Annotated in this window: 53 protein-coding genes (2 of these 53 cut by a window edge); 31 read left to right on the forward strand and 22 right to left on the reverse strand. The window is 68.5% G+C overall.

The features are described 5' to 3' along the window. The 3 genes from mmsB to ACLQ2Q_RS05680 form a co-directional block, all read left to right on the forward strand. On the forward strand, positions 1-1010 hold the 3' portion of the coding sequence (mmsB, locus tag ACLQ2Q_RS05670) for a multiple monosaccharide ABC transporter permease (protein WP_425818862.1). Its footprint begins 373 nt before the window's first position; the window shows 1010 of its 1383 coding nt (coding positions 374-1383); its start codon lies beyond the left edge, outside the window; the stop codon is at positions 1008-1010. A 49-nt stretch (positions 1011-1059) separates the two neighbouring features. Beyond that, on the forward strand, positions 1060-2160 hold the full coding sequence (locus ACLQ2Q_RS05675) for a substrate-binding domain-containing protein (protein ID WP_425818864.1): 1101 nt from the start codon (positions 1060-1062) through the stop codon (positions 2158-2160). A gap of 102 nt (positions 2161-2262) precedes the next feature. Beyond that, positions 2263-2934, forward strand: a complete 672-nt coding sequence (locus ACLQ2Q_RS05680) for an HAD-IA family hydrolase (protein ID WP_425818866.1) — start codon at positions 2263-2265, stop codon at positions 2932-2934. 84 nt (positions 2935-3018) lie between these two features. Here the strand turns inward: ACLQ2Q_RS05680 and ACLQ2Q_RS05685 are convergent, their stop codons facing one another. Both ACLQ2Q_RS05685 and ACLQ2Q_RS05690 read right to left on the reverse strand, forming a co-directional pair. Then, positions 3019-4302, reverse strand: coding sequence for a Tm-1-like ATP-binding domain-containing protein (locus tag ACLQ2Q_RS05685; RefSeq protein WP_425818868.1), 1284 nt, complete (start codon positions 4300-4302; stop codon positions 3019-3021). 17 nt (positions 4303-4319) lie between these two features. Beyond that, positions 4320-5168, reverse strand: coding sequence for a phosphoenolpyruvate hydrolase family protein (locus ACLQ2Q_RS05690; RefSeq protein WP_425818870.1), 849 nt, complete (start codon positions 5166-5168; stop codon positions 4320-4322). Positions 5169-5314: 146 nt separating this feature from the next. Between ACLQ2Q_RS05690 and ACLQ2Q_RS05695 the strand changes: the two genes are divergently transcribed. The 6 genes from ACLQ2Q_RS05695 (at position 5315) to ACLQ2Q_RS05720 (ending at position 11653) form a co-directional block, all read left to right on the forward strand. Then, positions 5315-6829, forward strand: coding sequence for a PLP-dependent aminotransferase family protein (locus ACLQ2Q_RS05695; protein ID WP_425818872.1), 1515 nt, complete (start codon positions 5315-5317; stop codon positions 6827-6829). 107 nt (positions 6830-6936) lie between these two features. Next, positions 6937-7296 (forward strand): cupin domain-containing protein, encoded by a 360-nt coding sequence (locus ACLQ2Q_RS05700; protein ID WP_425818874.1) that lies wholly within the window; start codon positions 6937-6939, stop codon positions 7294-7296. Then, positions 7296-8483, forward strand: coding sequence for a Gfo/Idh/MocA family protein (locus ACLQ2Q_RS05705; protein ID WP_425818876.1), 1188 nt, complete (start codon positions 7296-7298; stop codon positions 8481-8483). Before ACLQ2Q_RS05700 ends, ACLQ2Q_RS05705 begins: the two co-directional genes overlap by 1 nt. A 68-nt stretch (positions 8484-8551) precedes the next feature. Then, positions 8552-9823: a sugar ABC transporter substrate-binding protein gene (locus ACLQ2Q_RS05710; protein ID WP_425818879.1), complete on the forward strand. Its 1272-nt coding sequence runs from the start codon at positions 8552-8554 to the stop codon at positions 9821-9823. A gap of 67 nt (positions 9824-9890) precedes the next feature. Next, positions 9891-10841 (forward strand): carbohydrate ABC transporter permease, encoded by a 951-nt coding sequence (locus ACLQ2Q_RS05715; RefSeq protein WP_425818881.1) that lies wholly within the window; start codon positions 9891-9893, stop codon positions 10839-10841. Further along, a complete protein-coding gene (locus tag ACLQ2Q_RS05720) occupies positions 10838-11653 on the forward strand; it encodes a carbohydrate ABC transporter permease (protein ID WP_425818883.1) in 816 nt (271 codons plus the stop codon). The genes ACLQ2Q_RS05715 and ACLQ2Q_RS05720 overlap by 4 nt, the downstream gene beginning before the upstream one ends. Positions 11654-11661: 8 nt before the next feature. Here the strand turns inward: ACLQ2Q_RS05720 and ACLQ2Q_RS05725 are convergent, their stop codons facing one another. Continuing rightward, positions 11662-13908, reverse strand: a complete 2247-nt coding sequence (locus ACLQ2Q_RS05725) for a glycosyl hydrolase family 8 (protein ID WP_425818885.1) — start codon at positions 13906-13908, stop codon at positions 11662-11664. Positions 13909-14149: 241 nt separating this feature from the next. Then, entirely contained in the window at positions 14150-15103 is a 954-nt protein-coding gene (locus ACLQ2Q_RS05730; protein ID WP_425818887.1) for an SDR family oxidoreductase, read from the reverse strand. A 207-nt stretch (positions 15104-15310) separates the two neighbouring features. On the opposite strand from ACLQ2Q_RS05730, the gene ACLQ2Q_RS05735 reads away from it, so the two are divergent. The 3 genes from ACLQ2Q_RS05735 to ACLQ2Q_RS05745 all read left to right on the forward strand — a co-directional run bounded on the left by ACLQ2Q_RS05735 (position 15311) and on the right by ACLQ2Q_RS05745 (position 18999). Further along, on the forward strand, positions 15311-16342 hold the full coding sequence (locus ACLQ2Q_RS05735; RefSeq protein ID WP_425818889.1) for a TerC family protein: 1032 nt from the start codon (positions 15311-15313) through the stop codon (positions 16340-16342). A gap of 124 nt (positions 16343-16466) precedes the next feature. Continuing rightward, entirely contained in the window at positions 16467-17723 is a 1257-nt protein-coding gene (locus ACLQ2Q_RS05740; RefSeq protein ID WP_425818891.1) for a cation:proton antiporter, read from the forward strand. A gap of 133 nt (positions 17724-17856) precedes the next feature. Continuing rightward, entirely contained in the window at positions 17857-18999 is a 1143-nt protein-coding gene (locus tag ACLQ2Q_RS05745) for a peptidoglycan-binding protein (RefSeq protein ID WP_425818893.1), read from the forward strand. Between the two features lie 5 nt (positions 19000-19004). Here ACLQ2Q_RS05745 and ACLQ2Q_RS05750 read toward each other — a convergent pair whose 3' ends face one another. The 3 genes from ACLQ2Q_RS05750 to ACLQ2Q_RS05760 form a co-directional block, all read right to left on the reverse strand. Further along, the gene (locus ACLQ2Q_RS05750) at positions 19005-19322 is read right to left on the reverse strand and encodes an ATP-dependent DNA ligase (RefSeq protein ID WP_425818895.1); all 318 of its coding nucleotides are present in this window, start codon (positions 19320-19322) and stop codon (positions 19005-19007) included. 14 nt (positions 19323-19336) lie between these two features. Then, on the reverse strand, positions 19337-19690 hold the full coding sequence (locus tag ACLQ2Q_RS05755; protein WP_425818897.1) for a hypothetical protein: 354 nt from the start codon (positions 19688-19690) through the stop codon (positions 19337-19339). A 142-nt stretch (positions 19691-19832) separates the two neighbouring features. After that, positions 19833-20849, reverse strand: coding sequence for a hypothetical protein (locus tag ACLQ2Q_RS05760; RefSeq protein WP_425818899.1), 1017 nt, complete (start codon positions 20847-20849; stop codon positions 19833-19835). Between the two features lie 146 nt (positions 20850-20995). On the opposite strand from ACLQ2Q_RS05760, the gene ACLQ2Q_RS05765 reads away from it, so the two are divergent. After that, a complete protein-coding gene (locus ACLQ2Q_RS05765) occupies positions 20996-21244 on the forward strand; it encodes a hypothetical protein (RefSeq protein ID WP_425818901.1) in 249 nt (82 codons plus the stop codon). Between the two features lie 57 nt (positions 21245-21301). Here the strand turns inward: ACLQ2Q_RS05765 and ACLQ2Q_RS05770 are convergent, their stop codons facing one another. From ACLQ2Q_RS05770 to ACLQ2Q_RS05800, 7 genes are all read right to left on the reverse strand, one after another. Continuing rightward, positions 21302-22075 (reverse strand): GNAT family N-acetyltransferase, encoded by a 774-nt coding sequence (locus ACLQ2Q_RS05770; RefSeq protein WP_425818903.1) that lies wholly within the window; start codon positions 22073-22075, stop codon positions 21302-21304. Positions 22076-22092: 17 nt separating this feature from the next. Then, positions 22093-22989 (reverse strand): universal stress protein, encoded by an 897-nt coding sequence (locus ACLQ2Q_RS05775; RefSeq protein WP_425818905.1) that lies wholly within the window; start codon positions 22987-22989, stop codon positions 22093-22095. Then, positions 22986-24461 carry an APC family permease gene (locus ACLQ2Q_RS05780; RefSeq protein WP_425818907.1) on the reverse strand — a complete coding sequence of 492 codons (1476 nt, stop codon included), beginning with the start codon at positions 24459-24461 and terminating at the stop codon, positions 22986-22988. The genes ACLQ2Q_RS05775 and ACLQ2Q_RS05780 overlap by 4 nt, the downstream gene beginning before the upstream one ends. 96 nt (positions 24462-24557) lie before the next feature. Then, entirely contained in the window at positions 24558-25505 is a 948-nt protein-coding gene (locus tag ACLQ2Q_RS05785) for a sucrase ferredoxin (RefSeq protein WP_425818909.1), read from the reverse strand. A gap of 10 nt (positions 25506-25515) precedes the next feature. After that, complete coding sequence (locus ACLQ2Q_RS05790; RefSeq protein ID WP_425818911.1) at positions 25516-26742, reverse strand: cupin domain-containing protein; 1227 nt, start codon at positions 26740-26742, stop codon at positions 25516-25518. Then, entirely contained in the window at positions 26739-26993 is a 255-nt protein-coding gene (locus ACLQ2Q_RS05795; protein ID WP_425818913.1) for a BatC protein, read from the reverse strand. The genes ACLQ2Q_RS05790 and ACLQ2Q_RS05795 overlap by 4 nt, the downstream gene beginning before the upstream one ends. A 137-nt stretch (positions 26994-27130) precedes the next feature. Further along, positions 27131-28594, reverse strand: a complete 1464-nt coding sequence (locus ACLQ2Q_RS05800) for a glutamate-cysteine ligase family protein (protein ID WP_425818915.1) — start codon at positions 28592-28594, stop codon at positions 27131-27133. Between the two features lie 298 nt (positions 28595-28892). Between ACLQ2Q_RS05800 and ACLQ2Q_RS05805 the strand changes: the two genes are divergently transcribed. From ACLQ2Q_RS05805 to ACLQ2Q_RS05830, 6 genes are all read left to right on the forward strand, one after another. Then, complete coding sequence (locus ACLQ2Q_RS05805) at positions 28893-29129, forward strand: DUF7455 domain-containing protein (protein WP_425818917.1); 237 nt, start codon at positions 28893-28895, stop codon at positions 29127-29129. 85 nt (positions 29130-29214) lie between these two features. Then, positions 29215-29787 (forward strand): YdeI/OmpD-associated family protein, encoded by a 573-nt coding sequence (locus ACLQ2Q_RS05810; protein WP_425818919.1) that lies wholly within the window; start codon positions 29215-29217, stop codon positions 29785-29787. A gap of 53 nt (positions 29788-29840) precedes the next feature. Beyond that, positions 29841-30269: a MarR family winged helix-turn-helix transcriptional regulator gene (locus tag ACLQ2Q_RS05815; protein ID WP_425818921.1), complete on the forward strand. Its 429-nt coding sequence runs from the start codon at positions 29841-29843 to the stop codon at positions 30267-30269. Further along, complete coding sequence (locus ACLQ2Q_RS05820; protein WP_425818923.1) at positions 30266-31246, forward strand: zinc-binding alcohol dehydrogenase family protein; 981 nt, start codon at positions 30266-30268, stop codon at positions 31244-31246. The genes ACLQ2Q_RS05815 and ACLQ2Q_RS05820 overlap by 4 nt, the downstream gene beginning before the upstream one ends. Further along, positions 31243-31440 carry a hypothetical protein gene (locus ACLQ2Q_RS05825; RefSeq protein WP_425818925.1) on the forward strand — a complete coding sequence of 66 codons (198 nt, stop codon included), beginning with the start codon at positions 31243-31245 and terminating at the stop codon, positions 31438-31440. The genes ACLQ2Q_RS05820 and ACLQ2Q_RS05825 overlap by 4 nt, the downstream gene beginning before the upstream one ends. Then, positions 31437-32288 carry an SDR family oxidoreductase gene (locus ACLQ2Q_RS05830; RefSeq protein ID WP_425818927.1) on the forward strand — a complete coding sequence of 284 codons (852 nt, stop codon included), beginning with the start codon at positions 31437-31439 and terminating at the stop codon, positions 32286-32288. The genes ACLQ2Q_RS05825 and ACLQ2Q_RS05830 overlap by 4 nt, the downstream gene beginning before the upstream one ends. 584 nt (positions 32289-32872) lie before the next feature. Here the strand turns inward: ACLQ2Q_RS05830 and ACLQ2Q_RS05835 are convergent. Together ACLQ2Q_RS05835 and ACLQ2Q_RS05840 are read right to left on the reverse strand one after the other, a co-directional pair. Then, positions 32873-33184, reverse strand: a complete 312-nt coding sequence (locus ACLQ2Q_RS05835; RefSeq protein ID WP_425819975.1) for a hypothetical protein — start codon at positions 33182-33184, stop codon at positions 32873-32875. Continuing rightward, entirely contained in the window at positions 33067-33546 is a 480-nt protein-coding gene (locus ACLQ2Q_RS05840) for an alpha/beta fold hydrolase (protein WP_425818929.1), read from the reverse strand. The genes ACLQ2Q_RS05835 and ACLQ2Q_RS05840 overlap by 118 nt, the downstream gene beginning before the upstream one ends. A 197-nt stretch (positions 33547-33743) precedes the next feature. On the opposite strand from ACLQ2Q_RS05840, the gene ACLQ2Q_RS05845 reads away from it, so the two are divergent. Further along, positions 33744-36800: an alpha-mannosidase gene (locus ACLQ2Q_RS05845; protein ID WP_425818931.1), complete on the forward strand. Its 3057-nt coding sequence runs from the start codon at positions 33744-33746 to the stop codon at positions 36798-36800. Positions 36801-36814: 14 nt separating this feature from the next. Here ACLQ2Q_RS05845 and ACLQ2Q_RS05850 read toward each other — a convergent pair whose 3' ends face one another. From ACLQ2Q_RS05850 to ACLQ2Q_RS05865, 4 genes are all read right to left on the reverse strand, one after another. After that, complete coding sequence (locus ACLQ2Q_RS05850) at positions 36815-37522, reverse strand: VOC family protein (protein WP_425818933.1); 708 nt, start codon at positions 37520-37522, stop codon at positions 36815-36817. A gap of 75 nt (positions 37523-37597) precedes the next feature. Next, positions 37598-39859 carry a RyR domain-containing protein gene (locus ACLQ2Q_RS05855; RefSeq protein WP_425818935.1) on the reverse strand — a complete coding sequence of 754 codons (2262 nt, stop codon included), beginning with the start codon at positions 39857-39859 and terminating at the stop codon, positions 37598-37600. A 46-nt stretch (positions 39860-39905) separates the two neighbouring features. Beyond that, positions 39906-42890, reverse strand: coding sequence for a hypothetical protein (locus ACLQ2Q_RS05860; RefSeq protein ID WP_425818937.1), 2985 nt, complete (start codon positions 42888-42890; stop codon positions 39906-39908). Between the two features lie 152 nt (positions 42891-43042). Next, entirely contained in the window at positions 43043-43789 is a 747-nt protein-coding gene (locus tag ACLQ2Q_RS05865; RefSeq protein WP_425818939.1) for a CDP-alcohol phosphatidyltransferase family protein, read from the reverse strand. Between the two features lie 86 nt (positions 43790-43875). Between ACLQ2Q_RS05865 and ACLQ2Q_RS05870 the strand changes: the two genes are divergently transcribed. Genes ACLQ2Q_RS05870 through ACLQ2Q_RS05900 form a run of 7 tightly spaced genes read left to right on the forward strand, consistent with a single transcriptional unit; the run spans position 43876 to position 50558 of the window. After that, the gene (locus tag ACLQ2Q_RS05870) at positions 43876-44853 is read left to right on the forward strand and encodes a zinc-dependent alcohol dehydrogenase (protein WP_425818942.1); all 978 of its coding nucleotides are present in this window, start codon (positions 43876-43878) and stop codon (positions 44851-44853) included. Beyond that, positions 44850-45245 carry a 6-pyruvoyl trahydropterin synthase family protein gene (locus tag ACLQ2Q_RS05875; RefSeq protein ID WP_425818944.1) on the forward strand — a complete coding sequence of 132 codons (396 nt, stop codon included), beginning with the start codon at positions 44850-44852 and terminating at the stop codon, positions 45243-45245. The genes ACLQ2Q_RS05870 and ACLQ2Q_RS05875 overlap by 4 nt, the downstream gene beginning before the upstream one ends. Then, positions 45242-46282: a glycosyltransferase family 4 protein gene (locus tag ACLQ2Q_RS05880; protein ID WP_425818946.1), complete on the forward strand. Its 1041-nt coding sequence runs from the start codon at positions 45242-45244 to the stop codon at positions 46280-46282. The genes ACLQ2Q_RS05875 and ACLQ2Q_RS05880 overlap by 4 nt, the downstream gene beginning before the upstream one ends. After that, on the forward strand, positions 46279-47091 hold the full coding sequence (locus ACLQ2Q_RS05885) for an SAM-dependent methyltransferase (protein ID WP_425818948.1): 813 nt from the start codon (positions 46279-46281) through the stop codon (positions 47089-47091). The genes ACLQ2Q_RS05880 and ACLQ2Q_RS05885 overlap by 4 nt, the downstream gene beginning before the upstream one ends. Continuing rightward, entirely contained in the window at positions 47088-48077 is a 990-nt protein-coding gene (locus ACLQ2Q_RS05890; protein ID WP_425819943.1) for a lysylphosphatidylglycerol synthase transmembrane domain-containing protein, read from the forward strand. The genes ACLQ2Q_RS05885 and ACLQ2Q_RS05890 overlap by 4 nt, the downstream gene beginning before the upstream one ends. Beyond that, positions 48074-48925 carry a RibD family protein gene (locus ACLQ2Q_RS05895; protein WP_425818950.1) on the forward strand — a complete coding sequence of 284 codons (852 nt, stop codon included), beginning with the start codon at positions 48074-48076 and terminating at the stop codon, positions 48923-48925. The genes ACLQ2Q_RS05890 and ACLQ2Q_RS05895 overlap by 4 nt, the downstream gene beginning before the upstream one ends. Continuing rightward, positions 48909-50558 (forward strand): CDP-alcohol phosphatidyltransferase, encoded by a 1650-nt coding sequence (locus ACLQ2Q_RS05900; protein ID WP_425818952.1) that lies wholly within the window; start codon positions 48909-48911, stop codon positions 50556-50558. The genes ACLQ2Q_RS05895 and ACLQ2Q_RS05900 overlap by 17 nt, the downstream gene beginning before the upstream one ends. Here ACLQ2Q_RS05900 and ACLQ2Q_RS05905 read toward each other — a convergent pair. Continuing rightward, positions 50548-50949, reverse strand: a complete 402-nt coding sequence (locus ACLQ2Q_RS05905) for a hypothetical protein (protein ID WP_425818954.1) — start codon at positions 50947-50949, stop codon at positions 50548-50550. The genes ACLQ2Q_RS05900 and ACLQ2Q_RS05905 overlap by 11 nt on opposite strands. A 44-nt stretch (positions 50950-50993) precedes the next feature. Between ACLQ2Q_RS05905 and ACLQ2Q_RS05910 the strand changes: the two genes are divergently transcribed. The 3 genes from ACLQ2Q_RS05910 to ACLQ2Q_RS05920 all read left to right on the forward strand — a co-directional run bounded on the left by ACLQ2Q_RS05910 (position 50994) and on the right by ACLQ2Q_RS05920 (position 53269). Continuing rightward, positions 50994-51338: a DUF2200 domain-containing protein gene (locus ACLQ2Q_RS05910; protein ID WP_425818956.1), complete on the forward strand. Its 345-nt coding sequence runs from the start codon at positions 50994-50996 to the stop codon at positions 51336-51338. Positions 51339-51341: 3 nt separating this feature from the next. Continuing rightward, positions 51342-52361, forward strand: coding sequence for a synaptic vesicle VAT-1 family membrane protein (locus ACLQ2Q_RS05915; RefSeq protein WP_425818958.1), 1020 nt, complete (start codon positions 51342-51344; stop codon positions 52359-52361). 176 nt (positions 52362-52537) lie between these two features. After that, complete coding sequence (locus ACLQ2Q_RS05920) at positions 52538-53269, forward strand: alpha/beta fold hydrolase (RefSeq protein ID WP_425818960.1); 732 nt, start codon at positions 52538-52540, stop codon at positions 53267-53269. Between the two features lie 34 nt (positions 53270-53303). Here ACLQ2Q_RS05920 and ACLQ2Q_RS05925 read toward each other — a convergent pair whose 3' ends face one another. Continuing rightward, positions 53304-54338: a DUF4037 domain-containing protein gene (locus tag ACLQ2Q_RS05925; protein WP_425818962.1), complete on the reverse strand. Its 1035-nt coding sequence runs from the start codon at positions 54336-54338 to the stop codon at positions 53304-53306. Between the two features lie 248 nt (positions 54339-54586). On the opposite strand from ACLQ2Q_RS05925, the gene ACLQ2Q_RS05930 reads away from it, so the two are divergent. Next, on the forward strand, positions 54587-55745 hold the 5' portion of the coding sequence (locus ACLQ2Q_RS05930) for an ABC transporter substrate-binding protein (protein WP_425818964.1). The gene runs 221 nt beyond the window's last position; 1159 of the gene's 1380 nt are visible here — the first part of the coding sequence; it begins with the start codon at positions 54587-54589; the stop codon falls past the right edge of the window.

The raw sequence follows: 55745 nt of genomic DNA on the forward strand, positions 1-55745 counted from the left end.
TCGGACTGATGATCGGCGGCGTCATCGGCGCCTGGCACGGATTCTGGGTCGCCTACGTCGGTGTGCCCGCGTTCATCGTGACCCTTGCCGGGATGCTGATCTTCCGCGGCGCCAACCAGTTCGTCGGCAACTCGACCACCGAGCCCATCCCCGACTCCTTCTTCCTCGCCCTCGGCGGCGGGTACCTCCCGGACCCCGACATGGGCATCCCCTACAACGTCCCCACGCTGATCCTCGGTCTCATCGGGATCATCGTCGTCGTCGTCAACGAGCTGTCGCTGCGGAAGCGCCAACGCGCCATGCGGGTGGAGATGGCGCCTCTCTGGGTCAGCATCGTGAAGGTGGTGGGGCTGGTGGCCATCATCACGGCGGCGTCGCTGCTGTTCGCCGGGGGCCGTCCGGGAACGAGCTTCCCCATCCCCGGCATCGTCGTCGTGGTGCTCGTCATCATCTACTCGTTCATCACCAACAGCACGATCATCGGTCGGCACGTCTACGCCGTCGGCGGCAACTGGCACGCAGCCGAGCTATCGGGCGTGAAGATCCGGCGCGTCAACTTCTTCGCGATGATGAACATGTCGATACTCGCCGCGCTCGCCGGGATGGTGTTCATCGCGCGCTCGAATGCATCGGGACCGGGTGACGGCACCGGGTGGGAGCTCGACGCCATCGCCGCCGTGTTCATCGGCGGGGCCGCCGTCTCGGGCGGGATCGGCACGGTCATCGGCTCCATCATCGGCGCTCTGGTCATCGCCGTCCTCAACAACGGCCTTCAGCTCATGGGTGTCCCCTCCGACCGCGTGCAGATGATCAAGGGCCTCGTCCTGCTCGTCGCCGTGGGCATCGACGTGTGGTCCAAGCGCAGCGGCGGTCGTTCGCTGATCTCCCGGTTCGCGCGCAAGGGCGGCGACCTGGCGCTCGCCTCTTCCGTCGACAGACCCGCGGTGGAACCGGGTGCCGGTTCCGCCGAAGACACGTCACGCCCGCGCGGCGCGACTCCCTACGCCTGACAACGCGAAGCACCCGCTTCGCCTCGACCAACGAAGAAAGAAGAAACAAATGCGCAAACTCGCATTGATGGCGACCGCGTCAGCGGCAGCCGCGCTGCTCGTCCTCAGTGGATGCTCCTCCCGCACCGAAGCGGGCGGGGGCTCCACCGAAGCGCCGGAAGGATTCGGTGAAGGCACAGTGATCGGGGTGGCGCTGCCGGCCAAGACCTCGGAGAACTGGGTCATCGCCGGGCAGCTGTTCGAGGACGGGCTGAAGGAGGCGGGCTTCGAGGGCGACGTCCAGTACGCCGGCGCTTCGAGCCCCGTCCAGGACCAGCAGACGCAGATCACGTCGATGATCACCAACGGGGCCGAGGTCATCGTCATCGGCGCCGCGGACGGCGGTCAGCTCGGTGCTCAGATCAAGCAGGCCAAGGAAGCCGGCATCACCACGATCGCCTACGACCGCCTGATCCTCAACACGCCGGACATCGACTACTACATCGGATTCGACGCCAACAAGGTCGGCAACCTGCAGGGCCAGGCACTGCTGGACGGTCTCGCTGCCGCCTATCCCGACAAGAGCACCTACAACGTCGAGCTGTTCTCGGGCTCGCCGGATGACGCGAACTCGGCAGTCTTCTTCGACGGCGCAATGGAGATCCTTCAGCCGAAGATCGATGACGGCACGCTCACAGTGGTCTCGGGTCAGACTGATCTGAAGCAGACGGCCACCCAGGGGTGGCTCGCGCAGAACGCGCAGACGCGCATGGACACCCTTCTGCAGGGCAACTACACGTCTACGGAGCTCGACGGCGTGCTGTCTCCCAACGACACCCTGGCGCGGGCGATCCTGACCTCCGTCACGGCCGCAGGCAAGCCGCTTCCCGTGGTGACAGGGCAGGACTCGGAGGCCGAGTCGGTGAAGCTGATCATGTCGGGCGAGCAGTACTCCACCATCTACAAGGACACCCGCAAGCTCGTCGCGCAGATCATCGCCGCCGTCGCGTCCCTCTCCGAAGGGGAAGCGCCGGAGATCAACGACGACTCGTCGTACGACAACGGTGCCAAAGTCATGGAGTCGTATCTCCTCGATCCGGTCATCGTCACCAAGGACAACGCGGCGGATGTCTACCAAGACGACCCGACGCTCGGCCCTCTCACCCAGTAGTGGTCGATCCGCTTGGCACGTATGCCCCGCGCCCCCCGGCGCGGGGCATCCGCGTGCACGACATTCCCCTCATGAAGCGCGCTCGAGAGGAGGGAGACCACGGTGAGAACTGAACGGGTCGGCGTCTTCGATGCGGTGCTCTTCGACATGGATGGCACCCTGATCGACTCCACAGCCGGAGCCGAGGCGGTGTGGGTCGACTGGGCGTCCGCCTGGCCGGTCACGGACCCCGATTTTCTGGCCCACATCCACGGCAAGCCGGCCCGCGACACTCTCCGCCGCATCCTTCCCCCGGCCCTTCTGGAGGATGCACTGCGAGACCTTCAGCGACGCGAGCGCGACGACGTGACAGGGATCACGCCACTTCGAGGGGCCATCGACCTTCTTCGGGCCGTTCCGGATGCGCGGCAGGCGATCGTCACCTCCGGCTTCCGCGATGTCGCACTGGCGAGGCTCGCTGCCGCCGGCATCACACCGCCTCGCACCATGGTGACCTGCGAGTCGATCACGCGTGGCAAACCGCATCCGGAGCCGTTCCTGCTCGGCGCCGACCTGCTCGGCGTGACCGCTGACCGCACCGTCGCCTTCGAAGACACCGTCGCAGGAGTCCACTCCGCGAAGGCGGCCGGCTGCGTCGTGGTCGCTGTGACGGGCACGGTTTCCCGGGAGGCACTGTGCGACGCCGACCACGTGGTGGAGGCGCTGACGGAAGTGCGCATCGCATCCGTCCTCAATGGCGTGGAGGTTCGAATCCTGACTGATCCTGACTGCTGACCCCTGACCCCTGACCTCTGACCGCTGACCCCTGACTCCTTCATCCTCGCGACGGCGACGGGGAGACCGATACAGGTGCAGGCGTCAGCGCTGTAGCTCTGCTGTCGCCGCTTGCCGGATCAGCGCGTGAAGCCGGTCCGCGAGCCAGACCGCGAGCTCGGGGTCGTTGATGTGTTCCGGGCGCTCGACGAGGTCCACGGCGGATCCCTCCAGCCCAGACCGGACCGCGTCGAACAGCGCGGCATCAGCGGCCGGATCGTAGAAGGGGCCACCCGGCCCGGCGAGTGCCGAGACGCCGCCGAGCGGCAGGACTACGACGGCCTCGGCGGTGGATGCAGCGACCTTGCCGGCGAGTTCCGCGCCGATGGCCGAGGACTCCTCCGGGGTCGTGCGCATGAGGGTGACGCTCGAGTTGTGCACGTACAGGTTGCGGTCGCGGAACTGCGCCGGGACGGTGTCTATCGCGCCCCAGTTGACCATGTCCAGTGCGCCCAGGCTGACGACCTGGGGGATCCCGCCCGCCGCGGCGGCGGTCAGCCGGTCGGCACCGGCCGAGAAGACGCCGCCGACGAGGTTGTCGCAGAGCTCCGTCGTGGTGACATCGAGCACGCCGTCGATGTACCCCTGACGGATCAGCGACTCCATCGCGCGCCCGCCCGAGCCGGTCATGTGGAACACGAGCACCTCGTAGCCGAGCTCTTCCAGTCGCTCGCGGGCTCGGGTGACGCAAGGGGTCGTGACGCCGAACATCGATGCCGCGACCAGCGGTCTCGACCCGCCATCCGGGACGGGAACGGCGTTCACCATGCCCGAGAGGGCCGCCGCGGCGTTGCCGAGGATCTTCGTCGAGATGCGATTGAGCCCCGCGATGTCGACGATGCTCGGCACGAGGATCAGGTCGGTCTCGCCGATGTACTGCGCGGTGTCGCCCGAAGCGGCGGTGGAGACGATGATGCGGGGGAAGCCGAGCGGCAGCTCCCTGAACGCCGCGGCGGCCAGCGAGGTGCCTCCCGTGCCGCCGAGGGCCAAGGCGCCCTGCACCCGACCCTCGGCAACGAGGCGCTTCACGACGGCGGCCGAACCCGCGGCCATGATGGCCATCGCCGCGCCGCGGTCGGCGTCGGCCCTCAGCTGTTCGAGGTCTCCACCGCCCGCCTCTGCCACCTCGCCGCTGCTGATATCGGCGGAGAGGAGCGGTGTGCCGAGCACGCCGAAATCGACGGTGATCGTCTCCACCCCCGCCGCGCGGAGGCGATCGCGGACGAATGAGTACTCGGCGCCCTTCGTGTCCATGGCGCCCAGCAGCACAACAGCAGGCAGGACAACAGCAGGCAGGACAACAGCAGGCAGCACGACAGCAGGAGGCATCGCCGGCTCCTCGAGGATCAGACCGAGACCGAGGTCCCGAGCGAGAGGTTCGCGAACGCCGCGACCTCTGACGCGATGGCCCGCTCGGTCGGCATCCGCTCCATCGACGATGCGCCGTAGAAGCCGTCGATCCCGGGCACGCGGTCGAGCACGTACTGAACGTCCCCCGGAGCGGAGACCGGACCCCCGTGCACGAGCACGAAGACGTCGTCGCGCACCGAGCGCGCCGCGGCCTGCCACGCGCGCACCGACTGGACGCAGTCGTCGAGGGAGAGGGCCGTCGCGGCACCGATCGCCCCGCCGGTGGTGAGTCCGAGGTGGCACACGATGATGTCGGCGCCGGCCTCCGTCATGGCGACGGCGTCCTCTTCGCCGAACACGTACGGCGTCGTGAGCAGGTCGAGCGCATGCGCCCGGCGCACGAGCTCCACCTCGAGATCGAAGCCCATGCCGGTCTCCTCGAGGTTCGCACGGAACACCCCGTCGATGAGGCCGACGGTCGGGAAGTTCTGGATGCCGGAGAAGCCCATCCGCTGCAGATCCGAGAGGAACCGGTCGACGTCGAGGAACGGGTCCGTGCCGTTCACGCCGGCGAGCACGGGGACGTCCTTCACCACGGGCAGGATCTCGCGGCCCATCTCGACCACGGTGTCGTTCGCGTTGCCGTAGGCGAGCAGCCCGGCGAGCGACCCACGGCCGGCCATCCTGAACCGGCCGGAATTGTAGATCACGATCAGGTCGACACCGCCCGCTTCTTCGCTCTTCGCCGAGAGGCCGGTGCCGGCACCGGCGCCGATGATCAGCCGGCGGTCCGCGCGCTTGCCTCGGAAGCGCTGAAGAAGGTCTTCTCGGGAGATGCCGGTCATGAGGTTCCTTTCGAGGATGAGCGTCACGCGGGGCGAGCAGTCTTCGTGCCCGCCGTGCCCAGGCAGCCGGGAGGCACGCCCCCGCGGCGGAGGCGTGCTCGCGGCCGCCGTTGCGGGCTCGATGCGAGTGTGTCCATACTGGCCGCATGCAACGGACCAGCGGCAGGGCCAATCGAACGCAATTGGCCGCCAGCGTCGGCCCCCACCACCTGGTGCGGCTGCTGGGCGACTGGTCGGGCACCAACGGCGTGCTCCACGCCGACCTCGCAGAGGCGGTGCGCCGCCTCGTTCAGGCCGGTCGCCTGCCCTCTGGGGTGCGGATGCCGTCGGAACGCTCTCTCAGTGCGGCTCTGAACGTCAGCCGCAACACGATCGGCGCCGCGTTCGACTCCCTCCGTGGCCAGGGGATCCTCACGAGTCGCCAGGGTGACGGCACGTACGTGTCCACCGGCTGGACCTCGGCCAACCCGCGGGGAGATGACCGCCTGCAGTCCTTCGTGGGAGGGCAGGATGCCGCGGACGCCTCGGAGGTCACCCGCGTGGATCTCCGCAGCGCGGCCCTACCGGGCCTGCCGATCGTCGCGGACGAGGTCGACCGGCTCACCGGCAAGAACATGATGCACCTGATCGACTCGCACGGGTACGCGCCGGCCGGCCTGCCGGTGCTCCGCGAGGAGATCGCCGCCTACTATTCCGATCTCGGCCTGCCCACCCGGCCGGCCCAGGTGCTCGTGACCTCCGGAGCGCAGCAGGCTCTCCGCCTGGCGGCGTCTTCGCTGCTGGCGCGCGGGGCGACGGTCCTCATCGAGGAGCCGTCGTTCCGTGGCGCGATCGAGTCGCTGCGGGCGCTGGGGGCGCGGCTCGTGCCGCTTCCCCGAACCGGCCGGGGTGCCTGGGTGCGAGAGACGGAGGCGCTGATCGAACGGACGCGTGCCAGCCTGATCGTCGTTCAGTCGACGGTACACAATCCGACCGGCCTCATCATGGAGCCGTGGCAGCGCAAGGCACTCGCGGAGATGTCGTCCGGCTTGGGTGTGCCGGTGATCGATGACGCCACGCTGTCGGACACGACCATCGGCGAAGCGCCTCCCATCCCTCTCCCGGCGTTCGGCGGCTATGTCATCGCGGTCGGCTCTTTCAGCAAGTCGTTCTGGGGCGGCTTGCGGGTCGGGTGGCTGCGCGCCGACGTCGCGACCGTCGAGAGGCTCGCGTCGATCAAGACGGGTGAGGACCTCGGCACGTCGCTGCTGGCGCAGGCGGTCGCAGCGGCGCTCCTTCCGCAGATCGTCAGCTCCCGTCACCTGCGCAGCGAGTCCCTGTACGAGGCACGGCAGGCCGCGATGGCGGCGGTCGCCGAATACCTCCCGGAGTGGCGGCCGATCACGCCGTCCGGCGGCGCCTCGCTGTGGATCGAGCTTCCGGACGCATGTGCGACGTCCTTCGCGACGGTGGCGGGCCGGGACGGCATCCGTCTCCTTCCGGGCCCCACCTTCAGCTGCGTGAACGAGCTCGACAACTTCATCCGCATCTCCTACGCCGGGCCCATCGCCGGCACCACCGAAGCCATCCGTTCACTCGGACAGAGCTGGGAGCGTTTCCGCCGGAGTCCGGCACACCATGCGGGTGGGTCCACCATCGCGGAATTGGACCTTACCCGCTGATTCGCTTCTCGGTCGAATAGGTACAGGCACTGCGCCCTCCTTCGGGAGGCCAGACGCCGTCGCAGGAGTGAACTGACGTTCCCTGCATTCGACGAACGGGAGCATCCATGTCACGTGGCGGAGTAGTACATCGCAGCGACGTCCTCACCGAGCCGCAGGAGTGGGGCCGCCTGGAATGGATGGTCGCCGGCCGCCTGGGCAACTCCGACACCCTGACGGTCGGCCGCTGCTACATCCGTCCGGGGCAGCAGAACCCTCCGCACTTCCACCCGAACTGCGACGAGGTGCTGCACGTGCTGCAGGGGACCATTCGTCATCGCGTCGACGAGACCTACGTCGAGATGGGCCCGGGCGACACGATCTCCATCCCGTCCGGCAGTGTGCACAACGCGACGAACCTCGGAGAGGATGAGGCGATCTTCGTCATCACCTTCTCCTCCGCCGAGCGGGAAACGGTGGGCGAGTGATGGCCGGGCGAACCATCGACGTCGTCGTCGTCGGTCTCGGGTTCGGCCTCGACTTCGTCCCGGTCTACGCGAGCCACCCCTCCGTGGGGCGGGTCGCGCTGTGCGACCCCGATGAGGCGAAACTCCGATCCATCGCAGACCGCTACGGAATCAGCGACACGTTCACCTCGCTGGAGGACGTCCTGGAATCCGGCGAGTTCGATGCGGTTCACCTGGTGACTCCCGTGACGCTGCACGCGAAGCAAGCGGTTTCCGTTCTGAACAGCGGTCGCCATGTGGCATCTGCCGTGCCGATGGGGATGACGCTCGACGAGATCGAGGCTGTCATCGACGCCACCGAGGCGAGCGGTCGCAACTTCATGATGATGGAGACCGCTGTCTACCAGCGCGAGTTCCTGTACATCGAAGAGCTGTACCGCTCCGGCCGCCTCGGCGACATCACCTTCCTGCGGGGCGCGCACATCCGCGATCGCAGCGAGATGCCCGGCTACTGGCGCGCGTTCCCGCCTCTGAAGTACGCCACGCACGTCGTGAGTCCGCTTCTGGCCCTGCTCGGCACGCGTGCGGAGTCGGTGCGCGGGTTCGGCTCCGGCGTTCTGCGTCCGGATCAGGCGGGGGACTACGGCAACCCGTTCCCCATCGAGTCGGCGCTGCTCACGCTCGAGGGCGCCGACGTGAAGGCAGAGGTCACCCAGGGCTGCTTCAACGTGGCGCGGACGGCCATCGAGGGCTTCAGCGTCTACGGCGACCGGATGAGCGTCGAATGGCCCTCACTCGACGAAGACGACGGGCTCACGGTCTTCACCATGCACTCCGAGCCCGAGGCCGACCGTGAACGCTTCCGGCGGGTGGATGTCGAGATCGTCCACCCCGACGACCACCGGGACTCGCTCCCCGACGAGCTCAGGCGCTTCACGCAGCCGGTCGCGTGGGTGCCCGCCCCTGGTCTGGCCGCCATCTCGGTTCCCTCTCACCACGGCGGCTCTCATCCGCACCTCGTTCACGAGTTCGTCACCAGCATCCTCGAGGATCGCCCGCCGCGGATCGATCACTACACGGCCGCCGACTGGTGCGCCCCCGGCATCGTCGCCCACGAATCGGCCCTGACCGGCGGGGAGCTGGTCCCCGTGCCGAACTTCCGCGAACCGGCCGCCCCAGGGCGGCAGCCGGTCGGCTCAGCTCTTTGACCGCGGGCGATCCGCTCGCCCGACGCCCGACATCCACCCCCACCCGAAATCACCTCAAGGAAGAGATCATGTACACACGCGCGCGCCACGAATCAGTCTTCACTCCCCGCCGCATGGCGGTCGTCGGAGTCGCCTCCCTCGCCATGACGGGCATGCTCGCCGCCTGTTCCCCGGCGGCGACTCCCGAAGATGCGGATGCCGGGGGCGAATCCATCGAGCTCAGCGTGCTCGACTATTTCGTCGCCGAGCCCGGCCACACCGTCTACAACGATCTGCTGACTCGCTGCGGCGATGAGGTCGGCGTCACCATCGACCACGAGAGCGTCCCCGGCGACCAGCTCGTTCCCAAGGCGCTCCAGCTGGCATCGTCGCGCACGATGCCCGATCTGCTGATGCTGAACAATCCCGACGTGCAGCAGATCGCGGCGACGGGTGCGCTGTCGCCCCTCAGCGACTACGACATCGACACGAGCGGCTTCATCGACACGATCATGAGCGCCGGCACCTACAAGGACGAGGTGTACGGGCTCGCGCCCACCGTGAACGCCGTCGCCCTCTTCTACAACGTCGACCTGTTCGAGGCCGCGGGCGTCGAGCCGCCCAAGACGTGGGATGAGCTCGAGGAGATCTCACCGAAGCTGAAGTCCGGAGACGTCTACCCGATCGCGTTCGCCGCCGAGAATTCCGGCCTGGCGGCGTCGCAGTTCCTGCAGGCCTTCTGGTCGAACGGCGGCGACCTCAACGAGCTGAACTCCGAGGAAGGCGTCGAGGCTCTGGACTACTGGACCGGGCTCATCCGCGACGGGAACGCGTCGCAGGCGGTGCTGAACTTCAATCAGGAGGACGTGGCAGGCGCTTTCCTCGCCGGCAAGGCGGCCATGATGGTCAATGGGCCGTGGAACATCCCCGCGCTGAAGGAGAACCCGGACCTCAACTGGGCGGTCGCTCCCGTACCCACGCGGACGGACGATCAGGACGTCATCCCGTCGCTGGGCGGTGAAGTGTGGACGCTGCCCATCACCACGGCCGCTCGCCAGGCGAAGTCCGCCGAACTGCTGGCCTGCCTGACCACGGAGGAATCCGTGATGGGCCTGGCCAAGACCGCCTTCAACGTGCCCTCCCTGCAGGCGGCCGCCGAAGAGTACGCGCAGGAGGTTCCCGAGATGGCCGCGTTCGTCGAGGAGGTGCAGACCGCGCGTCCGCGGACGCTCGAGGTCGGCGTGCGCTACCCGGCGGTGGGGGCCGCCATCACGGAGGCGATCCAGGCTGCCGGCACGGGGTCAAAGACGGCTCAGCAGGCGATGGATGACGCACAGGCCCTCGCCGAACAGACCAAGTGATCATCGCGACGCACGGCACCACCAACCAGATCGGAGAGCGAAGATGGTCGATCTCGACATACGACCGGTGAACGACTCACCCCGCAGATCGGAGCGGCCCACCCAGCCGGCGCGCATCACGGCGCGCCGCGCACGGCTCCGTGACCAGCTCGGCAGCTCCCTCCTCCTGGTCCCCGCGATCGCCTACATCGGGGTGTTCTTCGCGTATCCGCTCGTGAAGAACGTCGTGATGAGCACGCAGGAGTACACGACCGCCACGTTCTACACCGGCGAAGCGCCCTTCGTGGGGTTCGAGAACTACACCGCGATCTTCACGTCGGGGCTCTTCGGCACCTTCCTCACCAACACGTTCGTGTTCGTGATCGGGTCGATCGTCGGCCAGTTCTGCATCGGGCTCGCCCTCGCCGTGTTCTTCAGCCGGCGCTTTCCCCTGAACGGCATCATCCGATCCCTGCTCCTGCTGCCGTGGCTGCTGCCGCTGGTGGTCTCGGCCACGCTCTGGCGCTGGATGTTCGACTTCGACAACGGCGTGGTGAATGAGGTGATCACGGGTCTGGGACTGCCGGCCGTGCCCTGGCTGGTGAGCACCCAGACCGCGATGATCGCCGTCATCCTCGTCAACATCTGGATCGGCATCCCCTTCAACATGGTCATTCTGTACGGCGGCATCAAGGAGATCCCGCCGGAGCTCTACGAGGCGGCTCGGCTCGACGGAGCCAGCGGCCGCCAGATGTTCCGGCACATCACCCTGCCGATGCTCCGACCCGTGATCGCCGTCGTGCTGGTGCTGGGCTTCGTGTACACGGTGAAGGTGCTCGACCTCGTGCTGGTGCTGACGCAGGGCGGGCCGGCCAATTCCACGCAGATCCTGGCGACGCAGGCCTACAAGCTCTCGTTCGAGAACTTCAACTTCGGCCAGGGCGCCGCGATGGGCAACGTGCTCATCCTCATATCCCTCATCTGCGGGTTCATCTACCTCAGGATCAACCGCGCGAGCGTCACAGGAGAAGACCGATGAGCACACCCATCCTGAAGACGCGCGCCAACACCGTCATCGGTGTCCTCCTCGTCGCCTTCCTGCTCTTCCCGCTCTACTGGATGCTGAACGCCGCCCTTCAGGCCGACGTCTCCTCCTCGAACATCACCTGGCTGCCGCTGAACCCCTCCCTCGAGGGCTTCCAGAACGCCCTCTCCACTCAGCTCGGCAACCTGGGGACGAGCCTCGTCATCGCGCTGGGCGCCGTCGTCCTCGCGTTCATCGTCTCGGTCCCCGCCGCGTACGCGCTGGCCCTGCTGCGCCTGCCGGCGGTGCCCGTGATGCTCGGAATCGTCCTCATCACCCAGATGATCCCGGCGATCGTCGTGGCCAACTCGCTCTACACGCTGTACAACTCCTGGGGACTGCTCAACTCGTTCCCCGGGCTGATCCTCGCCGACGCGACGAAGGGCATCCCGTTCAGCATCCTGATCCTCTACGCCTTCATGATCGCCATCCCCAAGGAGATGATGGAGGCGGCGCGGATCGACGGGGCGGGCCGCATCCGGACGCTCGTGTCGGTCGTCGTTCCGCTCAGCCGCAACGCGATCATCACCGCCTCGCTGTTCACGTTCCTGTTCGCCTGGAGCGACCTCGACTTCGCGCTCACCCTCACGACGGACGGGTCGATCGTCCCGGTGACCCTGGGCATCTACCAGTTCCTCGGCGTCTACGACCAGGACTGGAGCACGCTGATGTCGGTGTCGCTGCTGGCCTCCGTTCCCGCCGCCGTCCTGCTCATCTCGGCGCAGCGCTACATCGCCGGTGGGATCTCGACCGGTTCCCTGAAGTAGCGCCGGCGTCACTTGTTCTTCAGCTTCTTCGTGCTCGTGTCGTAGATGTAGCTGGATCGCGCATTGCCCGCAGCGTCCGTGGCGACCACCCGGAGGGAGAACTCGGTGGCGGGCGGAAGACCGGTGAGAGTGAAGGTCGTGCCGGCGACAGGCTCGGTGTTGACTTTGACGTCGCCGTTGAACACGTCGTAGGTCACGCGTCCGCTGGGGTGGTCGTCCGTCGAGGCGATCCAGGCCACGTCGATACGGTCCGGCATCCGCTTCGTCGCCTGGACATATGAGGGGCGTGACGGAGCTGTCACATCCGTTGCGGTGGTGGACGTCGTGAACGCGTCACTGGTGGAGCTGTTCCCCGACTGGTCGGTGGCCACGATCGTGAAGCTGTGGGCCGTTCCCGGCTGCAGGTTCTCGATCTTGTAGTCACTGGGGAAATACACCGGATCCGCGTTGACCTTGGCTCCGTCGCGATAGACGTCATACGAGAGCTCGTTGACAGCATCGTTGTCGGCAGGCCGGTTCCATCTCAGGGTCAGGCTCGTCATCGCCTTCGCCTGAGCGACGATGCCGGTCGTCTTGGCGGGCGCGGCGGTGTCGACCACGGTCGACCCCACCACCGCTTCGCTCACCGTCTTGTTGCCGGCCGCATCCCGGGCCGTCACCGTCATCGAATACGACGTGCCCGGATCCAGGTATTCGAGCTTCGTGGTGAGCTTGGGGGTGACGTTGTAGAGCCGCCCATCCCGCCTGATCTCGTACATCACCGGTCCTTGGTCATCGGCGGCCGCGGCCCACGACAGGTCGATGGTGCTGAAGCTGCTGGCGGTCACCGTGACGTCGAGGGGCTGTGCCGGTGCGGTCGTGTCGGCAGCGGGCAGCGGAGCGGGCAGCGGGCTCGTCGGGTAAGGCTCCGAGTCGTAGAAGTTGGGCATGTTTCCGGTGAGCACCAGCATGCTCATGATCATGACGGCGTCCTGGTAGTAGTTGCCGGGCGAGTCGCTGATGGGCTCCTGCGTGCGGAGGTACCCGTACAGGAGGTCGAGCGAGCTCTGGTTCGAGGCATCGACCATGGCGGCGACGGCCATGGGACCTGTCATGTTGCGGGGCGACGTGAAGGTGGCCCTGTCCGTGCCGTCGATGTTGTACGAGGCCAGCGCGTTGCCGGGGTTTCCGTTGATCTTGGACATGAACCACTTGACGTTCCGGTCCGGGAGATCATGGGCGAGGGGGCTGTTCTCGGTTCCGTTCCACAAGAAGTCCTGGGCCACCCGCCAGGGGAGCCGGCAGGGGTCGAATCCGTAGCTCGTGGAGTTGCTGTCGGGGCCGTTGGCGCCGGTGTAGGTGGGAGCGCCCGTCGCCGAGAGCGCCCACCGATAGGGCACGAGGCCCGTTCCCGGGTTCAGGTTGTAGAAGTGATCGAACATCCCATAAGCGGCATCCGTCGCCTTCTCCCAGCGGTCTTCGCCGGTGGCGTCCTTGTAGAGCGCGAACCACGGCGGGATCTCGTAAGAGCTGATGACCGAGGTGGTCGTCGCCTGACTCACCTTGACCAGGTAGGACGGCTTGTAGATCAGGTGCTCCATGGCATCCCGGATGATCTTCTTCGCCTCCTCGAGGTAGTCGATCCCTCCGCCACTGCCCCATTGCTTGTGCGCCATGAGCAGTGCTGTCGCTGCGTCGAAATCGCCATCGGGTGCGGCGTAGGGATCGATGCTGTTCCCCTCCTTGTCCACTTTCCATCCCATGAAGTTGTAGCCGGGGGACAGGTGCCGCTTGTAGTAGCGGAAGAGCCCGTCGAAGTCGCTGTGGCCGCTCGTGTGCGGGCTCGCCATATACACCGAGAGAAGCATGGCGAATCCGACGCCCTCCGAGGGGGCGCCGTCCTTGTAGTTGGAATCGCTCGCGCGGACTCTCACTTCACCGGGGTTCGCTCCGTCGGTGGTGATGTACTGCTCGCGCCACTTCGTGTAGAGCGACAGCATGTCACGGTTGAGGGTGTCGCGGTCGAGGCTCGGCATGATGCCGTGCGGATACGCCGCGGCATGCGGGAACGGGTACTGCTCCGCCGATATCGCGTCGTCACCCGCAGCGCCGGCAGCGTTCGCCTCGCCGGTAGTCGCGACAGCCTCCTCCGCTGTCGCGCCGGTCGTCGCGACGGCGTTCGCCGCCACCGCGCCGGATGTCAATGACAGCGCCAGCGCTGCAGTGCAGGCGACGGCCCGGGCCGCCGCTGTAAGCCTCTTTCGGACAGTTCTCATCGGAGCTCCTCATTACGTCGTTGTGCGGATGGCTCGGCGCATCTGGCGGCAGAAAGGATTGCGTCGTCGAACTCGAACTGCCGCGCACCAGATGGGTCGCCTGTGACGGCCGCGCGCTTCACCGAGGGGGTGCGCCGGTCAGCCTTACACTGATTAAACGAAAAATCAATAGGCGACCGCATGGTCCTGCGGCGAGCCGCCAGCGGCGTACGGACGGCGCCTCCGCACCGCTGGATCGGCGTCAATCCACCTGCCACACGGCCTTCTCGCGCTCCGCGAACTCGCGGAAGGTGGTGGCCGGTCGTCCGGTGAGCCTGCGGACCGCGCGATTGGGAAGGGCCGAGATGTTGAAGCGGACGACGCGGTAGATCATCTTCTGCACGGCGATGTAGTCCTCAGGCAGGCCGTCTTGTCTCAGCCTCTCCAGGTACTCCGCCTCGCTGGGCCGCGCGTAGCGGATCGTGCGACCGAGCACCTCGCTGAGGATGCGGGCGACGTTGCGGTACGTGAGTGACTGCTCGCCGTTCAGGGTGTACGCGCGGCGGAGGTGGCCGGTGGACGTGAGGACGTGCGCGGCGACCGCTCCGATGTCGCGAGCGTCGATGAAGGCGGTGAAAGCGCGGCCGGCGGGCAGGTAGATCTCGTTCCGATCCCGGATGCCGTCCCGGTAGGTGGTCGACAGGTTCTGCATGAAGAAGTTCGGCCTGAGAAACGTGTAGGGCGCGTCGATCTGGTGGAGGTACCGCTCGACGGCGTAGTGGGGTGTGCCCTTGTTGTGCTGCACTCCCTGCAGTGACAGGAAGGTGATGTGACGGATGCCCGAGCCCATGGCGGCGTCGATCAGAGGGAAGAGATACCGCCGCACATCATCGATCGGCGGCGGTCTCATGAGGAAGAGGCGATCGCAGCCCTCGAGTGCCGCTTTCAACGCCGGACGGTCCGCCGCGAAATCGAACGGCCGCCCCTCGACGCCGGCGGGCAGCGCTTCCCCGCCGGATCCTCCCCGGACCGCTCCGATCACCCTCTGTCCGCGTGCCGCGAGGGTCTCGGCAACGGCGGATCCGACCGTTCCCGTCGCGCCGGTGACGAATACGGCACCGTTCTCATCGATGGCGCCATCTGTGGTCTCGGCTTCCTCACGTCGCCGGCCGGGCCGGCGACCGGTTCTCGTCGCTGACCGTTCTCGCGAGAGCATACCGAGCGCCGGCGAAGCATTCGGTACTCAGCGACCTTTCAGCCAGCATCCGCCGCAGTTTCCTAGACTGCGAAATGCAAGGGGAGTACTCCGACACGGTCGGCTCGTCATTACGGATGCGATCTGCATCCCGGGTCGCCGGTCCTCGATCCCGAGGGTGGAGAAGACCTTGACGTCGATCACTCAACGTCGGGTTTGGAGCACCTCTTGAATGTCACGCCGCTCGTTTGGATCATCACGCTCGCGATCACGGTCGCGTTCTTCGTCTACGAGTTCTTCGCCCACGTGCGAAAGCCGCACGAGCCGACCATCACGGAGTCCGCCCGGTGGTCGGCGTTCTACATCGGTCTGGCCCTGCTGTTCGGCGTGGGAATCGGTGCCGTCTCGGGCTGGACGTTCGGGGGTGAGTACTTCGCCGGCTACCTGACCGAGAAGGCGCTCTCGATCGACAACCTGTTCGTCTTCTTCATCGTGATGGCGGGCTTCGCCGTGCCGAAGATCTATCAGCAGAAGGTGCTGATGATCGGGATCGTGATCGCATTGATCATGCGCGGCGGCTTCATCGCCATCGGAGCGGCGCTGATCGAGAACTTCTCGTGGATCTTCTACATCTTCGGTGCGCTGCTGCTGTTCCTCGCCTACCGGCAGGCGTTCGCCCATGGGGATCACAACCCGGCCGACGGCAGGTTCATGCACTTCGTGCGCCGCATCCTGCCGGTCACTGACGAGTACAGCGGCGACCGGCTGACCGTCCGGAAGAACGGGCGCCGTTTCGTCACCCCGATGCTGCTGGTGATCGTCGCGATCGGCTTCGTCGACCTGATCTTCGCCGTCGACTCGATCCCCGCGATCTACGGCCTCACGGAGGAGGCCTACATCGTCTTCACCGCCAACGCCTTCGCCCTGATGGGGCTGCGGCAGCTCTACTTCCTCATCGGCGGGCTGCTCGAGCGTCTGGTCTACCTCGCCCAGGGGCTCGCCGTGATCCTCGCCTTCATCGGAGTCAAGCTCGTCCTGCACGCCCTCCACGTCAACGAGCTGCCGTTCATCAACGGGGGCGAACCGCTGCTGTGGGTGCCGGAGATTCCCATCTGGTTGTCGCTGCTGTTCATCGCCGCGACGATCATCGTCGCGACCGTCGCAAGTCTCCTCAAGACCCGGAACGATGGACGCCGCGGAACTGTCGCGGTCGGCGATTCGATATCCGACTCGCCGAGCATTCGTGAAGGCAGGAGATGAGTCTCGGGAGGTAGCATGCGTCGCGGGGATCGGGGGTCTACCGTATTGCTGTCAGCGCTCGAGAGGACCGGAGGGTTGTCGCCGTAGCGGATCATGGCCGACGGTCTGAAGAAGCGAGCCAATCATGGAGCCCGTACTCGCCGTTCTGAGTCTTGTCGTGCTCGGTTGGGCCGTGCTGTCCAGGCGCCTCGCCGGGTGGAACATCACCGGCCCGGTCGTCCTGTCGGCAGCGGGGTTCCTCCTGGGCAATCAGGCGTGGGGCCCGGTGCCCGTCGATGTCGACGCGCCGTCGGTCCACCTCCTCGTCGAGTTGACACTGGCACTCCTGCTGTTCTCGGATGCATCGAGAGTCAACCTGCCCACGCTTCGACGGGACGTCGGAATACCGGCTCGGCTCCTCGGTATCGGTCTTCCGGCCTCGGTCCTCCTCGGAACCCTGGCCGCCGCGCTCTTGTTCAACGACCTCACGTGGGCGCTGGCGCTCTTCGTCGGTGCGGCCCTGGCGCCCACGGACGCCGCGTTGAGCACTCAGGTGATCGAGGACGAACGTGTGCCGGCGCGGGTGCGCCGTGCCCTCAACATCGAGAGCGGACTCAACGACGGAATCGTCACACCGATCGTGGTGTTCGCGCTGGCGCTCGCCGCAACGCAGCTCGGCCATTCCGGTGAGGACTCCGGCGGCGTCGGCGCAGGACTGGAGCTGGTGATCGGCATTGCGATCGGCGTGGTCCTGGGTTTCGTGAGCGCGAAACTGCTCGCCGGCGCGTCGCGCCGCGGCTGGGTCATCCACGGCGGTCGTCGCCTGGGTGCCCTCGCCACGGCCGTCGGAAGTTTCGCGCTCGCCGAGGTCCTCGGCGGGAATGCGTTCATCGCCGCGTTCGTGGCGGGTATGGCCTTCGGTGCGGCGTTCCCGCCCGACGTCGCAGCGGTGGACGAGGTGGTGGAGCTGCCCGAACTGCTGGGAGAGGTTCTCGCACTCGGAGTGTGGTTCCTCTTCGGCGCGGCTCTGGTGCCTTTTGCGCTCGAGCACGTCTCGTTGGCGACTCTCGCCTATGCAGTGCTCAGCCTCACGATCATCCGGATGCTTCCGGTCGCGGTCGGGTTGGCCGGAACAGGACTGGACACGCAGACCGTCGGCTTCATCGGCTGGTTCGGACCGCGTGGACTCGCCTCGGTGGTGTTCGCGATCCTCGCCATCGAGCAACTGGGCGAGTTCGAAACAGTCGGCCCCGCGATCTCCGTCGTCGCTGTCACCGTGCTTCTGAGCGTGCTCGCGCACGGCGTCTCAGCAGGTCCTCTTGTCCGACGGTACGCCCGCAGCCATGGAGACGGCGCCCCTGGCGGGCACAGCGGTCCGCGCGCTCGCCGCAGAGGTGCCTGAGCTGCGGTCATCTCCCTACCGATTCTCGCGATCGCGCGGCCCGCTGCAGTCCGTGCCAGGACTTTCGCGTGCTTCTCCGGCGAAGGGCTCTGTCAGGATGGGGACGAAGGTCGGGCGCCGAAGGAGGCTGGTCATGAAGATCGACGCTGCCAGGGTGCGGTGGCTGCGACGTGCGAGTGCCACGTGCACCGTCATCGTGGCGATCGGTCTCGCCGGGTGCGCCGGTGACGTCAGCAGCGTCGATCGGGCGGAGGCGCAGGTCGCCGCGAAGGAGAAGGCCCTGACCGAGGCCCAGGCGCAGCTGACCGCTGCGTCGGACGCCTTCTGTGGGGCGAGCAAGGCCTACATCGCGGCGCTCGACCGTTATGGGGACGTGCTGAATGAGACCGCACCCACCGTCGGCGACGTGAGGGACGCTGGCGCGGACCTCACTGATCCACGCGAGGATGCGTTCGAGGGCGCCGAGGCCGCGGTCGACGCCCAGCGGGAGGTCGTGACTGCCGAACAGGAGTTGGAAGACGCGCGTGCCGCACTGGAGCAGGCGAATTCCGGCGCCTCGGCCGCCCCCGGCGAGCCTGATGCCGCCGACCCGACCTCCACTCCCCTCGCGCCGGCCGCAACCGTCGAACGGGTCACGCAGGCGGAGTCGGATTTCGACGCCGCGCTGAGCGGGATCACCGACGACACCCCCTTGACGGACGCATCCGAACAATTCAACAGCGCCGTGGTCGCGCTCGAGTTCGCCTGGCTGCGGCTCTTCGTCGACGCCGGCTGCGTCTCCGACGAGCAGACGGTGCAGGCCCAGGCGGCCGCGAGCGCGTACACGACGGCGTTGCAGCAGGAGCTCGCCCAGGCGGGGTACTACGCCGGTGCGATCGACGGGCTGTACGGGCCGGAGACGGTCCGGGCGGTCGAGGCGCTGCAGGAAGCCAGCGGCCTGCCGGTCACCGGCACCGTCGACAACGCCACCGCCGAAGCGCTGCAGGCGGAGCTGCTGGCGCTCGGCGGAGCCGCCGCGCAGGAATCCATCGCCACCACGGCGGCCGTTCAGCAGACCCTGAAGCTGCTCGGATTCTGGGACGGCCCCGTGGACGGCATGTGGACACCGGCTCTGACCGAGGCGGTGCAATCACTGCAGGTTGAGCTGGGAGTCGAGCCGACCGGCGCGGTGGATGCCGCCACGATCAACGCCTTCCACACGGCCATCGAAGAGCTCGCGAATGCGGAATCGCCCGAGACCCCGGTTCCCGCTCCGTCGACCTCGGACGAGCCGTAGGCCGATCACATCGTCGCAGGGGCGCCCTGCTCGGCCGGTTCCGGCACGATGCTCAGCCCGTTGGGACCGCTCGCGACGAGCATGAGCTCTTCGACCCATTCCCGATCGATGCGTGGTGGACGGCTGCCGAAGAAGTGGAACTGGAGGGGCACCGAGGGGCTCATCCAGAAGCTCCGGTGCCCACTGCCGTCCGCGACTTCGACGTCGAACATGAACGACTCCGACCGACGGAGCTTGTTCATGATGACGATGCGCAGATGAGCGAGCGTGCGCTCCTCGATGTCGATCGCGGTCGTCGACGAGTCGTAGATGAACCGTGCCATGCGTCTCTCCAGGATCAGGCGTGCGGCTGCGGGACCGCACGCGTGGTGTCGACCGGGGTCTGAGCTCCGGTGTCGTGCTGTGCGACGAGAGCGATGCCACCCGAGGAGTTCGCGGACTGCGCGAGCTCCTCGATCCAGTCACGGCTCAACATCGAGGGTTCGGGATCGTCGAAGACGAAGCGCATGGGAATCGACGGATGGAGCCACAGCGTCGAGCGCCCTCGAGGCTCGTCGTCGGTGTGACGCCAGGACACCGTGAAGCTCTCACCGCGCCGCAGCTTGGTGACAGCGACCACCTTGAGGTGGGCGAGCGCGCGATCCTCGATCCGGATCGGCGTCGCCGACCCGCCGTAGTACATCGTTCCCATGGCTTGTCCTTGAAGATCTGGCCGCATCGAGATCTCTTCTCGCTGCAGCCGCATGCTCGGGCCGTGCGGATGCTGATCGGCCCGGAGGACCGCAGCGGGCCGCCCCGCGGAAGCGGGACGGCCGCCGGGTGAGGCCCGTGGCTCAGAGGGCCGCGCCGTTGACGAACACGGTGATCGCACCGGACGCGGTCACTGCGCCGGGGGTCACGTCGCCGTAGGCGAGGTCGCCATCGATGATGTCACCGGGGACGATGTCGCCGGCGACGATGTTGCCGTCCAGGGTGGCGAGGATCGTGACGTCTTCACTCACGGTGACGTCGGCCTCGGTGATGACGCTCTTGACACTGCCGGGGACGATGTTCTTGTTGCCCTCGACGCAGACGTCGGGGTTGGCGTTCGGGTCGGACTCGAACTCCTCGGCCCATGTCGTGGCGCCGAAGTTGAAGTCACCGATCCAGACGTAGGGCTGGAAGTCGTATGCCTCGAAATCGTACGCACCGAAGGAGTACTCCCCGAAGGAGTAGTCGCCGAGCGACGGGGCGCCGTAGGCGGGTTCGCCCTCAGCCACGAACTTCGGGTCGCCTGCGGCGAAGCCGGTCAGGGTGAAGCCGGTGATCTGGTTGCGCTGACGCGCGTCGTAGGCGACGGTCGCGGCGACCTTGCCGGTCAGGTCGCCGGCCCGGGTGCCCTCGCGGGTGCCGGTCGCGGTGCCCGTGCGGACGCCTTCGCGGGTCCCCATCGCAGTGCCGACGCGCTCGGCGGTGCGGTCACCCGCGCGGGTGCCGGTCCGGACCTGCTGGACGCTGTTGCCGGTGGTCTTGGTGCAGGAGAGCGTCTGGATCATGACCTGCTCGGCGCCCTGTTTGCCGAGCTCGACGCCGTACTGGACGGCCGACTGCGTGCCCGACTGCGTGCCGGACTGGGTGACGCCCTGCCTCATGGCCTGGATGGCGTCCTGCGAGGTGGTGAACTTCAGGCTCTTCGCCTGGGCCTGCATCTGGGCGTTGTTGAGGCCCAGCGCGGTCTGCACGTCGCCCTTGCCGACGAAGCCGCTGCCGGCGCTGTCGATCGTGACGGCCGCCTGCGCGGCGCCGGCGCCGCCGAGGGCGAGGGCGGTCGTGGTGGCCGCGATGAGCGCGACCTTGCTGATGCGACGCATCTGATGTGTGTCCTTACTTCCGACTTTGGATAGGTGGGCCGCTCACTCCGTTGCAGTGGCCTCTATAGGTAGTCTATACGAGTGCTATACCCATGACAAACCCGCAGTGTGCTTCTTTCAGCGTTCTCTCTGGTAACCTTGCGGCCATGCCACGTCCCTATGGAGACCCGGTCGAGATCGTGACCGCTCCGATTCCGGCGCAGTCGCCGTTCATACCGCTGGACGCGAAGATCGTCATGGGTGCGGTGGCTCCCGCATCGCCTGAGCCGATTCCACTGGTGCTGCTGCCGGGATTCGAGTACCGCCTGCGAGAGTGGCGTCATCCCGAGACTCACGCGAGCCACTGGGTGCTCGAGCGCAGGAAGTCCGGCCTGCGGAGCGAGGACGAAGAATAGGCCGACCGTGCAGAATCGCCTGCGGTCGGGGAACGCTGGGCGGGGTCCAGCAGCGGGTCAGACGGGCCGGCGCACGACGATGTAGGTATCGCGCTCCTCGGCGGCAGCGAAGCCTCGCGCGTCGAACAGTGACCGCGGTCCACAGAACGACGTCGAATCCTCGCCGGTGTCCGTCCGGCGCGGGTATCCCTCGACGTATCGTGCGCCGCGTGCGGCCCCGTCGGCGACGACGCGATCGAGAAGCGCCGATGACACGCCGTGGCGCCGGTAGGGCGGCGCGATGATGAAGCAGGACACGCCCACGACGGTGTCGGGCGCGGGGCCCTCAGGATCGACGCCGCTGTACTTCGCGTAGGTCGATCGCGGCGACGCGTTGACCCAGCCGGCCGGTCGGCCGTCGACGTAGGCGAGGTAGCCGAGCGTCGCTCCGGATCGCAGTCGCTCGATCATCTCCGCGCGTACGTCGCGCCAGGGTCGCTCAGGAACTTCGCCGGTATGGGGATGCAGGCAATAGCACGCCCCCCAGTCCGGATTGTCGGGAAACGCTTCGCGGTCGAAGAACCGCAGCCAGTCATCGATGCGTTCCTCGGTGACGGGATGCACCTCGACCGAGCCGATCGACGGAAGCCGCCCGACGGGGCCGTCCTCGCGCACCGACGCCTCCGCGAAGTTGCGCGCCCAGATCCGCACCTCGTCTTCGGGGTACGGCACGTCGTGCGTGGCGCGGACATGTGCGACGAGCTGCTCGACCAGCGCGTCAAGCCCGTCGCCCTCGAATCGCGCGTCCTCTTCGAAGCACTCGATCCACATCGAGACACTGGGCGTCGTCACTTCTCCAGCCTCCTCCGCTACCCGATCGCCGTACCCGGAACGATGACGACCGGCACCGGCGCGTGACGGACGATCTTGGATGCACTCGAGCCGAGGAAGACCTGCGCGAGCCTATGCGTCGACGACGACCCCAGCACCATAAGGTCGCCGTCGGCCCACTCGACCCCAGTGACCGCTTCGCCCCAGTCCGAACCCTCCGCCATCGCCAGCTCCAGACCGTCGCCGGTGACCCCGATCGAATTCAGGTGGACCATTGCCGCGGCCTGCGCCGAGGCGGCCTGCACCCCCCACAGGTCGATGACCTGGGTCTCGGCATGGCTGACCGCGCTGGTGACCGGGCGCCGTGATGGGCGCACGAGGAAGGTGACCACGCGCAGTCTCGCCGACGCGCGCGTGCTGATCTCGGCCACTCGTGTGAGAAGCGACCAGCTCGCGTCGTCGTCTCGGAAGGCGACCGTGATCCGCGTCACTCCGTTCGAGGTGTTGTGTCCCCGCGGCGCGATGGCCACCGGCACCGTCGACGAATGGACCAGCCGGTCGGTCTTGGGCGTCAGGCGGATGCGGCCCGGTTCGGCGTCGTCGCCCGAGGCCACCACGAGAATCTCGGCATCCCTTTTCGCCGCCTCTTCGAGGAGCGCCTGGGGCACCGACCGGCCGGCCACCCAGACCGCAGACCCGTCGATGTCCGGATGCTGCGCGAGGTCGGCGGCGGCGAGGGCTGCGCTGTCCGCCCCTTCGCCGGCCGCCCATTGCTCGTACTCCCGATCGGTTCCCGCTGCGAACGGCGTGCCCCACCCTCGCGGGACGACCGACACGGCGACCACAGGCTGGGGAAGGGACTTCGCCAGTTGGCAGGCGAGCTCGATGGCGCTGCGGTCGTGCTTGTGTGGCGCGTAGCCGACGACGTACGTCATACCTCGGCCTCGGGGTGGATCGGCTCCGAGATCTCTTCGTCGGAGGTGTAGTGGCTGAGCGTGGCGTGCCGGCGTCCGTAGAACAGATAGAAGGCGAAGACGATGGCGAGCCAGGTGACGCAGATGATCCACGTGATCGGCCGCAGGCTCGTGAGCACGTAGACGCACACCAGGACCGTCAGGATCGGCACCACCGGGTAGAACGGGACCTTGAACGGTCGCTCCAGGTCAGGGCGCCGGCGCCGCAGCACCATCAGCGAGATCGCGACGACGCTGAACGCGACCAGCGTTCCGAACGAGACGCTGTCCCACAGATAGTCGGAGGGCACGAACCCCGCGACCAGCGCGACGACGATCGCGACCACGACGGTGTTGAAGACCGGTGTGCCGTGCTTGGCGCTGACGGCGAGGAACTTCTTGGAGACCATGCCGTCGCGGGAGATCGAGAACAGGATGCGGGTCTGGCCGTACAGCGTCACGAGGGTGACGGAGAAGACCGAGACGACCGCGCCCGCGGCGAGGATCGTCGCCCAGATCGGCGTGCCGGTGACGAGCTCCATGATCTTCGCGAGACCGGCCTCGCCCGCTTCGGGGGTGGCGAACCACTCGACGGGTTGTGCCGCGAGCCCGGCGATGCACACCAGGACGTAGAAGACGGTGACGATGAGCAGCGCGCCGATGATGGCGCGGGGAATCGCCTTCTGCGGATTCCTCACCTCCTCGCTCGCCGTGGCGACGGCATCCAGTCCTATGAAGGAGAAGAAGATCGTGCCGGCCGCCGCACTGATCCCCGCGGCCTGTGCGAAGAAGTTCGAGAAGTGGTCGGCGTTGAAGGCGGAGAACCCGATGACGATGAACATGGCCAGCACGCCGAGCTTGATGCAGACCATGACCGCATTGATCGTCGCCGACTCGGAGGCGCCGCGGATGAGGAGCAGCATGCACAGCAGCACCAGTACGACGGCCGGCAGGTTCACGATCCCACCGGTCGCCACGCCGTCATCCCCCGGCACGAAGGAGGCCGAGAGCTCCCTCGGCAGCTGGAACGCGAAGAGCTGATGCAGCAGTTCGTTGAAGTACCCGCTCCATCCGACGGCGACCGCGGAGACGGCCACGCCGTACTCGAGCAGCACGCATCCGCCGACGAGGATCGCCGCGCCCTCGCCGAGCGCGTGATACGTGAACGAGTAGCTCGAGCCGCTCACCGGGATGGATGACGAGAGCTCGGCGTAGCACACCGCGGCCAGCCCGGCCGCGATCGCCGCGAGGAGGAACGAGAAGATCACGGCTGGGCCAGCGACCGGGATCGCCTCGCTCAGCACGAAGAAGATGCCGGTGCCGACCGTGGCGCCGACCCCGAACATCATGAGCTGGAACGTGCCGAGGTTGCGCGTGAGCTCCTCGCCCGGATGGTGGCGGTGCTGGAAGATGATGGGCTTGCGCCGCAGCAGCTGTTTGCCGAGATCGGACATGTCGGACTCCGTCGCGTCGTCGCCCGCTCCACCGTCACGGGGTTGCCCAAGTCTGGTCCCCGCTCCGGCCCAGGGCAAGGCCGGTCCGGCCGGGCGTCAGCCGCCTGTCGTGCCTGCCGGGCGCCGGGAGATCGACTCGAGAGCGAACTCACGGACGGAGGCCGGACGTGTTGCCGCGCACGTGCTGAGCAGCGGCGCCGACATCCGCTCGTGCATCGTCACGGTCACGATGTCACCGCCATGGCCGAGGTCCACCCGCCATCCCCCTTGCGCCGTGCGCTCCTCTCGCAGCGGCGTGAACGTTCCGATCCGGGCATCGCCAGTGCGCGAGCGCCCGAAGGATTCGGCTGCCTGCGTGACATTGCTGAGCGAACTGCGGCCACGGTAGTACTGATCGACGAGTTCGCCTTGGAGGTAGCGATCGATGATGGCAACGGCATCCGCTGTCGGCACTCGCCCGTAATACAAGCCGTGAGGCAGGACGATCATCGTCGCGGCGAAGCGATCGCCGCCGAGGTGCGAGCTCTCCCACGTCTCCTCGGGGAATGCGCCGGCGAGCGCCTTGGCGACCGGTCGACCGCGAACGGCGCAGCACTGGTCGTGTCGCGCGTGCGTGCACACCAGCACGACGGGCCGGTCGGATGCTGTGCCGGCCGTTCCGTCGAGCGGGATGTCGAGAAGTTCGGCCGGGTCCTCGACGACTCCCCAGCGCACCGACTCGAGGCCGGTACGGGCGTCGGCCACCGCCCACCGCCACCGCCGCTGGGAACGGCGCTCGTCCGCGCGACGGCCGTACCGCCGGATCGCGACGGTGCGCATGCCGGCGCCCTCGGCGCGCCGCACGAGCGCCCGCCCGATCGCCGGATCGAGGCGTGACTGGAAGAAGGCGTGCGCACCCCATGCGCCGTCGATCTCGACGAGCAGCCAGCGAGCGCCGAATCCGCCGGTGCCCGCGAGGGGATCGTCACGTTCGAGCGAGCGGTCGCTGCACGGCTCCCACGCGCCGGTCGGCTCGAACGTCGCGGGAAGCGCCGTCGCGCTCATGGACGACCGATCATCGGGGAACCAGCACGCCCTCGCGGAGCAGTCTGCGCGACACCACGAGCGACGAATTCGGGTCAAGCCCTGGCAGCGCCCCGGCGAGCTGGTCGCGCTCGCGGAGTGCATGGACAGCGGAGGAGGCCTCAGCGGGCAGCGCGATGGACTTGTCGGGCAGCACGATGCGCACCGTCCCCTGGTCATCTTCGATGCGCGCCTGGAGGGCGTTGCGCCATCCGAGGCTCGCGGCGGGATCGAGGCCTGTCAGCACGTCGATCGTGGCAAGCGGCCGCACCGGTTCCGGACGGACCGCCTCGTGGAATGCACGCCGCAGCCCCGCGGCGATCGGGCCGGCGATCGACGCCGCGTCGAGGATCGCGTGAGCGGCGGCGACGGTGGCCGCCAGGTCTGCATCGAGCGAAGAGGGGTCCGCATAGTCGATGCCGAGCGGCAGTGGATGTCGCAACGCCGCGTCGTCTCCCGCGTGCGCGAGCAGGCGGGAGAGCAGGTCGTGGCGCGTCGTCGCCCGCACTCCGATCGTCAGGTGGATGGATGTTCCGCCCTGCGCCACCGCCGAGTGGATCCATCCGCGGGGCAGATACAGCACGTCTCCGGGCTCGAAGACCGCATCGATCCGAGGCTGCGTGCGCGCGCGCTCGGCCACCGCCTCCCGGTGATCCGTCCACGGTTGGTCGGCGAGCGGATGCCGGTGCACCGGTTCATGGATCGTCCAGCGCTTCGCGCCCGCGATCTGGATCACGAACACGTCGTGCGTGTCGTAGTGCGGGTCGAACCCGCGCGACGACGCCGGAGTGACGTACGCGTTGACCTGCACGGGGTGACCGAGATCTGTGACCAGCTGCCGGGTGAATGCGGCGATCGGCTCCCACGTGCGGTGCAGTCCCTGCAGCACCAGCGTCGCGCCGCCGGCGAACTGCTCGAGCACCTTCGACGAGTCGAGCTGGTCTCCGATCTCTGCGCCGAATCCGCCGGACCCCGTGAACAGCGACGACGCCAGCACCGTGCCCTCAGAGGCCATCCGCGCGAACGGTGTGCGAAGGCCCCTCTCGGCCACGAGCTCGTCGACCGCCCTCGCGCTGAACAGGTCGCCGAACCCGGCTGCGCCGGGGGTGAGGAGCGGCTGCTCCCCCCAGTAGTCACGGCCGAACTCCGCCGTGGGAATCGCGGTGAGGCGCGCGAGCGCGGGTCGATCACCCGGTCCGCGCGAGGCGACCTCGCTCAAGCCGATCCGTCGGCACCGCCGTCATGACCACCGGTGTTCGCGCCGCCGTCCGCGGGTCCTTCGCCTGCGTCCGCGGATCCGTCGGCACCGCCGTCGTGACCGTCGGCGTTGGCGCCGCCGTCCGCTGGTCCTTCGCCTGCGTCCGCGGATCCGTCGGCACCGCCGTCATGACCGCTCGGGTTCGCCCCGCCGTCCGCCGGCCCCTCGCCGGGTGTGCCGGTGGTCGTGATGTCGTCGTCGTTGATGCTCATGTGCAGCCTTTCAGAATGGATGTGGCGCGATTGGATGTGGCGAGGATGGGCCGTTTGCGACAATACCCGGGCCGCCTCGCCCCAACGAGGCCTTGACATCGCCCCTCGCTCTCAGGGTCCGAGGCGGATGTGGTCGGTCAGCCCCAGGTGTGCACGGGCTGGTTCGTGTGCATCCCTTCCCGGTACTCCAGCAGGGTGGCTCGCAGGGCGTCGTAACGCTCCATGCGCGAGCGGCGATGCATCCTGTCGACGAACCACTCCGCGCCGGTGATCCCGGTGAGGCACCGCTGCTCGATGATGCCGAGCAGCCGTTCCCGCTCGGATGCCGGAACTCCCCACGCCTCGAGGCCCGTGTGCGCGAGAGGCAGGAGTCTGCGCAGGACCAGCTCGGTGACGGGCACCTGTCCGACGCCGGGCCAGTAGATCTGCGCATCGATCCCGTGGCGCGCGGCGGTGTGGAAGTTCTCCTCGGCCGCGGCGAAGGACATCTGCGACCACAGCGGTCGCCCGCTGTGAGCCAGCGAGCGCACGAGTCCGAAGTAGAAGGCCGCGTTCGCCACGATGTCGGCCACCGTCGGGCCGGCCGCAAGCAGCCGGTTCTCGACCCGGAGGTGGGGCACGCCCTGAGAGATGTCGTAGACGGGTCTGTTCCACCGGTAGATGGTGCCGTTGTGCAGCCGAAGCTCGGCGAGCTTCGGCGTGCCTCCCGACTCGAGGACCTCCACCGGGTCTTCGTCGTCGACGATGGGCAGCAGGGCCGGGAAGTACCGGACGTTCTCTTCGAAGAGGTCGAACACGGAGGTGATCCAACGTTCGCCGAACCACACGCGCGGGCGCACGCCTTGTGCCTTCAGCTCCTCGCTGCGGGTGTCCGTTGCCTGCTCGAACAGCGGAATGCGGGTCTCGCGCCAGAGCTCCCGACCCAGCAGGTAGGGCGAGTTCGCCGACACCGCCAGCTGCACGCCCGCGATCGCCTGCGATGCGTTCCAGTACGCCGCAAACGACTCCGGCGACGTCTGCAGGTGGAACTGCGTGCTCGTGCAGGCAGCCTCGGGCACGATCGAGTCAGCGGTCGTGACCAGCTTCTCGCGTCCGGCGATGGAGATCGAGATGTCCTCGCCGCGCGCATCCAGGATCTGGTCGTTCAGCAGCGCGTACCGCGGGTTGGAGCTGATGCTGTTCCGTCCGAGATGCTTCTGCGCGAGCGTCGGCAGGATGCCGATCATGACCTGGTGGGCCCCGACGGTCGAAGAGCGCTCCTCGGCGTTGTTCAGGCTGGCTCGCAGCGTGTCTTCGAAAGTGGAGAGCCCGCCATCGCGAAGCCGCGCCGGCGGCACGTTGATCTCGATGTTGAAGCGACCCAACTCGGTCTGGAAAGCCGGATCGGCGATGGCCTGCAGGGCCTCGGCGTTTCGCATCGCCGGGTCGCCGACATCGTCGATGAGGTTCAGCTCGACCTCGAGTCCGGTCAGCGGGTCGTCGGTGTCGAATCGCGCCTCCCGCAGCATCCGCGCGAACACGTCCAGGTTGCGCCGCACCTTCTCCCGGTGGCGGGTCCGGTCGGCACGAGTGAACTCCTGCGGCGCGACGTCTTCACCCATGACGGCACAATAGACCCGCCGCGGTCAGCCAGGAACGGCCTAGCGGACACCGCCGGACGTGTGCTCAGCGGGCGGTGGCGATCTGACGTGATTCGTGACCGTATCAAGAGGGCACCGGTCGCCCTCTCTCTGTGTACAAGCACGAGGCGCAAGGAACTCAGAGGACCGAGCTCGATCCACCTTCGTGGTCCGCAGTCTCCACATCATCAACAGGGAATCCGCTCACGCGCTCCAGATGGAGCCTTCCACCTCGAACGCCCGGACGGATCCCGCCCCATCCCGCGAAAGGGTGTGACTCATGGACGAGCCACCCGTCGACATCGTCGACCGACACCGTACCGACGTCGCGAGCGAAGCGCGCGAGTACTGCGACGCCTGCGCCGGCACCGGCGCCCACGTCGAAGCGTTCGTGTTCGCCGAGCTTCCCTCGGGACTCTCGGTCGCCTACTGCGCTCACCATGGCACGCGGTACCTCGGACGGCTCCGCGAGGTCGCGCTGGTCCTCATCGACCACCGGCATCTCGTGGCGTCCTGACTGCAGGGAACCATGCGACACGCATCCGCCGCCCACGCGGGCGTCGGGCCTCACGCGCTCGCGCGATGAGAGCTATCCTCCCGTCATGGTCAGCCACGCCGACAAGCCCGAGTTGCATGTGGACACGGTCGCGGACTGGGAAGCGTGGTTGGACTCGCACCCCGACCCGGTCGGCGTCCGGCTGCGACTGCGGAAGAAGGCGACGACCCAACCCGGGATCACGTACGCCGAGGCCCTCGATGTCGCGCTGTGCTTCGGGTGGATCGATGGGCAGTCGCACTCCCTTGATGCCGACTACTTCCTCCAGACCTTCACGCCGCGGCGACCGCGAAGCATCTGGTCGAAGGTCAACATCGGTCACGTGAGCCGGCTGATCGACGAAGGTCGCATGCGGCCGCAAGGCCAGCTCGAGATCGAACGGGCGAAGGCGGACGGGCGATGGGACCGCGCTTATCGCCAACGCGACGGCGAGCTTCCCGTGGAACTGCAGGAAGCACTGGACACGAACCCGGAGGTCGCCAAGGCCTTCGCGTCCCAGTCGGCGCAGAACCGATTCGCGATGGCCTTCCGCGTGGCGAACCTCAAGCGACCGGCTTCGCGAGCGGCACGCGTCGCCGAATACGTCGAGATGCTGAAACGCGGCGAGAGCCTTTACTGACGCGCTCTTAGATTCCAGGGAATATAGTTCCCGGTGATGCAGTTTTATAGATCATGGACTTCTTCACTTCGCTTGTTCGCTACGAGATCGACCTGTGGAACGCCATCGAGGACGCCCTGCGGAGTCAGGGTCAGATCGGCTTGGCCCGATTGCAGGCGGTCAGCGTTCTCGCGGAACACGCCGGTGCCGGCCGGGTGCACGACATCAGCGGGGAGATCGGGATCACGGTCGGGGCGGCGAGCAAGCTGGTCGACCGTCTGGAGCGGGATGGGCTCGCCGTGCGCAGCCCCAATCCGGACGATCGACGGTCATCCTTGATCGCGTTGACCGCCGACGGCACGCGCGCACTGCACGCGGCCGCCGATGTGCGGGACACCGTTCTCGGGGCCGTCATCGATCCTGACGCCGAGCGAAGTGCGTTGTCCGCCATTGCGGCTCTGCAGTCCAGGCTGGACGAGCATAGGAAGGCGGGCGCGGCATGAGCGCGTCGATGCGCGCCGTCGTTGTGGACCAGCCGGGGCCGCCGGAGGCGTTGCGAGTCCGCGAGGTCCCTAAGCCGACCGCCGCGGAGGGTCAGGTGCTGATCCGGGTCGCGGCGTTCGGCTTGAACCGCTCGGAGCTGCACTTCCGCCAGGGGGTCGCGTACAGCGGAAGCTTCCCCCGCATCCCCGGTATCGAGGCCGCCGGTGTGGTGGAAGAGGCGCCGGGTGGCGAGTTCCCACGGGGCACGCAGGTCGTCACGATGATGGGCGGGATGGGTCGCGACTTCGACGGAGGGTATGCGGAGTACGTCCTCGTCCCCGCGCGCCAGGTGATCGCCTTCACCAGCGATCTGCCGTGGCACGTTGTCGGTGCCGTTCCGGAGATGCTGCAGACCGCCAACGGGTCGCTGACCGCCGGACTGGACGCGCGCGAGGGGCAGAGCGTCCTGATCCGCGGCGGCACGTCATCCATCGGGCTGGCCGCCACTGTGCTGGCGAAGCTGCGAGGGATGACGGTGTACGCCACCACCCGCCGCGACGCTGCCCGCCCGCTGCTGGAAGTGACAGGCGCCGACCACGTGCTCATCGATGACGGGGATATCGCCTCCCGGGTGCGCCGCATCGAGCCTGCCGGAGTCGACGGGGCGATCGAGCTCGTGGGGGTCAATGTGATGAAGGACACCCTGCGAGCTGTCCGGGCCGGCGGCACGGTGTGCTTCACCGGCATGCTGTCCGACCAGTGGACGATCAAGGAGTTCTACCCGATGGACTGGCTCCCGAACGGTGTCCGGCTGACGGCGTACTCGGGCGAAGCGGGCGACCTGCCCGCGGCAACCCTGCAGGCCTTCCTCGACGCCGTCGCCGCCGGCCGCGCGACCGTGCCGATCGGACGCGTCTACAGGATGCACGAGATCGCGCGGGCCCACCACGACATGGAAGCGGGAACCGTGGGCGGCAAGGCGGTGGTGCTGACATGATCCCCCCTCTCGAGATCTGGCACGCCCGCCACATCGCCCTCGCCCGCGCCGCCGCACGTGAGCGCGAACCGGTTATCGACGACGAGGAGACGCGCGAACGAGCACCAGGCGCCCCGAGCCGGCCCGCGAATTCATCCGGAGAAGACCACAGCGACCTCGTCGCACCACGCGAGACCGTGAAGGGGAACTCATGAGCAGCGCACCGACCATCGCCATCACCGGAGCTACCGGCGTCGTCGGCGGCCACGTCGCACGAGAGCTCGCCGACCGAGGCGTGCCTCAGCGTCTCCTGGTCCGAACGCCCGACACGGCCCGTCAGCTCCCGGCGGCGCCCGTCTTCCGATCCAGCTACAGCGACCAGGACGCAGCCCGCTCCGCGCTCGAGGGGGTCGACACTCTTTTCATGGTGTCGGCACACGAGAGCCCCGACCGCATCGACCAGCACAGGTCATTCGTCGACGCCGCGGTCTCGGCTGGGGTGACGCACATCGTCTACACATCCTTCGCCGCAGCGGCACCCGATGCGACGTTCACCCTCGCCCGCGACCACTGGGCGACGGAGCAATACATCCGGGCCTCAGGGCTCACGTGGACGTTCCTCCGCGACAGCTTCTACCTCGACTTCATGGAGGCCCTCGTCGGTGACGACGGAGTCATCCGCGGTCCGGCCGGGCAAGGGCGCACTTCTTTCGTCGCCCGCGCGGATGTCGGCCGCACAGCAGCCGCAACGATCCTCGACCCCTCCGCGCACGCCGGCGGCGTCTACGACCTCACCGGTCCGGTGGCGCTCACCCTGGCCGAGGTGGCCGCCACCATCAGCCGCATCCGCGGACGCGATGTCACCTTCCACGACGAAACGACCGAGGAGGCCTACGCCTCCCGCGCAAGCTACGGCGCGCCCGGCTGGCAGGTCGATGCCTGGGTCACCACCTACACCGCCATCCGCAGCAACATCATGGCTCCCGTCAGCTCAGCCATCGAGGACATCACCGGCAGGGCCCCGATCGACCTCGAGACGCACCTCCGATCCACCCCACGCTGACGCAGGCATGAAAGGTGCGTGGAGCACGGGGGTCAGCCTCCGACGTGTATGACGGGCCGGTCCATCGGGTCGCTGTCGTTCGCTCGGAGGATCTCGCGCACCACGGGTGCCGTGTCGCCGCGGCCGAGGAGGAGGTAGCGTCCCGACGGCCCAAGCTGAGAGCTTCGCTCAACTCCGATGCGCCTTCTCGGCCTCGACAGGCCGAGGCGGATCCGCCTACGCGCGTATCTGTGGGATTGATCGATCGTCACCGGGCTTCGGGCCAACTTCTTTGGGCAAACCTGAGGATCCGTTCTTGTCCCCCTTAAGGGGGACAACGTAACCTCGATCACGAAGACGCGGCGCTGGGGAGTCGACCGCGATCCTCGAATCTGGAAGGGATGTCCGGCGCTGGGGCGCGGGACATCCAGGAATCCGGAGGATCCCCCGGGATGCAGTCACAGCTGCACCCCGGGGGGCCGACCGGGGTCCGTCCAAAAAGACCGCCTCGTGCGCCAAGTGCCGTCAACAGGCATGTCGCCCAGACGCCACGCCCCGTTCGCCGGGGCAGCCTTGGGCCTGGCTCGCCTGAGACAGAGAAGTGTTCAGCGCGCCGACTCCACGATCGCGGTCACCTCAGCGGCGATCTGGTCCGGCACGACGGGCAGCATCACATGCGGGGTGTCAACGGTGATCATCTGGGATGGGTCGAAGTGTGCGATGAGATCGGCCTGCATGTGCCGGATGCCGGAGACAAACTGTTCCGCGCTTTCGGGGTCTGGCGCTTCGAGGGATTCGGTCACGAAGATCGTGCCCGGCACCGCCGGAATGCGGTTGAGCGCGACGCGGGCGATGGGGTACGCGCCGAGGCCGTCGATCTGCTCGCGCGTGGCCTCCCATGCGTCGGGGGCAGCCACATGCTCTCGGGCAGGAGGGCCCGCTCGATCTCGTCTTCGGACGGGAGGGTCGGATCCAGGAGGACGACGCCCGCGACATCCTCTGGATGCGTCCCGGCGTAGGTGTAGGCGATCAATCCGCCGAACGACCCGCCGACGAGCACGACAGGCGTGGCGAGACCGAGCCGCTCGATCAACCCCCGAAGGTCGGCGACCGTATCCGTCACGGGGAACGGTCCTTGCACTTTCGCGCTGTCGCCGACGTTCACCCGCTCGTATTCGCAGTACGTCGTCTCGGGCGCGATGCGCTGCTGCAGGTCGGGGGAGTGAGCCCATGAGTCTGAGTCGCCCTGCGGAGACGAGGGGCTTGAAAGGTCGCGCACCAGCGGCCGGGTGGTGAGACTCCTCGCTGAAGGTCATGTGAACGAAACACGGAGGCGGGACTAGGCACCCGCTCGATGCCGTGCAACGGTCGTAGCGACGAGCGACGACGAGGACTCCGCGCCATACCCACCATGGGGCATGTCAGCGCGGCCGTCCCGTTTCGACTGCTCCTATCACCGTCAGGAGGGCTGCCAGCGTGCCAGACAGGGAATCACACCGGATCGAGCTGCGCGTGGACCGATTCGTGCGCGAACGTCTGCAGCCTGCTTCCGTGGTGGCCACGGCATCCGTCGCGCTCGCGGCCTGGGAAGCGCCCGATGAGCCGGTGCCCTTCGAGGAGGTGCCGCACGACGCCTTCACCCCCTTCCGGGTCGGCACTTCGTGGGGCAAGCCGTGGGGCACGACCTGGTTCGAGGTTTCGGGGACCGTTCCCGTCGATTGGGATGCCGGCGCCGAGGACATCGAACTGAAGATGGACCTCGGCTTCTCCCTCACGCAACCCGGTTTCCAGGCGGAAGGCCTCGTCTGGTCCCCCGAGGGAGTGATCCTCAAGGCGCTCGAGCCGTTCAACGACTACGTGCGCCTCGGCGTGCGGCCCGGAGACCCGTTCCGGGTGTACGTCGAAGCCGCGTCGAACCCCGACATCGGGGCCGGCTTCATCGACTTCCGCCCCTCGGGCCTGGGCCGGAAGTCGGCCGCTTCCTCCGATGCGCTCTATGCCCTGCGCCAGGTCGAGCTGCTGCACCGGGATCCTGAGGTCGGCGAGCTGATCGCCGACGTCTGGACGCTGCGTGGCCTCGCGAAGGAGCTTCCCGAAGGCTCACCCCGGCGGGCCGCGATCCTGACGGCGCTGGACGAGATGGTGGACGTCGTCGACCCGACCGACGTGTCCGGCACGGCCTCGACCGGGCGCGCTGCCCTCGCCGGTGCCCTCGCGTCGCCCGCGGCGGCGACGGCGCACACCGTGTACGCGGTGGGTCATGCGCACATCGACTCGGCGTGGCTGTGGCCGGTCAGAGAGACGATCCGCAAGTGCGCGCGCACCTTCTCCAACGTCCTGGACCTGATGGAACAGGATCCCGACTTCACGTTCGCGTGCTCCTCTGCCCAGCAGTTCGCCTGGATCAGGGACGGCTACCCGAAGCTTTTCGAACGGGTCCGCGCACGGGTCCTGGAAGGAAGGTTCATCCCGGTCGGTGGCATGTGGGTCGAGTCGGACACCAACATGCCCGGGGGAGAGGCCCTCGTGCGGCAATTCATCGAGGGCCACCGGTTCTTCTTCGACGAGTTCGGCCTCGAATGCCGGGAGGTGTGGCTGCCCGACTCCTTCGGATACTCCGGCGCGCTGCCGCAGATCGCCAGGGCCGCCGGAGCGGACTCTTTCCTGACCCAGAAGCTGTCGTGGAACGAGGTGAACCAGTTCCCGCACCACACCTTCCTCTGGGAAGGCATCGACGGCACGCGGATCTTCACCCACTTCCCGCCCGTCGACACGTACAGCGCCGTGCTCTCGGGCGGGGAACTCGCACACGCCGAGCGGAACTTCCGCGACAAGGGGCACGCGAACACCTCCCTCGTGCCCTTCGGGTTCGGGGACGGCGGGGGAGGCCCGACCCGGGAGATGATCGCGGCGGCGAGACGGACGAGGTCCTTGGAGGGTTCGCCGCGGGTGCTGCTCAGCACGCCTTCGGCGTTCTTCGACGATGCCAAGCGCGAGCTCGCAGTTCCCGCGGTGTGGGTGGGAGAGCTGTACCTCGAGTTCCATCGGGGGACCTACACGTCGCAGGCCCGCACCAAGCGGGGGAACCGGCGCAGTGAGCACCTGCTGCACGAGGCGGAGCTGTGGGCGGCGACCGCCACGGTGCGCACCGGCGCAGACTATCCCTATGAACAGCTCGAAGCGGCGTGGCGACTGGTGCTGTTGCAGCAGTTCCACGACATCCTTCCCGGGTCATCGATCGGGTGGGTCCATGACCAGGCCGTGCAGAACTACGAACGGATCGCCGATGCTCTCGAAGGGATCATCACGACGGCCATCGCCGTACTGGCCGGCGAGGACGGGTCTTCCGAGGAGCTGCGCCTCGACGGCGCGGAGCTGCGCCTCAACGGCGCGCCCGTTCCCGTCGACGGCGTGCCGGCGTTCGGTTTCGCTCCGATGCCGGATCATACGCCGGTGCCGATCATCGAGACGGACACCGGATACACGATCGACAACGGCGTGCTCCGTGTCGTCCTGGACTCCGCGGGGCTCGTCACATCGCTTCTCGACGTCGCCGCCGACCGCGAGGTCGTTCCGCCGGGACAGAGACTCGGCATCCTGCAGCTCTTCCAGGACACCCCCACGACGTGGGACGCGTGGGACATCGACGTCTCGTACCGCGCGTCGGGGAGCGACCTGATCGACACCGACTCGGTGTCGATCGTCACGCTCGCCGATGGGACCTCCGCGCTCCGCACGATCCGGACCGTCGGCTCCTCGACCGTGATCGCACAGACGATAAGCCTGGGTGCGGGCAGCAATGCGGTCGACTATGAGACGCGCATCGACTGGCGCGAACGGCAGCGGATGCTGAAGCTCGCCTTTCCGGTGGATGTCCACGCCGACGCGGCGGCGTCGGAGATCCAGTTCGGTCACATCGTGCGGCCGACGCACACGAACACGAGCTGGGATCTCGCGCGCTTCGAGACACCGGCGCACCGATGGGTGCACGTGGGTGAAGAGGGCTTCGGGGTGGGAGTGGCGAATGACTCCACCTACGGGCACGACATCACCCGCCATGCACGATCGGGAGGTGGCACGTACTCGGTCGTGCGCCAGACACTCCTGCGGGCGCCCCTCTTTCCGGATCCGGAGGCCGATCAGGGCGAGCACACCCTCCGCACCGCGATCGTCGTCGGCGACATCGGTGAGGCGATGCGGCAGGGATACCGCCTCAACATTCCGGTTCGAGAGGTCGTGGGCGTGGCTTCCGACCGCACGGCGCCCCTGGCGCGGAGTGATCGCGAGAACGTCGTCGTCGAGACGGTCAAACTCGCCGAGGACCGCACCGGCGACGTCGTCATCCGCCTGTACGAAGCTCGAGGCGCGCGGTCGACCGCCACGATCCGCTTCGGGTTCCCCTTCGCCACCGTGCGCGAGACCGACCTCTTCGAGCGCGAAGTCGCGGCATCCGTGCTGACTGCAGGGGCACGCGAAGTCACGGTGGATATGCGACCGTTCCAGCTGATGACACTGCGCGTGACGCGGGGGTAGCCCGAGTCCGCTGCTCAATCCTTCTTGACGGCGGAGACATCGACGCAGACGACGCCCTCGTTGCCGTCCTGGTCGGCGATCACCGTGAGCGATGGCGCGTCAGTGGCGTCCACGACGGTCCCACCCGCGGCGATGGCGGCGGCGATCCGCTGCTCGGCCACCTCGGGCGCCACATAGACCTCGATGTGGAGCCGCTGACGCGGAGCTCCTTCCTCGCCGGCTTCGCCGAACCACAGGTTCGGCACCCGCGCCGTGGCGTCCCGGATCTCGTCGCTGGGAGACCCGCGCCCCTGTGACTCGGCGCTGCCGGTCAGCAGGGCGGCCCACACGGGCGCGATGGTCGCGGAGTCGGCCGTCTCGAGGCCGAGCTCGATGTGGCTGACCGAGGCCGGGTCGGCGGTGATCCCGTGATCGGAGGCGATCTCGGTGATCCGTCGCGCGAGATCGACGTCCCGCTGGGTCACCCACTCGACGGCGTGTTCGGTGCCCTCGTCGTCGCGGTACACGGCGTCGTCGCTGGTCAGCTTGAGATCGACGTATCCCTTGCCCATCGACACGCGCGGGTGGTGGCCGAGCGCGTCACCCGCCTCGCCCACCGCGACGACGAATCGTGCCCCGGTTCCGAAGTCGTCGACGACGTACCGGGCGTGCAGCCCCTGGGCGAGCTTGCGCCATTCGGTCAGGTTGGCTGCGGCGATCTGTCCGCCACCGAGCATGTCCATAGCCGGGGAGTCTAGACCCGGGGTCCGCCGCAAAGACAGTAGAGAATCCACTTCCCCCATGCCGGATCGCCGGGGTCACTGCTCGGGTGCGTAGGTCCGCTGGAAGTGCTCGGATGGGACGACCCAGCGCTCACCGCCCTGTCCCTCGACCACCCAGTCCCCGGGCTCGGCGCGGGCGGTCCCCTCGAGCGTTTGGACGATCGTCGTCGTGCGAGCCTGCATCGCGCGGACGACTCCCCGCCGCCGCCACCGACCTTCCCCCGCCGGTTCATAGGTGGCCTCGAACTCGGGGGCGCGGACGGACCACATCCGTTCGCCATCGTGCACGCGCCAGTCGCCCCGGTGCGCCTCCATCGTGCTGCCTCGCGCCGTCTCCCAGGTCCAACCGTTCGTCAGCAGCTCGGCCGTCACCTCTCCCAACCGCCGATAGCGCCCCCATGTGCCTGCGGCATCACGCACCGGCCGGGAGACGTAGCCCAGGGTGCGCAACAGCGCCAACGCATCCCGGACGGAGCGGCGCGACTTCTCTCGATTCGCCTCATCCAGGTCCGACCACTCGATGAGCCCGGGGTGTCGGCGCCGGGCATCGTCCCGCCGCTGACCGAACCGCCATCCTGCAGCGAGGTAGTGGGCCCGCCACGACTCGTGCTCTCGCTGCGTCATGATCTCCAGCTGCTCCTCGGTCGGCAGCACATCCCCCGGGTCGCCATCGCCCGTGGCAGGCCCCCACGATCGGCCGACCGCGACGGCCGATGCGAGCGTCGCACGGATGAGCCGGACGTTGCTCTCCTTATAGAACGCGGGCAGTCCCGCATCCCACCTCCGCCGCGCCGGAACAGCGGCGTCTTCTCCGTAATCCGCGAGGAAGTTGGTGTGCGCGATACGAGCCACCCTTTCCCAGCGATCGGGGGCGCCGCCGAAGTCCGAGAAGCTCAGCGCGAAGGGGTAGAGCCCCTCCATCACGGGCTCTTCAGGGATCGCCCCGTCGTCGGCGACCTGCGCGTACACCGGCCACCCAGGACGTGACGCCGCCAGTTCGGTAGGACTCAGTCTGGGGCGTTTCGAGCCCGGGGCGGTCATGACCGCTGGTGACCGGGCGCTCGCGAGCGCCTCGGTGAAACCCGAGGTGGGGTCGTCACACGGGAAGGCGTCGACGTCGTCCGCCGCGTTCCCGAAGGCGCGCTGGTGGAGCGCATGCTGCCGAACCAGCGCCTCGGCATCCCGACCGACGATCGCGATGCGAGGGGGACGGGGTCCTTCCGCCGACCTGAGTGCCTTCAATTCGCGGCTGCGCTGCGCGACCTCGGCGGCGATCGCGAGCACAAGACCGGACTCGCCGTGCACGGCGACCAGATCGTGGCCGTCGTCCATCCAGCGGGTGACGAGCCTTTGAGCGGTCGCTTCGTTGAGGCCCACCGCGTCCACCGCCCACAACGGCCGGTCGACTTGGCGGCGCCGCCAATACTCCGCGACCCACGCGTCATCGATGCGCACGACGACACGCACGTGCCGATCGCCACGGATCGCATCGAGGTGCTGAGACAGCCGCTCGAACCGCAGCATGTTCGTGCCCGTGTCGGGGCTGAGGAGGTAAAGGGCATCGAGCGCGATCCGGCCCCGCCGCAGGGAGAACGAGCGCAGCGCGCCGTCGGCCGAGTCCCCCCACCGCAGCACGACGATGCCTGCCTGGCGCTGCAAGGGCGGGGGTGGATCAATGGCCTCCGCTCGGACGATGATGAGAGTGCCAGGGGCCGTCCGCCTGCGGATCGCGGAAGCGGCAGCCAGCGTCACGTCCAGCGGGCCGTCCACGACCACGCGTGATCGCGCACGTCGCATCCGGAGCACGTCCAGCTGCGTCCGGAAGACGACGGCCGCCGCGAGAGCGAAACCGAGACCCACGGTCGCAATCGCGAGGAGTCGGGCAACCGTCAGCGCGAGCGGGGGGTCCGCGGGGCATCCGCTGACGCTGCCGAAGACCTCGGGTGCGCTGCCGACGAACAGCCCGAACGCCCAGGTGAGGGGGCTCCAGAAGGCGACGGACTCCCTGGCGCACGTGGAGTAAGCGGCGAGCCCGAGCCCGACCGCTGCTGTGCCGATCAGGAGGATCCCCGCGAGAGGCCGAGCGCTGTGCTGCCTGTGGCCCCGTGGAAAGACGAGCACCCCGAGTGCCAGCGCCAGCGCAACCGCCAGCGTCACGACCTGCCACGACTGCGGGTCCCAGAACGGGGACCAGACTCCTACGGGCGAGCCGAATGGTGTCAGTGCCGCGACGACGAGGAGGGCTCCTACCGCGATGCACGCCGCGGCCGCGATGGCGATCGCGATCCGCCTCAGCACGACGTGCCGCCAGAGTGTCGAGCCGGCGCCACGCGCCCTGCTCGCTCTACGAGCACGGCGGGTCCGCCGGTGTCAGCACGCCGATGAGCGTCTCCCACTCGCCGGCGGTCACGACTGAGCCCGCCGTAGCGCAGGCAACGTCCACCTGCACGGCAGGGTCGAGCTCCAAGCGGGTCGCGATGGTGGCCTCCGGGCTTGCGCCGTAGAGGGTCGTGATGAGCGCGCCTCCGTTCGGTTCGAACGCGTACGCTCGCACGGCGCTCTCGTATCCGTATGGCAGCGGGATGCTGTTGACGCGGGTGGCCGTGGTGACATCCACGAGCTCCAGGCCGTTGGCGGTCGGGATGCCGACGATGCCGTCGTCGCGGATGATGAGGCGACTGTCCTGCAGCCCTCCGAGATTCCTCGCTGCGGTGGATGACACCGTGCGGGTTTCACCCGCGCCGGACTCGTCGATCAGCCAGACCGGCCCCCCGTCGAAGACCACGACGAGCGTGCCGTCCACGACCGTGGCGTCGATGAGCACCATACCGGCGGGCACCTCCAACTCGGTCATCAACTTCCGGGTGGAGACCTCGAAGATGCGGACCTTGTCGGGACCGGCGGTGACCGTCGCCACGTCGTACTCGCCCGGGTCGGTGAGCGTGACAGTGATGCCGTCGTTGGAGAACCGTGCGCTGTCGTAGCCGCTCTCCCCGTCTGCCGCGCTCAGCTCGATGGCCTCGACGGCCCCACCGGTCGCCGCATCGAGGACGAGGATTCGGCCGTCGCTGGCGGCCACGGAGACGGTTCCGTCCTCGTTCAGGTGCGCTTCCAGCAGTTCGATCGCATCCGCTCCGTCCCGGGGCAGTCCTAGCCCCCACGCGACGATGCCTGCGGGGACCTGGGAAGCGTCGGGCGGCTGTCCGGGCCAGATCGTCGCCAGAGTCGCATCGTCGAGCCAGACGAGGGGGGCGGGCGGTTTACCGGAGACCCAGGCCGGATTGCGCAAGGCGAACTCATCGCCGGGCATGGTCCAGGTCATCGAGGGTCGTTCCCCAGAGGAGCCGGGCACGGCTGCCACCTCCAGCGTCCGCGACTCGAGATCGTAGGTGTACATGCTCTGCCCTGTCGCAGAGACACCAATCGCCGAAGCTCGGCAGTCATTGAAGTACGGAATAGCGGTGCACTCGTCCAGCGGGCGAATGGCGCTCGCATCGACCGCCCTGCCGAGCGATTGGACATGCCAGACCGACAATGCGTCGTCTGCGGCGAGGACGAAGCTCTGCGAGTCCGCGAGAAACGCGCCGTCGGTCACGTCTGCGACACCGGAGAGCCGACGTGCGACGCCCTCCGCGGCACCCTCGGAGTCTTCGACCGGCACCAGATAGATGCCGGTCGAGTCGACGGCGAGGAGTCTGCTCCGATCGGGGCTGAGCGTCAGCCAGCTCGGCGAAGCCAGTGCCACGTCGGCGAACAAGGGTGCATCATTCCCCGGCGCCTCGGCCGTCGGCCAGATGTCGACGCGCGACGCGTCGGTCTGGGCGGCCCGGATCACGACGTCGAGCGTGGGCGGCGTGTCGAAGAGATCCGTCCAGGGATTCCACGGCACGCTCATCGGCTCTGCAGACGCGTCATCGCTCAGGTCGGTGGTGGTCCACGTCGACCGGAGCGACATCACGCGGAGCGTCGTGTCATCGACGAACGACATGTCCTGCGTCGAGTGCTGGAAGTCGCCGCCGGCTGTGAACAGGGGATCCTCGAGGGTGGTGTCCGGATCCAGGTCGCCCGTGGAATACAACTGGATGGCGGACGACGGCTCGCTGCCGACACGGTAGAGCGTGGCGGAAAGCGCCCACCTCGCACCGTCGGGCGCGACCGCGAGTCCCCACAGGGCATTTCCCTCGGGCATGTCGATGTAGACCGGGTCCTGCCCACCCTGGGCCACACCGACCCGGGACTGCCCTCGCGCGAGCACCACATCGGCGGATGCCGCGATGGCCACACGCTCGACCGGCTCACCGAGGTCGAGCCGCTCGGCGGGCGCGGCGCCCGGGGCTGTGCCCAGCGTGTAGACCGTCCCGTCTCGTGTTCCCACGGCCACCGTCGAACCGCCGTCAGGCGCGACCACCGTGATGTCTGACGGGAAAGTCCTGAAGTGGTCGAGGTTGGGGGTGCTCACGGTCGCCTCGAGAAGGACGGTGCGCGCGAGCGAACTGTCTTCCATCTCGATGCCCCCTGCGGCGAGCAGCGAGGCCAGGCGGAGATCGGTGGGGAGAAGTCCCGATGCCAGCGCGCTCAACTGACGCGCGGCGATGGATGTCGCCTGCTCGCCGATCTCCTCTGACTGCCGCGCGACTTCTTCCGCCTGACGGGCGACCTTCTCTGCCTGCCTGGCCACTTCGTTGCTCTGAATCAGGGCGATGATCGCGGCTCCGACCGCGGCCACGAGGAGGACGGAGAGGGTGGCGATCGCTGCGCGTGTGAGCCGCCGCGTCTTGCGGTGCTGGGCGACGTCGTCGCCGATGAGTTCATCTCGAGGGATGCCGCGGATGGGTGCGGCGAGATCTGCGACGAGGTCCTGGAATCGCGCGCCCGCCGTCGGGTCGGTCGCTTCGGTGACGAACCAGGTCGCGTCAACCCACCGCGGCTCCTCCGGGAAGGCGCCGCGAAGTGACGGTGGGATCGGGCTCTCCGGGGTGAATGACCGGCTCGTCGCGTCCCATGCCATGCTGCCCTGCTGCACGACGAGCAGCATTCCCCCGACGCCCTTGTGCTCCACCCACCAGCCGACCTCTCGGTCGACGTAGGCCGACTGCGCCGCCTCGGGTGTGGCGAGCAGGATCAGGTGCTCGGCCTCTCGGAGCGCGTTCTCGATCGTGCCCCACAACGCAGGGTTGGCCGACATCGACGAGTCGTCGCGGAACACGTTGCACGCCCGAAGGCGGTTCCAAGGGCGGGCGAACTGCTCGATTCCACGCTCCAGAGCCACGGCGAGCGGGCCGGACGCGCCCCGCGAATAGGAGAGAAAAGCGTCCCACGTCCGAGCCATGGCCGCTTCAGCCGCCTTCGCGGTCGCGCTGTCGATTTCCCATGTGACCCTCTCCCTCAGGAGCGCCTCGCGCGGCCCAGCCGCGCCTCACGTGCCTAGCAAGTTAGTGGAGTCGCCTCCGCGGCGAAAGATACATGGTGGGCGAGATCGCGCTAGGCCTCGCGGCCGGTTCCCGCCGCGGTCTTCGCGCCCTCCTCGGCGCTCGACGCGCTTCCCCGTCGACGGATGAGCCATACCGTGTCGCGACCGAAGGATTCCAGCAGCAGCGCGAGAGCGACCAGCACCCCGGCTAGTCCCGCCCACGCCGGCGCGAGAGTCGAGGCGGCGAGAACCAGCGCGATGCCCGCGACCGCCGTCACCACCTTGCGCCAGTAGCGATGCGGCAGCGTCCTCCGCATCCAGGGCAGAAGCCACCCGGCCGCGACGAAGACGTAGCGCAGCAGGCCGATGGTCAGCACCCACCAGCCCATGCTCGGGGCGAGGTAGGCGCTGAGGACGAGCAGGAAGAAGGCATCCACCTCCATGTCGAACCGGGCCCCCAGCTCGCTCACCGTGTTCGTGATCCGTGCGATCCAGCCGTCCACCGCGTCCAGCGCGAGGGCGATGCCCGCCAACCACACCAGCAACGGCACCGAAACCGACGCCGTGAATGACGTCGCCACAAGTCCTGTGACGACGCCCACCATCGTCGAGCGCAGGGCGGTCACCCCGTTGGCCCAGCCGAACGGAATTGTCGTCCTGCGGTTCAACCCCCTGGTCAGCAGGGCGTTGGACACGACAAGGTAGAGGAGTCCGGCGGTCCATCCCGCCACCGACAGCGCGGAGACACGGTCGACGGCGAACAGGCCGACCGCGCCCACGCCGATCGACGAGAGCGGAGCAAGATGAACCTTCGACACGGGGCGCTCCGTTTCCTCCTCATGGATACCATTCGGAGCACGCTGCTCGGGTCGTCTCGCGTTCGATTCGAGAAGAAGCCCGCCTGATGCGCGCGACGGCGTTCTGGGTGGATGGGCCCGGCGCGGGATCGCTTCGGAACGAGCAGCTCCGCGAGCCGGCGCCCGGCGAGGTGCTGGTGCGGACGCTCCACACCGGCATCAGCCGGGGGACGGAGTCGCTCGTGTTCCGCGGCGAGGTTCCTGCCTCGGAGCGGGACCGGATGCGCGCCCCGTTCCAGGAGGGCGATTTTCCCGGCCCCGTCAAGTACGGCTACCTGAACGTGGGCGTGGTGGAGCAGGGCGCCCCCGACGTCGTCGGCCGCACCGTCTTCACTCTCTTCCCGCACCAGTCGGCGTTCGTCGTCGCGGAGTCGGCGATCTCGCTCGTCCCCGACTGTGTCCCCGCCCGACGGGCGGTGCTCGCGGGTGCGGTCGAGACGGCGGTCAACATCCTGTGGGATGCCGCCCCCCTCGTGGGGGATCGCATCAATGTGATCGGTGCGGGCATGATCGGCTGCGCCGTCGCGCGGCTGGCCCGCGGCATCCTCGGGGTCGACGTCACGCTGGTCGACGTCGACGCCGCCAAGGCAGAGGTCTGCGGGCGCCTCGGCGTCGCGTACGCCCACCCTGACGATGCGCCGAGGGGCCGCGATCTTGTCGTGCACTGCAGCGGATCCGGGGGCGGGCTGCAGCTCGCCCTGCAGTCTGCCGCCACGGAGGGCGAGATCATCGAGGCCAGCTGGTACGGCGATTCGCCCGTGAGCCTGCGGCTCGGCGGCGACTTCCATTCCCGCCGTCTCACCATCCGGTCGAGCCAGGTCGGAATGGTAGCGCCGCGTCGGCGAGGCAACCGGACGACGGCCGACCGGCTCGCTCTTGCGCTCCGCCTGCTGCAGGATCCGGCGTTCGACGAACTGCTCACGGGCGACTCCCCGTGGCGGGATCTTCCGGATGTCCTCGCGGGCATCGCGGGAGGAACCGCGCCTGGCCTTTGCCACACCATCGATTGGAAGGACGCCGGATGACGTACTCCCTCACGGTCCGTGACCACATGATGATCGCGCACAGCTTCTCGGGCGAGGTCTTCGGTCCCGCGCAGCGCCTGCACGGGGCCACCTTCATCGTGGACGCCACCTTCCGTGCGGCCGGTCTCGACGCGGACGGCGTGGTGGTCGACATCGGGCGTGCGTCCGACACGCTGCGCGGCATCCTGTCGGCCCTGACGTACCGCAACCTCGACGACGAGCCCGAGTTCGCCGGGGTCAACACCACCACCGAGCGGCTGTGCAGCGTGGTCGCGGAGCGGCTGGTCGAGGCGGCGCGGTCCGGCGCGCTCGGCGGCGCGCCGCTGACGGCGATCGAGGTCACGCTCCGCGAGTCGCACATCGCGTGGGCGTCGTTCGAGGTGATGCTGTGAGCGGCGCCGACGGGATGCTGTGGCTCGTCGTCCCGCAGGGGGTCGACGATCCGACCAGGGTGAGCGGCGGCAACGTCTTCGACCAGCGGGTGCGGGAAGGGCTGAGGGACCGAGGCTGGCAGGTGCGGGCGGTGGAGGTCGAGCCGGATGCGGGGACGAGGCTCGCCGAGGAGCTCTCGCGCGTTCCGACGGAAGCCGTCGTGCTTGTCGACGGTCTGGTGGCGATGCGGGCCGCCGGCGTCATCGAGGCCGCCGCGGGGCGGCTGCGCATCGTCGTGCTGGCTCACATGGTCGTCGGCGCGTTCGCGGGCGCGGATGCGCGGGACATCGAGGGCGAGGCGCGGGTGCTGAGCTGCGCCCGCCGCGTCATCGTCCCGAGCGAGTGGGTGCGTTCGGAATTCGTCGAACGAGGGCGTGTCGCGCCGGAGCGCGTCGTCGTGGCGATGCCCGGGTCGGACGACGCGCCGGAGGCCCGCGGGACAGCGACCGGCGGGGCCCTGCTGTGCATCGGGGTCGTCGCCCCGCACAAGGGACAGGACACGCTGGTCGACGCACTGGTGCAGCTGGGCTCGAGGATGCCGTGGACCTGCACGATCGCCGGATCCGTGGCGGTGGACCCCGGGTTCGCGGGCCGTGTCGCGGCGCGAGCGGAGGGCGCCGGTCTGTCGGAGCGGATCACCTGGGCCGGTGTGCTGACCCCGATCGAGCTCGACGCCGAGTACGCCCGCGCGGACCTGCTGGTCGCGCCGTCGCGCACGGAGAGCTACGGAATAGCCGTGGCGGAGGCGCTGCGGCGCGGCGTCCCCGTGCTCGCCAGCCGCGTCGGCGGGATCCCCGAGGCGGTGCGTCCGGGTGTCGCCGCGGTCCTCGTGCCACCGGATCGGCCGGATGCGCTGAGCGACGCCCTGCGACGGTGGATCATCGATCCCACGCTTCGTGCGCGCCTGACCGATGAGGCGCGCAGAACCAGAACGCGTCGTCCCCGGTGGAGCGACACCGTAGACACGATCGATGCGACCCTGGCGGGCCTTTCGTGAGCGTCGTCATCCCGGTCTCGGCCGAGTGGCTGACGCTGCGGGAGGACGTGGATGCGCGGTCGCGCTCACGCGCGCTCGCGCTGCGGGCAGCCGAGATGGTGAGGGCGCCCCTGACGGTGCACGATCTCGGGAGCGGCACGGGCTCGATGATGCGATGGCTGGCGCCGCTTCTCCCCGGACCCCAGACGTGGGTGCTGCATGACTGGAACCGCGCCCTCCTCGAACAGGCGGCTGCACAGCCGGCTCGCGACGGCGAAGGGGTTCTCGTCTCGGTGCGGACGAATGTCGACGGGCTCGGCCGGCTGCGCGCGAGTGCGCTCGCGGGGGCATCGCTCGTGACCACCTCCGCCCTGCTCGACGTGCTGGCCCGCGAGGAGATCGAAGCGATGGTGCGGGCGTGCGTGGAGGCGGGCGCGCCCGCGCTGTTCGGTCTCAGCGTGACCGGAGGGGTGGAGTTCGAACCGGCCGACGCGCGAGATCACGCGTTCCAGACGGCGTTCAACGATCACCAGCGCCGGTCCGTCCACGGCCGGCGCCTGCTGGGCCCGGATGCCGCGGGAGTGGCGACAGACCTCTTCGGGACCGCCGGGTGGTCGTTGCGCGTAGCGGAAACGCCGTGGGTGCTCGACTCGGAGGACCGCGAACTCGTCGAGGAGTGGATGCGCGGCTGGGTCGCGGCCGCCGTGGAGCAGCGCCCGTCCCTGCGGAAGCCGGCGGCGGAATACGCGGCGATGCGTGCAGCCCGCATTGCCCGGGGCGGGTTGCGCGTTCTCGTGCATCACCAGGACCTCTTGGCGTGGCCGCCATGACCGCGGTGGTCCGCGAGCGCTCGCCGGAGGCGGCCGTATCGCCGCCGCGGTGGCGACGTTGGGCGCAGGTGACCGTTGGAGCGGGAATCCTCGCGGCGATCCTCATCCAGGTCGGGGCCGAGCCGTTCCTGCGAGGGCTGGCGTCGGTCTCGCCGTGGGCCATCGCCACGGCGTTCGCGCTCACCGCCGTGGCCACGGCGGCCGCCGCGTGGCGATGGCGCCTGCTCGCGTCCCGTCTGGGGCTCGAGCTCGGGTGGGGCGAGTCCGTTTCGGCGTACTACCGCTCGCAGTTCCTCAACACGGTGCTTCCCGGGGGGGTCGTCGGTGACGTCCATCGAGCCGTGGAGCACGGGCGAAGCGTCGAACAGGTCGCGCAGGCGGCGCGCGCGGTGGCCGCCGAGCGAGCCGTCGGCCAGGGGGTGCAGCTCGTGCTCGCCGCGGTGGTGCTGGCATCGATCGGATTCTCGGCCTACGCTCCGGCTGTGGGGCCTGTGCTCGGAGTCGTTCTCGGCGTCGTTCTCGTCGTCGGCGCGGCGGTCGCCGTCGCCCTGGCAAGCCGTCGCGCCCGCGCGGCGCTCGCGCACGAGCTCGCGATCCTGCGGGGTGCGTTCAGCTCCGCGAGCACGGTCGTCCGATTGGTCGCGGCCTCGACCATCGTGGTCGCGGCACATGTGGGAACCTTCGTCGTGGCGTGCGCGGCGGTGGGCGTCGACGCGACTCCCGGGCAGATCACGGCAGCGGCCGTTCTCGCGGTGCTGGCGTCCGCCATCCCGCTGAGCATCGGCGGATGGGGTCCTCGCGAGGGCGTCGCCTCGTGGGCGTTCGCCGTCGCGGGGCTCGGCGCGGCGACCGGCATCGCCGCTTCGACCACGTACGGCGTGCTCGCGATGATCGCCGTCGCCCCCGGTGCGCTCGTGCTCGCGGCATCCTTCCACCGTCGTCGCCGCGGCGTGGCGTCGATCGATGCCGGCGGGTGGACGCGATGACCCTGCCCTACGTCACTCTGAGCTGCGCGATGTCGATCGACGGCTATCTGGACAGCGCCGTTCCCCGTCGCCTTGCGATGTCGAACTCCGAGGATTTCGACCGGGTGGATCAGCTGCGCGCGGACAGCGACGCGATCATGGTCGGCGCATCCACCGTCCGCCGCGACAACCCGCGCCTGCTCGTGCGCAGCGAAGAGCGGCGGCTGCTTCGCCTCGCCGCGGGGCGGCCGGCGTCACCGGCGAAGGTCACGATCACCGCCACCGGCGACCTCCCCGTGGAGTCGTCGTTCTTCACCGTCGGCGATGGCGACAAGCTCGTCTACTGCCCGCGGGGAGCGCGCGAGCGGATCGCGAACCGGCTGAGCGGCGCAGCCACGGTGGTCGGGCTGGGTGCGGAGGTCACAATGAGGGATGTCGCGGCCGACCTCGCCGGCCGCGGAGTCCGGCGGCTCATGGTCGAGGGAGGTGGCCGGCTGCACACGCAGTTCCTCGTCGAAGACATCGTCGACGAGCTGCAGCTCGTGGTCGCTCCCTTCTTCGTCGGCGATTCCCGTGCACCCCGCTTCGTCGAGGCCGGCCGCTTCCCGTGGACGGCCACGAGACGTGCCCGGCTGGCCGACACCCGTCGCATCGCCGACGTGGTGCTTCTGCGCTACGCACTGTCTGACCGGTTCCCGGGAGCAGACGCCATCGACGAGCTAGGCCGGCACGGCCGGCGGCCTTCCTTCGATCGCCTCGACCAGCTCGAGGACGGCGACCCGCGCGAGAAACTCGACGGATGCGATGAGGGTGCGGGGGAGGCGTTGTCCGCGGGACCTCCCCTGCGGGACCGTGACCGCCGATCGTGACGCCCGGTTCGGGGAGGGTGACCGCCTCTCGCGCGGCGCTCGCATCTCCACGGTCGCCGCGTGCGCCGCACTCCTCGTCGTCCCTCTCGTCCCCGGTGCGCTGACGACCGGAACGCCCGCCGCATTGCTGGGCGTGCCGGCCGAGTCGTTGGCGATCGTGCTCGTGCTCCTCATCGTCGTGGCGCGGCCCGTGCGTGCGACAGCCGCGGGTGTGTTCGGGGCGGTCGTCGTGTCGGCGATCCTCGTGGCGGTGCTCGACCTCGGCTTCCGGGCGATGATCGACCGCCCGTTCAACCTCGTCGAGGACGGTGGAGCGGTGCTGAGCGCCTGGGGCGTCGTGCGGGATGCGGCCGGCACGGGCAACGCGATTCTGACGGTGCTGCTGCTCGCCGCGCTGGCGGCCGCCGCTGCCGTGGCCCTCGCACGCGCCGCGCTGCGCGTCGGGGGAGCCGCTGCGGGCGCGGGCAGACGAGGGGGGATCGCCGTGGCGGCCGTGACGGGGGCGTGGCTCGTCGGCTCGCTGGCGGGGCTCCAGGTGCTGCCGGGCACGCCCGTAGCGGCATCCCGGGTCGAGGACACCCTCATCGACTCATCGGCGCGCGCGCTCACCAGCATCCGGGATCAGCGCGCGTTCGAGCGGGCGCTCGAATCGGACCGTCTCGACGGGGTGCCGGCGCAGGAGCTGCTCGCCGCCCTCGCGGGCAAGGATGTGGTCGTCGCCTTCGTGGAGAGCTATGGACGTGTCGCCGTCGAGGACTCCGCGTTCACGGACGGCATCGCACGCGCGCTCGACGAGGGTGGCAGCCTCCTCGAGCGAGAAGGGTATTCGTCCCGGAGCGCGTTCCTCGCCTCGCCCACGTTCGGCGGCGTGAGCTGGCTCGCCCACGCGACGCTGCAGAGCGGTGTCTGGGTCGACTCACAGGCGAAGTACGACCGGCTGATGGCGGGGGACCGGCAGACCCTCAGCGGCGCGTTCGCGCGCGCCGGATGGCGGACGGTTGCGGTCGTCCCGTCCAACACGCGGCCGTGGGAGGCGGGCGCGTCGTTCTACGGCTTCGACACCGTGCTCGACTCCCGCAACATGGGCTACCGCGGCCCGGCCTTCGGATACGCGCGCATGCCCGACCAGTACACCTGGCAGGTCTTCTCCGACCGGGAGCTCGGCAACGGTCGCCAGCCGGTGATGGCCGAGATCGATCTGGTCTCGTCGCACACACCTTGGACACCCCTGCCGAGTCTGGTGCCCTGGACGCGGGTGGGGAACGGGTCGGTGTTCGCCGGCCAGGCGGCGGAAGCGGAGTCGCCGGTCATCGCGTGGGCCGACCCGGATCGAGCCCGGGTGCTCTACGGCCGCTCGGTCGAGTACGCGCTGCGCACGATCTTCTCGTTCCTGGAGACCTACGGCGACCAGGATCTCGTGCTCGTGGTGCTCGGGGACCACCAGCCCGCACGGATCGTCAGCGGCTCCGAAGCGGACGGCGATGTGCCGGTCACGATCATCTCGAAGGACCCCCAGGTCTTCGCGAGCATCGCGTCATGGCGATGGGAGGACGGACCGCGCCCGTCCCCCGACGCGCCGGTGTGGCGGATGGACCGGTTCCGCGACCGGTTCGTCGAAGCGTTCAGCGGTTGAGCGTGCGGGGCGTGCGGAAGACGAGGGCGGTGGTGATGGCGAGCACCACGATGCCGATCGCTTCGAGGATGACGGTCTGCGGGACGAGCGTGAAGTCCCAGGTCTGCGAAATGCCGAACAATCCGACGGTGAGCGCGAGGACGAGCGCGAGCAGGGTGGCGATCAGGAACAGCAGGCTCAGCACGGTCGCCAGCTGAAGGAGGCGGCCGTGCAGCACCAGCATCGCGATCGCCAGAACGAGTGCCGCAACCGCGTTGAGGGTGAATGCCACGCCCAGGATGCCGCCGACGCCGTTGAAGACGAGGTAGAGGTGGATCCCGCCCGCCACGAGAAGCAGGACGGCGCTGAGGATCCGCATGATCCAGAGAACGCGCTGGTTGGTCTCAGCCATCGACTCACCCTTCGCACCACGGCGCCGCGAAGTACGCTAGCCCCGTGCATAGAATCTTCCGCACCAGCGTGGCATCGGTCTACCCCCTGTACGTCACGAAGCTCGAGAAGAAGGGGCGCTCGCAGCACGAACTCGACGAGGTGATCCAATGGCTGACCGGGTTCGATGAGCCGACGCTGAAACGACAGCTCGATGATGGTGCGACCTTCGAGGAGTTCTTCGCGGACGCGCACGTCAATCCCAAGGCCTCGCTGATCACCGGCGTGATCTGCGGCATGCGTGTCGAGCAGATCGAGGATCCCCTGATGCAGAAGATCCGCTACCTCGACAAGCTCGTCGACGAGCTCGCGCGCGGCAAGGCGATGGAGAAGGTCCTGCGGCAGGCCTGAATCATGAAGCGGGTCGTGATCGTCGGCAAGGGTGGCCCCGAACAGCTGCAGGTGCGAGAGGCGCCCGACACCGAGCCGAAGCACGGTGAGGTCCGGATCCGGGTTCGGGCCAGCGGCATCAACTTCGCCGACATCCTGGCGCGCAAGGGTCTTTATCCCGATGCCCCGCGCCTCCCGGCTGTGGTCGGCTACGAGGTCTCCGGCGTGGTGGATCGGGTCGGCGCCGGGGTCGGCGACGCCTTGATGGGCGAGGAGGTCGTGGCTCTGACGCGCTTCGGGGGCTACTCCGACGTCATCTCGGTGCCGGCGGGCCAGGTCTTCCGCAAGCCCGCTGCGCTCTCGCACGAGCAGGCGGCGTCCCTTCCGGTGGCGTACCTCACGGCATGGCAGCTCCTGGTGGTCATGGGTTCGCTCAAGCCTGGCGAAACGGTGCTGATCCACAACGCCGGGGGCGGCGTCGGGCTGGCCGCGATCGACGTCGCGAACCATCTCGGGGCGACGATCTACGGCACTGCAAGCGCCGCCAAGCACGCGTTCCTGCTCGAACGCGGCGTGCACGAGGCCATCGACTACAGGACGACGGACTGGGCCGTCGAGGTGGACCGACTGACCGGTGGCAGGGGAGTGTCGCTCATCATCGATCCTCTGGGCGGGAAGAACGCGAAGAAGAGCTACAACGCCCTCCGTTCGGGCGGCAGGCTCGGGATGTTCGGGATCTCCGCCGCGACTGCCTCCAGACTGCCCGGGCCGCTGGGACTGGGGCGGGTCGCGCTCGGAATGCCGTTCTTCCATCCGGTGTCGCTGATGAATTCGAACCGATCGGTCTTCGGCGTGAATCTCGGGCACATGTGGCACGAGACCGGCATGATCGCGGGCTGGATGCAAGTCCTGCTCGATGGCGTGGCGGAGGGGTGGGTGCGTCCCCATGTGGACCGGACGTTCCCGCTCGAGGATGCCGGAGCCGCACACACATACATCGAGGAGCGCAGGAACACCGGCAAGGTCGTCCTGACCACCACCTGACGCCGCCCCGCCCCGAGATCGGCGATCCGAACGTCGGGTGTCGAAAACCCTGGCGGCGTGCGCCGCGCGCACCCTATGGTGTGCGAGAAGGCTCTCCTCCGGCACCCCGAGTTCCCTCGCAGCTCCACCACCGCAGCCTCACCTCGCCCTTCGGCGCCCCCACAGAAAGAAGTCGCATGTCTGAGAGCAAGCCCACCATCGTCCTCGTCCATGGAGCATGGGCCGACGCGTCCAGCTGGGACGCCGTGACCAGGTCCCTGCAGTCGCAGGGATACACCGTTCTCGCACCGCCGAATGAGCTGCGCGGCCTGCAGTCGGACGCCGCCTACGTCGCGTCCTTCCTCGCCCAGCGCACGACCGGGCCGGTGGTGCTCGTCGGGCACTCCTACGGCGGCGCGGTCATCACGAATGCCGGTGCGCAGGGCGGCGACGTGAAAGCCCTGGTGTACGTGGACGCGTTCATCCCCGACGAGGGGGACACCGTGGTGAGCCTTCTCGCCGGTTCGGGGTCGGCGCTCGACGTCGCCGACCCGACGACCGTGCTCGATGTCGCGGGCTACCCCGGCGCGCCGGAGGGCGCCGCCGAGGCCTTCCTCAAACCCGACACCGTGCACACCGCCTTCGCGCAAGACCTGCCCGAGGCGGACCGCTGGACCATCGTGGCGACGCAGCGACCGGCATCCTTCGTGGCGAACGTCACCCCCTCGGGCGCCCCGGCTTGGAAGACCATCCCCAGCTGGGCGGTGCTGGGCACCGACGACCTGGTCATCCCCATCGGCCTGCAGCGCCGGATGGCCGAACGCGCCGGCGCCACGATCAGCGAGGTCGCCGCCTCCCACGTGTCGATGGTGTCGCAGCCCGAGGCGACCCTCGCGGCGATCCAGGCGGCCGTGGACGCGATCGGCTGACCGGAGGCGCCGGCAGGGCGCGGCCGGCCTCGCCCTAGGGGAAGATGACGCGTCGGCGCTCCTGCGAGTCGACGAGGATGTCGACGAGGTCCGTGCGCTGCTCGATCGACCCGAGCCCTCGCGGCAGTCCGCGGACGTCCTCGTCGCTCACCGCATCGAGCAGGCTCGCCCCGATCGACGGCTCCGGATGCAGGAACGGGCGATCCCAGAACGGGATGGTCGCGTTCGGGATGTCGGTCAGCCCGGCGTCGTTCTGCGTCCGCAGCAGAAGCTGCAGTCCGTCGGCGAGAGCACTCTGGCGGTCCTGCCAGCCGGCCGCCGTCTGCACGCGGTCGATGATCGGGCCGAGCTCGCTCGCGCACGGCAGCCGGTCGAAGAGGGTGCCGAACCACTTCGGGTAGGGCGGGAAGCGCCGCTCCAGCAGGAATGCCAGGTGCATCAACACCTGGGTGAGCCGTGCGGCGATGATCCGCGAGCCGCGTTCGTCGCCGACATCGCCGGCGCGGCCCATCAGCGGCATCTCCTGCTCGAGGCGGATCCAATCGGCGGCGAGGACGTAGCGCCACACGTCATCCGGATACCACTCCAGCGTTCGCCGCGCGGCGCTGATCTCTCCGATCTCATCGGTGAAGAGCGGGCCGGCGGTCACCTCGAGCACGGCTTGACCGGACACAGCCAGCCAGTCCCGCGGGGACGCCCCGTCGCGAGGATCGAAGCCGAGGTGCGCGATCAGGAAGTCGTGCGCCGAGCTCACATCGACGTGATGCCGTTGAGCGCTCCGCCCCGTGAACGCGAACCTCACGGGCAGATCACGGAACTCCGGCGGCAGCGATCGTTCCAGCTCCTCGTCGACGGCGACGACGTCGCCCGGTGGAACGAGCAGATTCAGACGCAGCCCCCAGTCGTGATCTCGCGAGGTCTCGTCGTCGAGCCCCAGCACGTCAGAGCCCGCTCCCAGTCGTCCTGCCGCGTGCGGCATGCCGGGAAATCGCTCGAGGAGGAGCGGTCTCACGACCTCCAGGTAGTAGGCGCGGGAAAGGTCCACACCGTTGGGCCCAGAGGTGGTCACGCGACCATTGTCTCGCGCTTCGGTCCCGCCCAAGGGGCGGCGCTCACGTGCGCACCGGCCGCGTCGCTTCACACCTCCGCTTCATGAAAAGTTACTAACAAAAGTTGTGTAAGTACTTGTGCACCCGGTGGAAGGCCGCATATTCTGGCGATCGTCACAACGTTCCGCCCCCTGCGACGATCCCCCTTCGTCCCCCGCGACGGCACGAGAAGCCCGGTGACCACCACAACGAAGTGAGAGGAACTGCAATGAGGAAGTCCCATGCTCTTGCCGCCAGCGCCCTGACAGCGACTGCCGTTCTCGTCCTGGCCGGGTGCGCCGGTTCGGGCACGAGCGGCGACGCCGACGCCGAACCGGCCGATTCCGGCGAGGTGACCTGGTGGGGATGGACGCCCGACACCCCGGTGGCAGAGCGCTACATCGAGGAGTTCAACAAGGAGTACCCCGACATCGAGGTCACCTACCGCAACTTCGAGAACGTCGACTTCCGCAACACCATCGTCCCGGCGCTGGAGTCCGGTGAGGGACCCGATGTCTTCGACCTCTCGCCCGCCGGCGGCACCCCCGATCTCTGGGGCCCGTACGCCATCGACCTCGCGCCGCTGGCGGAGGAGACACTGGGAGAGGACTGGGAGTCCGGATTCGCCAGCGACTACGCCGATCAGCTCAAGGACGCGGAGGGGCGTCAGGTCTCCCTCCCGCTCGGCGGCATGTCAGCCGGCTTCGTCTGGTACAACGCCGACATCTTCGCGGAAGCGGGCGCCGAGGTCCCCACCGACTACGACTCGTGGGTCGACGCGTGCGAGAAGATCAGCGCCATCGGCAAGGAGTGCTTCACCATGGGCGCGGGCGGCGAGGACACCTTCCCGACCGAGATGTACCACGCGATCGCCAACTCGGTGGATCCCGACTACTTCATCGCGGCCGCCACCGGCAAGGCGCGGTGGGACGACCCCGAGGGCATCGAAGTGCTCGAGATCATCCAGCGCATGCAGGAGGACGGCATCATCGCCGCGAACGCGCTCGACGGACCGCAGTATCCGCTGGCGAACGAGGCCTTCATGAAGGAGGACGCCGCGATGGTGCAGATGGGCTTCTGGTACACCCAGTACGCCGGTGCCGAGTCGTGCAAGGCGGCGATGGAAGCGGCCGGTGTGAGCAGCCCCGAGTGCTTCGTCCAGCTGCCGGCGGAATTCCCGGACGTGGCCGGCAAGGGCAACGGATCGATCCCGTTCGGCGAGGGCGACTACGGCCTGGCGATCAACAGTGAGTCGCCGAACATCGGTGCCGCCAAGACGTTCGTGCAGTGGATGACGATGTCCGACACGGGGCAGCAGAACGTCGCGAACGCGATCGACCTGCTGCCGGCGCTCGAGGGTGTGAGCCCCGACTGGTCGGCGATCAGCC

This window comes from Microbacterium sp. DT81.1 (genome assembly GCF_049844955.1).
Classification (GTDB): domain Bacteria; phylum Actinomycetota; class Actinomycetes; order Actinomycetales; family Microbacteriaceae; genus Microbacterium.

What these genes read in the sequence shown, in the direction of transcription:
- ACLQ2Q_RS05675 (WP_425818864.1), top strand. Translation starts at nt 1,060, where the DNA reads ATGCGCAAACTCGCATTGATGGCGACCGCGTCAGCGGCAGCCGCGCTG.
- ACLQ2Q_RS05685 (WP_425818868.1), bottom strand. Translation starts at nt 4,302, where the DNA reads ATGCCTCCTGCTGTCGTGCTGCCTGCTGTTGTCCTGCCTGCTGTTGTC.
- ACLQ2Q_RS05690 (WP_425818870.1), bottom strand. Translation starts at nt 5,168, where the DNA reads ATGACCGGCATCTCCCGAGAAGACCTTCTTCAGCGCTTCCGAGGCAAG.
- ACLQ2Q_RS05695 (WP_425818872.1), top strand. Translation starts at nt 5,315, where the DNA reads ATGCAACGGACCAGCGGCAGGGCCAATCGAACGCAATTGGCCGCCAGC.
- ACLQ2Q_RS05700 (WP_425818874.1), top strand. Translation starts at nt 6,937, where the DNA reads ATGTCACGTGGCGGAGTAGTACATCGCAGCGACGTCCTCACCGAGCCG.
- ACLQ2Q_RS05705 (WP_425818876.1), top strand. Translation starts at nt 7,296, where the DNA reads ATGGCCGGGCGAACCATCGACGTCGTCGTCGTCGGTCTCGGGTTCGGC.
- ACLQ2Q_RS05710 (WP_425818879.1), top strand. Translation starts at nt 8,552, where the DNA reads ATGTACACACGCGCGCGCCACGAATCAGTCTTCACTCCCCGCCGCATG.
- ACLQ2Q_RS05720 (WP_425818883.1), top strand. Translation starts at nt 10,838, where the DNA reads ATGAGCACACCCATCCTGAAGACGCGCGCCAACACCGTCATCGGTGTC.
- ACLQ2Q_RS05725 (WP_425818885.1), bottom strand. Translation starts at nt 13,908, where the DNA reads ATGAGAACTGTCCGAAAGAGGCTTACAGCGGCGGCCCGGGCCGTCGCC.
- ACLQ2Q_RS05730 (WP_425818887.1), bottom strand. Translation starts at nt 15,103, where the DNA reads ATGCTCTCGCGAGAACGGTCAGCGACGAGAACCGGTCGCCGGCCCGGC.
- ACLQ2Q_RS05740 (WP_425818891.1), top strand. Translation starts at nt 16,467, where the DNA reads ATGGAGCCCGTACTCGCCGTTCTGAGTCTTGTCGTGCTCGGTTGGGCC.
- ACLQ2Q_RS05745 (WP_425818893.1), top strand. Translation starts at nt 17,857, where the DNA reads ATGAAGATCGACGCTGCCAGGGTGCGGTGGCTGCGACGTGCGAGTGCC.
- ACLQ2Q_RS05750 (WP_425818895.1), bottom strand. Translation starts at nt 19,322, where the DNA reads ATGGCACGGTTCATCTACGACTCGTCGACGACCGCGATCGACATCGAG.
- ACLQ2Q_RS05755 (WP_425818897.1), bottom strand. Translation starts at nt 19,690, where the DNA reads ATGGGAACGATGTACTACGGCGGGTCGGCGACGCCGATCCGGATCGAG.
- ACLQ2Q_RS05760 (WP_425818899.1), bottom strand. Translation starts at nt 20,849, where the DNA reads ATGCGTCGCATCAGCAAGGTCGCGCTCATCGCGGCCACCACGACCGCC.
- ACLQ2Q_RS05765 (WP_425818901.1), top strand. Translation starts at nt 20,996, where the DNA reads ATGCCACGTCCCTATGGAGACCCGGTCGAGATCGTGACCGCTCCGATT.
- ACLQ2Q_RS05775 (WP_425818905.1), bottom strand. Translation starts at nt 22,989, where the DNA reads ATGACGTACGTCGTCGGCTACGCGCCACACAAGCACGACCGCAGCGCC.
- ACLQ2Q_RS05780 (WP_425818907.1), bottom strand. Translation starts at nt 24,461, where the DNA reads ATGTCCGATCTCGGCAAACAGCTGCTGCGGCGCAAGCCCATCATCTTC.
- ACLQ2Q_RS05785 (WP_425818909.1), bottom strand. Translation starts at nt 25,505, where the DNA reads ATGAGCGCGACGGCGCTTCCCGCGACGTTCGAGCCGACCGGCGCGTGG.
- ACLQ2Q_RS05795 (WP_425818913.1), bottom strand. Translation starts at nt 26,993, where the DNA reads ATGAGCATCAACGACGACGACATCACGACCACCGGCACACCCGGCGAG.
- ACLQ2Q_RS05800 (WP_425818915.1), bottom strand. Translation starts at nt 28,594, where the DNA reads ATGGGTGAAGACGTCGCGCCGCAGGAGTTCACTCGTGCCGACCGGACC.
- ACLQ2Q_RS05805 (WP_425818917.1), top strand. Translation starts at nt 28,893, where the DNA reads ATGGACGAGCCACCCGTCGACATCGTCGACCGACACCGTACCGACGTC.
- ACLQ2Q_RS05810 (WP_425818919.1), top strand. Translation starts at nt 29,215, where the DNA reads ATGGTCAGCCACGCCGACAAGCCCGAGTTGCATGTGGACACGGTCGCG.
- ACLQ2Q_RS05815 (WP_425818921.1), top strand. Translation starts at nt 29,841, where the DNA reads ATGGACTTCTTCACTTCGCTTGTTCGCTACGAGATCGACCTGTGGAAC.
- ACLQ2Q_RS05820 (WP_425818923.1), top strand. Translation starts at nt 30,266, where the DNA reads ATGAGCGCGTCGATGCGCGCCGTCGTTGTGGACCAGCCGGGGCCGCCG.
- ACLQ2Q_RS05825 (WP_425818925.1), top strand. Translation starts at nt 31,243, where the DNA reads ATGATCCCCCCTCTCGAGATCTGGCACGCCCGCCACATCGCCCTCGCC.
- ACLQ2Q_RS05830 (WP_425818927.1), top strand. Translation starts at nt 31,437, where the DNA reads ATGAGCAGCGCACCGACCATCGCCATCACCGGAGCTACCGGCGTCGTC.
- ACLQ2Q_RS05850 (WP_425818933.1), bottom strand. Translation starts at nt 37,522, where the DNA reads ATGGACATGCTCGGTGGCGGACAGATCGCCGCAGCCAACCTGACCGAA.
- ACLQ2Q_RS05860 (WP_425818937.1), bottom strand. Translation starts at nt 42,890, where the DNA reads ATGGCTCGGACGTGGGACGCTTTTCTCTCCTATTCGCGGGGCGCGTCC.
- ACLQ2Q_RS05870 (WP_425818942.1), top strand. Translation starts at nt 43,876, where the DNA reads ATGCGCGCGACGGCGTTCTGGGTGGATGGGCCCGGCGCGGGATCGCTT.
- ACLQ2Q_RS05875 (WP_425818944.1), top strand. Translation starts at nt 44,850, where the DNA reads ATGACGTACTCCCTCACGGTCCGTGACCACATGATGATCGCGCACAGC.
- ACLQ2Q_RS05890 (WP_425819943.1), top strand. Translation starts at nt 47,088, where the DNA reads ATGACCGCGGTGGTCCGCGAGCGCTCGCCGGAGGCGGCCGTATCGCCG.
- ACLQ2Q_RS05895 (WP_425818950.1), top strand. Translation starts at nt 48,074, where the DNA reads ATGACCCTGCCCTACGTCACTCTGAGCTGCGCGATGTCGATCGACGGC.
- ACLQ2Q_RS05905 (WP_425818954.1), bottom strand. Translation starts at nt 50,949, where the DNA reads ATGGCTGAGACCAACCAGCGCGTTCTCTGGATCATGCGGATCCTCAGC.
- ACLQ2Q_RS05915 (WP_425818958.1), top strand. Translation starts at nt 51,342, where the DNA reads ATGAAGCGGGTCGTGATCGTCGGCAAGGGTGGCCCCGAACAGCTGCAG.
- ACLQ2Q_RS05920 (WP_425818960.1), top strand. Translation starts at nt 52,538, where the DNA reads ATGTCTGAGAGCAAGCCCACCATCGTCCTCGTCCATGGAGCATGGGCC.